Below are 57,671 nucleotides of genomic sequence, written 5' to 3'. Positions count from 1 at the left end.
GTGCCGAGAAATCCGCCGCTGCCATGTGGGCCGAAGACCATGCGTCCAAATGGGCGGGGATGGAGATCACCCATGTGGATGAGGGTGAGGCGACGCTGGAGCTGACCATCGCCCAGCATCACTGCAACGGCCATGGCATCTGCCACGGTGGTGTTACCTTCATGCTGGCCGACAGCGCCTTTGCCTTTGCCTGCAACAGCCGCAACCAGTCGACCGTGGCGCAGCACAATGTGATCAGCTTCACCGCGCCCGGACGGCTGGGCGACAGGCTGATTGCCATCGCCCGCGAGGTGTCCCTGACCGGGCGCAGCGGTATTTATGACGTGACAGTGACCAATCAGGACGGCCAGCAGATCGCCGAATTCCGGGGCTTTTCCCGGGCGATAAAGGGCCAGCTGTTTGATGAGTAAGCCCTATTGCAAAGACAAGCTGTGGAGAACGCCATGGAAGACCTGAGCCCGAAGAAGGCAGATCTGGACCCGATCGAGATCGCCTCGATCGACGAAATCCGCGACCTTCAGCTCACGCGGCTGAAATGGTCGCTGCGCCACGCCTATGACAACGTGCCGATGTATAAGGCGCGCTTTGACGAGGCAGGGGTGCATCCCGACGATCTACAACAGCTCTCGGATCTGGCGAAGTTCCCCTTCACCTATAAGAACGACCTGCGGGACAACTACCCGTTCGGCCTGTTTGCGGTGCCGCGCAGTGAAATCATCCGCCTGCACGCGTCCTCCGGCACCACCGGCAAACCGACCGTTGTGGGCTATACGGCGAATGATATCAGCAACTGGGCCGATCTGGTGGCGCGGTCCTTGCGGGCCTCGGGCCTGCGCAAGGGCGACATGGTGCATAACGCCTATGGCTACGGGCTGTTCACCGGCGGCCTGGGCGCGCATTACGGGATCGAACGGCTGGGCGCCACTGTTGTTCCGATGTCGGGCGGGCAGACCGAAAAACAGGTGGGCCTGATCACTGATTTCAAACCCGACGGCATCATGGTGACGCCCTCCTACATGCTCAACATCCTGGAGCAGTTCCACAAGGTCGGCTTTGATCCGCGCGAGTGCTCGCTGAAGGTTGGCGTTTTCGGGGCCGAACCCTGGACCGACGCCATGCGCAAGGAGGTCGAGGCGGCCTTTGACATGCACGCGGTCGATATTTACGGCCTATCCGAGATCATGGGGCCGGGTGTCGCCAATGAATGCGTCGAGACCAAGGATGGTCCGGTGATCTGGGAGGACCACTTCCTGCCGGAGATCATCGACCCGAAGACCGGCGAGGTGCTGCCGGACGGGGAGATGGGCGAGCTGGTGTTCACCACGCTGACCAAGGAAGGCCTGCCGATGATCCGCTACCGCACCCGCGACCTGACCCGGCTGCTGCCGGGCACCGCGCGCACGATGCGGCGGATGGAGAAGATCACCGGCCGCAGCGACGACATGATTATCCTGCGCGGCGTCAACGTCTTCCCCAGCCAGGTGGAGGAGCAGCTCTTGGCCACCGGCGGGCTGGCGCCTTACTATCAGATCGAGCTGTATAAATCCGGTCGCATGGACGCGATGCGGGTCTTTGTGGAGGCCAACCCGGATGCCGCCGACGAACTCAGCAAGACCGCAGCCGCGCGGATGCTGACCAAGCGGATCAAGGATATGGTTGGCGTCTCCAGCGAGATCATTGTAGGCGAGCCGGGATCGGTGGAGCGCAGCCAGGGCAAGGCCAAGCGCGTCGTCGACAACCGCAGCAAGGAGTAACCCGGCTTGGCCCGCACCATCGCAAAAGACCACGACCACAAGCGCGCCCAGATCCTGAAATCCGCGGCGAAAGTCTTTGCCGAGGAGGGGTTCGACCGTGCGTCGATGACCCAGCTCGCGCGCGAATGCGGAATCTCCAAGGCGAATATCTACCATTACTACGACAGCAAGGATGCCGTGTTGTTCGGCCTCCTTGATACCTATCTCAGCGCGCTGCGCGACCGGGTCTGCACGGTCGATGTGACGGGCTTGTCGCCCGAGCAGCGTCTGCGGCGCATCGTGTCGGAAATCCTGCTGGCCTATCAGGGCGCCGATCATGAGCATCAGGTCCAGATCAGCGCCATGGGCGCCCTGCCAGAAGCGCAGCAGAAACTCCTGCGCGCCTACCAGCGCGAACTGGTGCAGCTGGTCAGCGATGCCCTTGCCGGTGTGGCCGCGCCAACAATTGCCAGGGATCCGGCCAGGCTGCGCGCCGTGACCATGTCCGTCTTTGGCATGTTGAACTGGTACTATATGTGGAATTCCGGCGCAGGCCCGGAGGCACGCGAGGATTACGCGCAGATGGTGGCGGATCTGACGATGAACGGCATTCGCGCGCTCTAGCAGGCGACCGTCGCCGCCGCTTGTCATCCAGAGCCATGACCAGAACAGGCCCGGAGATGGCCCTGAATAGGCCCCGGAACAGGCAAAAGACCCGAATACGCAAAAGGCCGCCTGAAACGGGCGGCCTTAGGTGATTCTATCCACAGGTCACTGTGGTCAGAATGTCTTTAGATGGATGGGCGCGGAAACTCCGCGCCGCGATCCTTACAGCAGTTCCAGCGAACCTGCGGACTGCTTGCCGTCACGACCAGTTTCCAGTTCGTAGGAAACTTTTTGGTTGTCGTTCAAACCATTAAGGCCCGAGCGTTCAACCGCAGAGATGTGTACAAACACGTCCTTGCCGCCAGACTCAGGCTCGATAAAGCCGTAGCCTTTTGTTGCGTTGAACCATTTCACGGTGCCATTGGCCATCCGAATTCTCCAGTATCTATCTCCCCGCAGGGTGCGGGATCGTAAGGCCTGATATCACAGAGTAACCGGCGCGACCATGCCCACAATGTCATAAGTTTTGCGAAGAATGGGGGCTGTGATTTCTCGGGCACGCTCTGATCCCCGGGCAAGGATCTTGTCGATTTCGTCCTGATGCTGCATCAGCCGGGCCATTTCCGTGGTGATCGGCGCCATTTTCGAAACCGACAGGTCGGCCAGCATCGGCTTGAACTCGGAAAACGGCTTGCCGCCGACTTCGGCCAGCACCTGTTCCACCGACAGTTCGGCCATGGCGGCATAGATATTGACCAGATTGCGCGCCTCGGGCCGCCCCTCAAGCCCCTCAACCTCGGAGGGCAGGGCATCTGGGTCGGTCTTGGCCTTGCGGATCTTCTTGGCGATGGTGTCGGCATCATCCGTCAGATTGATGCGGCTGGCATCCGAGGGGTCGGACTTCGACATCTTTTTCGATCCGTCGCGCAGGGACATGACGCGGGTGGCCGCCCCTTCGATCACCGGCTCGGTCTCCGGGAAGAAGTTGACTCCGTAGTCGTGATTGAACTTCATCGCGATGTCGCGGGTCAGCTCCAGATGCTGCTTCTGGTCCTCGCCCACCGGCACATGGGTGGCGTGATAGACCAGAATGTCCGCCGCCATCAGCGCCGGATAGGCAAAGAGACCAAGCGAGGCGTTCTGCGCATTTTTGCCGGCCTTGTCCTTCCACTGGGTCATCCGCTGCATCCAGCCCATGCGGGCGACGCAGTTGAAGATCCAGGCCAGCTGCGCATGTTCAGGCACCTGGCTCTGGTTGATCAGGATCGACTGCTCGGGGTCCAGACCCGCAGCAATGAAGCCCGCGCAAAGCTCACGCGTGGATTTCTTCAGATCCGCCGGATCCTGCCAGACGGTGATCGCGTGCAGATCCACCATGCAGTAGATGCTCTCCACGTCCTTGGCCTGCCAGTCCACGAACCGCTTCAGCGCGCCAAGATAGTTGCCAAGGTGCAGATTGCCCGATGGCTGGATGCCGGAAAACACGCGGGGCGTGAATGTGGTCTCGGTCATCAAGAAACTCCCGTCTGGAATTAGGATCCTCGCTGGCTTAACCATGGCGGCAACCCTCGTCAACCGCGCGCGGATCAACCGGGCGGCCGGGCAGAACAGCAGAGCAGGCAAGCAGGAGCAAGAACACGATGGAATATCAAAAAGAGCCGTCGCCGGTGAACCCGCTGCCGCCCGTGGTGGTGGCGCTGGTGCTGATCCTCTTTGCCATCGAGGCCGGATTTTCCCTCGGCGCGCGCGGCATCATCGGCGGCCCCGAGGCGATTGGCTGGCGGCTGCAGGCGATCCAGACCTATTCGTTCTCGTCCGACATCTTCTGGTGGATGTGGGAGACCGGGCAATGGCCGGTGGAGCATCTGATCCGCTTTGTCTCCTATCCCTTTGTGCATGTGGCCTTTACCCAGACGCTGTTTGTCTGCGTTTTCGTGCTCGCCATGGGCAAGATGGTGGGCGAGATATTTGGCGATCTGGCCATGGTTCTGGTGTTTCTGATATCCGGCATTGGCGGCGCCTTTGGCTATGCGCTGCTCACTCAATCGCCGGTGCCGCTGATCGGCGGTTTCCCCGCCGTCTACGGGCTGATCGGGGCCTTTACCTATATCCTGTGGCGGCAATTGTCGCTTGTCGGCGCCCAGCAAAGCCGCGCCTTCACGCTGATTGCCTTTCTGATGGGGATCCAGCTGCTGTTTGGCCTGCTGTTTGGCGGCACGCTTGACTGGGTCGCTGATCTCTGCGGATTTGCCACCGGCTTTGGTCTCTCCTTCTTCCTCGCCCCCGGTGGCTGGGCCCGTATCCGCAACCGCATCCGCCGGGAGTAGGGGGCGAAGGCCGCAGGATCGGACAGGGCGTTCTCAGCTCGATACTGGCAGCGCAACGGGCTGGCGGCGCCACTCTGGACGCCACCAGCCTGGCCTCAATAGGCCACCGATGGCAGCCAGGTCGCGATCGACGGGAACCAGATCACCAGGGCGAGTCCGGTCAATTGCAGCAGGATGAAGGGAACGACGCCCTTGTAGATATCCGTCAGCGTGACCTCGGGCGGGCAGACGCCTTTCAGGTAGAACAGCGAAAACCCCACCGGCGGTGTCAGGAAGCTGGTTTGCAGCGTTACAGCGACGAGGATCACGAACCAGACAAGCTCCGGGTTATCCAGCCCATAGCCAGGTACCGACAAACTCATTGCCGCAATGATCGGAGCGACAAGCGGCAGGATGATGAGCGTGATCTCGATCCAGTCCAACACAAAACCAAGCAGAAATACGATGAACAGAATGAACAGGATCGTGCCCATTTCTCCCAGGCCCATGCCTTCGATGGTGTGGGTGATCAGCTCATCGCCGCCCAATTCGCGCAGAACAAAGGCAAAGCAGGTGGCACCAAGGAAGATCGCAAAGATATAGGCCGTTGTCTTGAACGTGTTCCGTGTCACTTCGACCAGTTTCGCGATTGTCAGCTTGCGATAGCCTATTGCCAGCAGCGTGGCCCCGGCGGCGCCAACGCCTGACGCTTCCGTCGGTGTCGCAAGACCGGCAAAGATCGACCCCAACACGGCAAAGATCAGCGCCACGGGCGGCAGAACCGCCTTGAACACATCCCAGATCGCCGCCCAGTCCACCTTCTTGGCACCCTCAGGCAGTGGCGCCACATCAGCGCGCAGGGTTGAAATCACCACGATGTAGAGGATGTAAAGGCCCCCGATGATCAGGCCGGGAAACAGCGCCGCCATAAACAGATCACCCACTGACAGCGCCATCTGGTCGGCCATGATGACCAGCATGATCGACGGCGGGATCAGAATGCCAAGCGTGCCGGACGAGGCAATCACGCCTGCCGCCAGTGTCTTGGAATATTTCTGTTCCATCATCGCGGGCATCGACAAAAGACCCAACAGCACGACGGACGCCCCGACGATACCGGTCGAGGCGGCCAAGATGATCCCGATCGCGGTCACGGTGATGGCCAGGCCCCCACGCATGGTGCCGAACAATCTCTGCATCGAGGTCATCAGCCGCTGTGCCACGCCGCTTTCGTCCAGCATCAGCCCCATGAAGATAAACATGGGAAGGGCAACAAGAACGGCGTTGGACATCGTCGCGTAAACACGGTTCACAACCGCGCCAAGTGTCAGGTAATCGAGCCCCGTAAACGTGGCCTCCATGCCCGTCCAGAGCAGCATGTCATTGTCACCGAGGTAAGCAATACCACAGTAAAGAACGCCGATGCCCGACAGGACCCAGGCGACCGGAATGCCGGTGAACAGGACACCGACGAAGGACATGAACATTGCGATGACGAGCTTTTCCTCAGGCGCCTCCACCAGCTGCATCAGGGTGAACGTCACGATGGCGAAGCCAACCATCATCCACATGAGGGGTTTCAGACCAGCACGATCCGACGATGGATCGGCGCGGGTCACCAGCATGTAGAGGTCATGAATCAAGCGTGCGACAGCAGCCATGGCAATCAGAACAAAGCTGGCCGGGATAACAGCCTTCAGCAGCCAGCGCGCCGGTAGGCCGGTGGGGCTGTCGGAGCGTTCGTTGACCCGGTAACTGTCCTGAAAATAGTCGAGACCCTGATCAATCATCAGGTAGCAGAACGGCAAGATCAGAACCACGATCCCGACAATTTCAATCACCCGCCGGGCGCGGAAGGAAAAGCCGGCACGCAAAACGTCGACGCGGACATGGGCGTCGGTGCTTAGCGCATAGGACACGCCGACCATGGTTGTCAGCGCATAGAGATGCCACTGCAATTCATCCAGCTTTGGAAAATTCAAATCCAGCGTATAGCGCATCCCAACCTGCACTATGATAGCAAGGATCAGGAGCACATTTGCCCACATAACGACGTGTCCGACGCCCTTGACCAGCCGGTCCAGCGTGGCTGCGAATTTCGGGTCTTTCCGGTCGTCGTTTTCGATTTCTTCCCAAAGCGGGTCATAGTGGGCGTCTTGGTGATCGTGAGATGTCGATGTCATTTCTTTTCCTCCCCTGAACCGGGCCTCCCCCGATCAGATCAAAAACCCGGACCGCAAAGCCGGTCCGGGTCAGATGTGTTACTGGCGTGGCAGGAATGCGTGGGCTTTCCACAGGGCGTAGCCTTCGCTGAACTCATTCAGGTCGGCGTATACCTTTGCAAAGAACTCATCGTTTGCGGCTTCTTCCTCGGCCACCTCGGTCCAGGTCGCGCGGAAGACGTCCAGCATCTCGGGTGTCCAGTCGACAATGGTCACGCCGTTTTCATCGACGTTCTTCTGCATCGCTGCAAACTGGATCGCCTCACCTTCGGCAAAGCTCTCGGTCATCTGCGCCCGGCAGGTCAGCTCAATCTGGGCCTGCAAGGTCGGGTTCAGCTCGTTCCATTCATCCTTGTTGATGATCAGTTCAAAGATGGTGGCCTGCTGATGCCAGCCGGGGAAGTAATTGTACTTCGCCAGTTTGTGGAAACCGAGACGCTGGTCGATGGCGGGCATCGAGAACTCGGTGGCGTCGATTGCCCCTTTTTCCAGGGCCGGGAAGATCTCACCGCCGGGCAGCAGGGATGTGGCAACGCCCAGTTTCTGCATGACTTTGCCGCCCAGACCGAAGAAGCGCATCTTCAGGCCGTTCAGCTGTTCAACCGATGTGATTTCTTCAGCGAACCACCCCGAGGTTTCCGGTGCAATAATGGTGCAGGGAAGAACTTTGACGTTGAAACCGGCCTGATCGTACATCTCCTGATACAGATCCATGCCATTGCCGTAGTAGAGCCAGGCCATGTATTCGCCTGCTTCGGGGCCGAATGGGACAGCCGAGAACAACGGCGCTGCCGGAATCTTGCCGGCCCAGTAGCCAGCGGTGGCAAAACCCGAGTTGATCTTGCCGGATGACACCGCATCAAGAATCTCAAACGCCGGAACCAGCTTGCCGGGCTCGTAGACCTTCATCTTGATGGCCCCACCTGAGATAGCCGCAAGATCCTCCGACACGCGAACGATCGGTGTGCCAAGCCCAGGCAGTTCAGTTGAAAAGGCGACCGGCGTTTTCAGCAGAATTTTGTCTGAGGCAAAGGCCGGTGCCGCGGCCAGAGCCGCTGCGGCGAGAGCTGTTGCTACTTTCTTCATGTCGTTTTCCTCCTTGATGACATGTGTCCGGATCTTTTTGCAGACCTGGTTGGGTAAGCCGGGGATCACGTCCCGGCCTTGTGCGCCTCGCAAGGCATCTTGAAACCTGTCGAGATTGGGCGCGCACCCGACCGGGTGCGCGTGGTTTTGCGCGTGCTTCCAAAGGGAACACTCTGGTCAGGGACAGCAGCCAACGGCGATCAAACATATTTTGACCCGCATCTGACTTTCCCGGATCCTGCGGTCTGCCGGCCCCGACATCCCCGGCGATTTCGACGGCGTGCCCCGGTTGGGCCGCACCTTCCGCGTCCGAGCCTCCGATCTCTTCACCGGAGGGCCGCTTTTACAAAGCGACGCGTGTCGCCAGATTTCTTTCATCAGCGATCCGCGCCGCGACTGAGGCGACGGCCAGATCCTGAAGGCCCACACCGGTGCCATCAAACACAGTGATTTCACTGTCACTGCTGCGGCCCGGATGGTCGCCGTTGATCACGGCACCGATGGGTGTGATGTCAGCTTCGTCGATCAGCCCGGATGCGATTGCATGTTGCGCCTCGCCAATGGTGATCGACTGGGCGATCTCATCCGCAAAGACGGTGGCCTTGCCAAAGAGCGCCGCGTCCACTTCCATCTTGCCCTTGGTGTCTGTGCCCATGCAGGCAATATGCGTGCCGGGCTTGATCCAGTCGGCCATCAACAGCGGTTCAAACGCCGATGTAATGGTGATGATCACATCCGCCTGCGCGCCCAGCTCTTCTTGCGTTACGGCTTCGAACTCCAGACCCAGCTCTTCAGCCACGGCGCCCAGACGCGGCAGCATGTCGGGATGCGGGTTCCAGGCGACGACCTTCTCGAAATCGCGCTGTTCGGCAGCGGCCCGAAGCTGAAAGGTGGATTGATGACCTGCGCCCACCATGCCAAGGACTCTGGCGTCCTGTCGCGCCAGATGAGCAATTGAGACGGATGACGAGGCAGCGGTACGGACTGCTGTCAGGTAGTTGCCGCCGACCAGCGCCTGAAGACGACCGGTATCTGGATCAAACAGAAAGATGGTGGACTGGTGGTTGGTCAGCCCCTTGTCCATGTTGCCGGGCCAGAAGCCACCGGATTTCACACCCAGAGATTTCCCCGCCCGGTCAAAACCAGATTTGAACCCATAGAGCGCATCGGCGTATCCGATCGCCTCGCGGATCACCGGGAAATTGTAAGCGTCTCCGCGCGCCATGGCGCCAAAAACAGCCTCTACCGCGTCAAAAGCATCAGCACGGCTGACGGTTTTTGCGCAGATCTCCTCGCTGACAATCAGCAATCCATCGGTGTCAGTTGGGTTGGTCATCGTCTTGTTCCTTTGTGAGTTCATTTTGCGGGGGCGGCGTCTAGCACCACGCCGCACCCCGCGCGCCAGTGGGAGGAGGGCTGGCGTTAATAGGCTTTGCCGCGGGCGGAGACGGGCCAGAGGGTTTCGACCTTGCCGCCCCGCACGCCGACATACCAATCATGGACGTTGCAGGTCGGGTCACAATGACCTGGCACGAGCCGGAGCTTGTCATTGACCTTCAGGGCTCCACCGGGATCTGCGACAACGCCATGCTCATCCGAACATTTGAGATATTCGACATCGTCGCGGCCGTAGATAAAGGGCAACCCACTGTCTACGGACTGGGTCTTGAGGCCTGCATCCACGATGGCCTTGTCGGCCTTGGAGTGGCTCATGACCGTGGTCAGGATGAACAAGGCGTTCTCCCATTCCCCAGCGTCGATGCGCTTGCCGTCCTTGTCGAGGATGCGGCCATAGTCGGCATCCATGAAGGCGTAGGAGCCACATTGCAATTCGTTGTAAACACCCGAGTTCGACTCGAAGTAATAAGATCCGGTGCCGCCGCCACCGACGATGTCACACTCCAGGCCTTCGGTTTTCAGCGTGTCGACCGCATCCCTGACCATGGCCACCGCAACGTCGATCTTCGCCTTGCGCTCGTTATAGTCGTCAAGATGCTGCATCGCGCCCTGATAGGCCTGGATGCCGGCAAATTTCAGACCTTCTGCGGCGTCGATGGCCTTGGCGATTTCCACGACATCGCGCGTGCTCGACACGCCACAGCGTCCTGCGCCACAGTCAATTTCGACGAGGCATTCGATCTGGGTCCCATGCGTCCTGGCCGCAGCCGAAAGGTCAGCCACATTGTCGATATCATCGACACAACAGATCGCGCGGGCGCCCAGCTTCGGCAGACGCGCAAGACGGTCGATCTTGGCGGCGTCGCGCACCTGGTTCGATACCAGAATATCCTTGATACCACCCCGGGCGAAGACCTCAGCTTCAGAGACCTTCTGACAGCAGACACCGCAGGCGCCGCCGAGCTCTTCCTGAAGCTTCTGCACGTCGACCGACTTGTGCATCTTGCCGTGGGTGCGGTGGCGCATACCGTGATCCTTGGCATAGTCGCCCATCTTCTTGATGTTGCGCTCCAGCGCGTCCAGATCCAGCACAAGGCATGGGGTCTGTATGTCAGCCTCATCCATGCCCGGTTTGGCCGGGATGTCGTAGCCCACTTCGAATGCGTCGAGATTGGTCATGTCCTTCATGTCCGTGCTCCTCTGTCGGGATTTCAGTAAGATGATTGAGATCAGGCGGCGGTCAGCCAGGGCAGCTTGTCGAGGTCGACATTGCCACCGGTTATGATCAGGCCGACGCGCTTGCCCCTGAAGGCCTCCGGGTTCTTGAGAACCGTTGCGAGCGAAACCGCCGATGATGGCTCCATGACCACCCGCAGGTGCTTCCAGGCCAGCTTCATCGCATCAATGATGTCGTGCTCGGAGGCTGTGTAAATCTCGGACACATGGGTCGAAACGAAGTGCCAGGTCAGGTCCTTGAGCGGCACCAGCAGCCCGTCCGCAATGGTCTTGGGTGCGTCATCGGCAATGATATATCCGGCCTTGAAGCTGCGAAACGCATCGTCGGCCTGTTCGGGTTCGGCCGCGATCACCTTGGTTTCCGGCGCAAGTGTCGACAGGGTCAGGCAGGTTCCCGAAATCATGCCGCCGCCACCGATCGGGGCCACAACCATATCGAGGCCACCGGTCTGTTCCATGAATTCCTTCGAGCAGGTCCCCTGGCCAGCGATGACGCGCGGGTCGTTATAGGGGTGCACGAAGTCACCGCCGGTTTCGCTTTGCACTTTGGCAAAGGTCTCCTCGCGCGAGGTGGTAGAGGGCTCACATTCGGTGATCTTGCCGCCGTAGCGGCGCACCGTGTCTTTCTTGGCCTGTGGCGCGGTGTGCGGCATGACCACATTGCACGGGATACCCCGCAACATCGCCGCATAGCTCAGGCAGGAAGCATGGTTGCCCGAGGAATGCGTCGCAACACCCTTTGCCGCCTGGTCATCATCAAGGCCGAATACGGCGTTCGAGGCACCGCGCACTTTGAAAGCACCCGGCTCCTGAAAGTTCTCGCACTTGAAAAACAGGTCGCACCCGGCGATCTCGTTCAGGTAATCCGACGTCCGCACCGGTGTACGGCGGATATGTGGCTTGATCCGCTCATGCGCGGCCAGCATGTCCTCGTAGGTGGGGATATACATGGGTTGGATATCCTTCATCACGCGGCCGCTTTGGCTGCGGTTGCATGGGTGCTGCGGAAATACTCCTGTGCGGCAGTCACCCCGCTGCCGAGTTGGACCGGATAATCGAGATCGGCCATCGCCATCTCTATGGTGGCAAGACCGGACAGAACCATGACGTCGGTCAGGCTGCCCAGATGGCCGATGCGAAAGGCCTTGCCGTTCATCTCGCCGAGCCCAATCCCGAAGGACACGCCGTAGGCGTCAAAGGCGTGCTCGGTCAGCGCATTGCTGTCGAACCCCTCTGGCACATAGATCGCGCTCACCGTGTCCGAGTAGAGCTCGGGCGATTGGGCGACCAGCTTCAGCCCCCATGCCTGAACCGCGCGGCGCACGCCTTCCGCCAGCCGGAAGTGGCGGGCGTAAACGTTCTCCAGCCCTTCTTCAAAAAGCATCTTCAGGCTTTCGCCCATGCCGTAAATCAGCTGCAACGGCGGCGTATAGGGAAATCCGCCTGAGGCGTTGGCCGCCATCATGTCGCGGAAATCAAAGAAGGTACGGGGCAATGTGGCGGTTGCCATTGCGTCCAGCGCTTTGGGGCTGACACACAGGATGGCCATGCCGGTGGCCAGCATGAAGCCCTTCTGCGACCCGGATACCGCGATATCCACGCCCCAATCGTCAAAGCGGAACTCCATCGACGCCAGCGAGCTGACGCAATCCACAAACAGCATCGCCGGGTGGCTGGCGGCGTCCATCGCCTTGCGAACGCCCGCGATGTCCGACCGCACGCCGGTCGCTGTCTCGTTGTGGGTGACCAGAACGGCCTTGATCTTATGGTCCTTGTCTGCGCTCAGCACGGCTTCGAATTTCTCGGCGGGCGCACCGCTACCCCAGGCGCATTCGATAATCTGAACATCCAGACCATGACGCTGGCACAGGTCGATCCAGCGGTGGCTGAACATGCCGTAGCGCGCCACGAGAACCGTATCGCCGGGGCTGAGGGTATTTGTGACAGAGGCCTCCCAGCCACCGGTCCCGCTTGCGGGAAAGGTGATGATCTTGCCATTCGTCGAACCAAACACTTTCTTTGTGCCCTCCAGAACCGGTGCAAACGTGCTGACAAAATCCGGAGCGCGGTGGTCCCGCGTCTGAACATGCATCGCCGACAAGAGCCTCTCGGGAATGTTGGTGGGGCCTGGAATAAAGACTGGATTTTGATCTGACATCACTCGATTCTCCGCTTTGGTAAGTTAATATTACCAGTTCGAAGACGTGCTGCAATTTTCTTGAAAAAGATTTTCATTATTGAATAATATTCACTTAACCACTGATATTGATGAATTTTACATTTTTCATATCCCGACCCCTGTTCATCTTGAAAATATTTTTCACTTCGATACCTTTGAAGCATCGCGAGGTATGAGCCAGGAATGACGATGCAAAAACAGAAACGGTCCCGTGGCAGACCGAAGTCACAATTCACCGAAAGCAGTGCAGGCACGCTTCAGTCTTTGGATCGTGCCCTTGGTGTGCTGACAGCCATTGCACGCGCGGATCGTCTGACGCTGACGGATTTGTCGTTGACCGTCGGCGTTCCCACAGCCACGACCCATCGCATTCTGATGACCCTGCAAAAGCACAACTTCGTCACCTTCGATGAAGACCGCCAGGACTGGCTCATAGGGATCGAGGCCTTTCGCACCGGCTCGTCCTTTCTGAAACGTCGAAACCTTGCCGAGATCGGGCGCCCCGTCATGCAGCTGCTTATGGAGCAGACCGGGGAGACTGCGAATCTGGCGGTGCCCGCCGCCGCGGAGGTTGTCTTTATCGGGCAGGTCGAAACACATAATCCGATCCGCGCGTTCTTCCCGCCGAGCACGCGCACGGCCATGCATGCCTCCGGCACCGGTAAGGCCATTCTGTCACAGCTGTCAGAAGAGAAAGTCACCCAGTTGCTGACAAAAGCGGGCCTGCAGCAATTCACGGCCAATACCCATACCAGCCCGAAATCCCTGTTCGAGGATCTTGCGCAGATCCGCGCGCGTGGCTGGTCCTTTGACAGCGAAGAGCGCTACGAAGGCATGTCGTGCATCGGCAGCGCGATCTTTGATGAATTCGGCAAACCCTGTGCCGGTGTGTCAATTTCAGGCCCAAGCATCAGGTTTGATGACGCGCATGTTGCACAGTTCGGCGCAGCGGTGTCCAAGGCCGCCGCCGAAATTACCCTCAGGAGCGGCGGCGTTGTCCCGGAGCAGATCTGATCCGGATGAGTGCAGCGCCGGTTGCGATGGCCCCTCTGCCCAGCTCTCTTGCCGCGCATCTCACCAATCAGCGCGATGCGCAGCAACACGAACCTCTGCCAGAACCCAACTTGGCGGGGCTACCGACGCACCGGCCGCACCCCCGTCTCCCCCGTCTCCCCCGTCACCCCGTGTCGCCGCCCCGGCGGACGGAGCGTTTCAGGTCGCCGAGGCGCACCGCCCCGATGATCTGGCCGACGCCGAAATAGACCACCGCGCCCAGCACGATCAGACCCAGCAGTGCGAGGTAGCGCCAGCTGGGCAGGTAGAACAGCCAGCCAAAGCTCTGTACCACGCCGAATAGCGCCAGCCCCATGATGGCGGAGGCCGCCAGGATGCGCAGGCTCCGGTCATAGAAGCGCTGATCGAAGCGCGCGACCTCTCCCATACGGCGGGCCCCCAGCCACAGGCAGGCGACCATCGCCCAGCCCGCCACCGTCGCCGCGATGGCGGGGGCGATCCAGCCCAGATAGGGTTTCAGACCAAAGGCAAGAGCGGCATTGATGACCATCGCCACCAGCGCATAGCGAAATGGCGAGCGGGTGTCCTCGCGGGCAAAGAACAGCGGTTGCAGCACCTTTTGCAGCACAAATGCCGGCAGGCCCGCGCCATAGATCGCCACCGCCAGCGCAATGGCGGCCACATCCTCGGCCCCGGTGGCGCCACGCTCATAAAGGACCGACACCAGCACAACAGGCACCGCCAGAAACGCCGCAGTCGAGGGCAGGGTCAGCAATAGCGAAAATTCCCCGGCACGGGAAAACGCATCGCGCCCGCCCGCATCGTCCCCCGCCCGCAGACGGCGCGACAGATCCGGTAGCAGCACGATGCCAATCGCAATCCCCACCACCCCCAGCGGCAGCTGATAGAGGCGATCTGCCACAAACAGCCAGCTCACCGCGTTTTCAATGTCAGAGGCCACCTGCTGGCCGACCACCAGATTGATCTGCGTGACCCCCATCGCCAGCGCTGCCGGCAGCGCCACACGGACGAGCTTCTTCATGCGCGGGGTCCAGCGCGGCAGGCCGGGGCGCAGGCGGATACCGGTCCGGCTGGCGGCGATCCACACCAGCGCCAGCTGTGCAACCCCTGCAACCGGAATGGTCCAGACCAGCCAGGTGATCACCTCGCCCCCCAGCACCGCGCCCGCCACCATGGCCGCGCAGGCAAAGATATTGAGCAAGACAGGCGCCGCCGCCGCCGCCGCAAACCGACCGGTGGCATTCAGTACGCCGGAAAACAGCGCCGCCAGCGACATGAACAGAATATAGGGAAAGACGATCTGCCCGTAGCCCACCGCCAGATCAAACCGCGCATCGCCGACAAAACCGCCAGCCGTGGCCCAGACCAGGGCCGGCATGAACACCATGCCAATCCCCACCAGCAGCAGCACGGTCACCGCCAGCAGGTTAAACGCCTCCTGCGCAAACCCCTGCGGATCCTCGCCGCTCTCCAGTCGCTTGGCAAACATCGGCACAAAAGCCGCGTTGAACGCGCCCTCGGCAAAGAAGCGGCGGAACATGTTCGGCAGCCGGAAAGCGGCCACAAAGGCATCCATCAACGGACCCGGCCCGATATAGGCGGTGATCAGGATTTCACGCAGAAACCCCAGGATGCGGCTTGCCAGCGTCCAGAATCCGACGGTGAGAAAGCCCGACAGCAGTTTGATCGGCTTCATGATCCGGCCCGCTTTGCCCCTTCGGCGATGGCGTTGCGCAGCTTGGCCTCCAGCGATTTCTGTTTGGATTCGGAGTAGTATTTCAACCCGAACATATCCTTCACATAAAACGCATCGACCACCTGCTCGCCATAGGTCGCGATGATCGCATTGGCGATATAGATATTGGCCCCCGCCAGTGTGCGCGCCAGATCATAGAGCAGACCGGGGCGGTCGCGGGTGTCGACCTCGATGATCGTGTAGATCTCCGAGCCATCATTATCAAAGGTGATATGCGTCGGCACGTTAAACGCCCGCTCGCGCTTCTTGATCTTGTCGCGCGATTTCAGCGCCTCGCCGGTGATCACCTCGCCCTTCAGGGTCTTGTGGATCATCTCGCGCAGACGCGGCAGCCGGGCGGCCTCATAGGGGTGACCTTCGGAATCCTGGATCCAGAAGGCATCCGTCACATAGCCGTCCTTGGTGGTATAGGACCGCGCATCCACCACATTCGCGCCCACCAGTGCCAGCGCGCCGGCAATCCGGGCAAAGATGCCGGGGTGATCGGCCATCGAGAAACAGGCGCGGGTGGCGTCGCGATCCTCATCGGGGTGCAGGCGGATGATCACCCCACCCGGGTCGTCCAGATCGGTCAGTTCGCGCAGCATCTCGGCAAAATCAATATGGGCCGTCACATGCAAGCCCTGCCAGTAGGGGTCATAGTGGCGGGCGGTCTCGATCTTCAGATCGGCCTTGGGCCAGTCGGGCAGGGCGGCGCGCAGGGCCTTCTTGGCCTCGGTGCCGCGATGGGCGCGGTTCAGCGCCTCTACGCCATTCTCCAGCGCCTCGCGGGTCTGGTTATAAAGCGCCCGCAGCAGCGCGGCCTTCCAGTTGTTCCAGGTATCCGGCCCGACGCCGCGAATGTCGCAGACCGTCAGCAGCAGCAGCAGGTCCAGCCGCTTGATCGTCTTTACCGCCTTGGCAAAGCCGCGCACCGTGCGCGGATCGGCAATATCGCGTTTCTGCGCCATATCCGACATCAGCAGGTGATAGCGCACCAGCCATTCAACGGTTTCGCTTTCGCTTTTGTTGAGACCAAGTCGGGGCGCCACACGCCGGGCAATCTGTGCCCCCAGGATCGAATGATCCTGCTCGCGCCCCTTGCCGATATCATGCAGCAGCATGGCGACCATCAGCACCTTGCGATTGACCCCCTTGCGGATCACGGTGGAGGACAGCGGCAGCTCGTCCTCCAGCTCGCCCCGCTCGATGGCGGCAAAGTTGGAGATCACCTGAATGGTGTGCTCATCCACTGTGTAGGAGTGATACATATTGAACTGCATCATAGCCACGATCGGCTCGAATTCGGGCACAAAGGCGCTGAGCACCCCCAGTTCGTTCATCCGCCGCAGCGCGCGTTCCGGGTTGCCGTGTTTCAGCAGCAGATCCAGAAAAATCCGCCGCGCTTCCTTGTCGTTGCGCATCTCGTCGTCGACCAGATGCAGGCTGGCAGTGACCAGCCGCATGGCATCCGGGTGGATCAGCATCCCCGTCCGCAGCGCCTCCTCAAAGATCCGCAACAAGTTCAGCTTATCCGCGCAAAAGGCTTCGGGATCAGAGACATCCAGCCGGTTGTGCACCACCACATAGCCGGGTTTGACCCTCGGGCGACGGCGGAAAATCCGCTCCAGCAGCGGCTCGCTCTTCTGATGGGTGGCTTCCAGTTTGGTGAGAAAGATCCGGGTCACGTCACCCACCTTGGTGGCGTGGCGGAAATACTCCTGCATGAAGACCTCGACGGCGCGGCGACCAGCCCGATCCTCATAGCCCATACGGGCGGCGACCTCGACCTGTAGGTCGAAACTCAGCTGCTCGGTGGCGCGTTTGGTCAGCAGATGCAGATGCGCCCGCACCGCCCAGAGGAAATTCTCCGCCTTGGCAAAGGAATCCAGCTCTTCCGGGCTGAACAGCCCCATCGGCACCAGTTCGGCGACATCCTGCACCTGGTACAGGTATTTGGCGATCCAATAGAGCGATTGCAGGTCGCGCAGCCCGCCTTTGCCTTCCTTGACGTTGGGTTCCACCACATAGCGTTCGCCCTGTTTCAGGTGGCGCGCATCGCGCTCGGCCAGCTTGGCCTCGACGAAATCGCGGGCGTCCTTGGAAAACAGCTCCGCATTGAGCCGCCGATCCAGATCAGCCGCCAGCCCGGCATCGCCATCCAGAAACCGCTGTTCCAGCATGGCGGTGCGAATGGTGAAATCCTCGCCCCCCAGACGGATGCAGTCACGGATGGTGCGGCTCGAATGGCCCACCTTCAGGCGCAGATCCCACAGGATATAGAGCATCGATTCAATCGCGCTCTCGGCCCAGGCGGTGATCTTGTAGGGGGTGAGGAACAGCAGATCCACATCGGACTGCGGTGCCATTTCACCGCGGCCATAGCCGCCAACGGCAATCACCGCGATCCGCTCGCCCTGGGTCGGGTTGGCCAGCGGATGCAGCAGACTGGTGGCGGTGAAATAGGCGGCAGTAACCAGCCCATCGGTCAGATAGACATAAGACCGGGTCAGCGCCCGCGCCGCAAAGGGTTCCTCGGCAAAGGCCTCGGCGATGGCGGCGCGCCCGGCCAGATTGGCCTCGCGCAGGATTTTCACAACGCCAGCGCGCAGCTCCGCCGCCGAGCAATCCCGCGACAGGGCGGAGATGGCGGCGCGCACGGCAACGGCGTCAAAAATTTTGCCGGGGTCGCAGATCAGCGGCCCCAGCAAGGGTGGCAGATGGACGGTGTCCGGCAGTGCTGGATCAGAATCCGGCACCGGCGAAGCTGCTGGGAGCTGGGTCAATAACCACAACCTTCTGTTCTTGGATTGTCGCAACCGCAAGGCCGCGTTCATTGGTGCCATCGGGGCGCAGGCGGAAGATGCCGCCGGTGCCCTGGAACCCATTGCCACGGGTCAGTGCCGCGCCGGTCAGCGCGTCGGATTTGCCGGCACTCACCAGCGCACCGATTGCGGCAATCCCATCATAGGCCAGACCACCGATCGGATGCGGCGCGGCGCCATAGCTGGCCTGATAGCGGCTGCGGAACTGCTGCGACCGGTTGGTGTCGGGCATTGCGAACCAGCCACCCTGCACACCCGGCAGGGCCAGCGTCTGCGCCGGGATATCCCAGCGGGTGAGGCCGATATACTGCGTTACCGCAGGATCGACACCGGCTTCGGGCATCAGCTGCGTCAGCAGGGGCAGGGCGCCTGCGGTATTTGCCGTCAGGAACACCGACTGCGCGCCGCTGTTGGCGACGGTTGACCGGATCGTCGGGATCGCGTTGATCACGCCCTGCTGCGACAGCTCATAGCTGACGGAGCCGTTGATATTTGCCCCGGTCCCGGCGGCGGCGCGTTCGATCGCCACGCGGCCGGCCTGACCTGCGGGGTCACTGCCGCTGACGATCACCATATTGCCCTTGCCCTGACGGCTGGCATAGCTGGTCAGGCGTCGCGCGGTATTGTCAAAGGTCGGCCCGAGGATGAAGACATTGCCGCCGGCAATGGCGGTGTTGTTGGAAAACGCCAGCACATTGACGTTGCGCTGTGCGGCGACCAGACCTGCGGCATTTGCGGCCTCGGCATAGACCGGCCCTAGGATGATCCGCGCGCCATCGTTGATCGCGGTGGTTGCTGCGGTTGCGGCCTGCTGCGGCACGCCGGCGGTGTCATAGATCCGCAGGTCGATCTGCGCCCCGTTGAGATCGGCGATCGCCATGCGGGCAGCGTTTTCAAGGCTCTTGGCCAGAAGCGCGTCACCGGGCTGCGCCGAGCCACGCGGAACCAACAGGGCGACCGGAACGGGTTTGGTCGTGTTGATCGACGGCCCGCTGCCAGTCGGCAAGGTGTCACAGGCGGCCAGTGCCAGCGTCGAAACAACGGTTGCAGCGGCCAGTGCCGCCTTGCGGGCGTGTTGAAAAACAGCAAACATAATGGACTTGAAACTCCCTTGTCCGGCGGCGTACGCCGTGTTGGTACCTGAGGGATCATAAACGACCAACAAGGCGGGTCCAGCGTGAATCACAAGATCGTCCATTTGCCATGCGGGCTCTACTTCGTCGCGACGCCCATCGGCACCGCGCGCGACATCACTTTGCGGGCGCTTGACGTGCTGGCCTCCGCCGACATGATCGCCGCCGAGGACACCCGTTCTCTGCGTAAGCTGATGGAAATCCACGGTGTTCCGCTCAATGGGCGGCAGATCGTGGCCTATCACGATCACAGCGGCGCTGGTGCGCGCGGACGGCTTCTGGCGGCGCTGGAGGCGGGGCAGTCCGTGGCCTATGCCTCCGAGGCGGGTATGCCGCTTATTGCCGATCCGGGCTATGATCTCAGCCGCGCCGCCGCCGAGGCCGGGCATCTGGTCACGGTTGCGCCCGGCGCCTCTGCGGCGCTGGCGGCGCTGACATTGGCCGGACTGCCAACGGATGCGTTTTTCTTTGCAGGCTTTCTGCCCAACGCCAGTGGCGCAAGATGCAAACGGCTGGAGGAGCTGGCCGCCGTCCCCGGCACGCTGGTGTTTTACGAATCGCCCAAGCGGATTGCTGCCTCGCTGCGCGACATGGCGGGCGTATTGGGCGACCGGTCGGCGGCGCTCTGCCGTGAAATCACCAAGAAATTCGAGGAGGTGCGCCGCGATACCCTGCTGACCCTCGCCGAAGGGCTGGAACAATCCCCGGTGAAAGGCGAAATTGTGGTTCTGGTGGACCGTGCGCGCGGCGCCAGTGTCAGCGATGGCGATCTCGACAGCGATCTGCGCGCCGCCCTAAAGGACAACTCCGTGAAAGACGCCGCCTCCATCGTTGCCGAAATGCACAATCTGCCGCGCCGCAAGATCTATCAACTGGCGCTCGACATGGCCAAGGACGCAGGCTGAGCATGGCCGGGCGGGCAGATACCCCGCCCGGACGGCCCTCTGCGCGCGGGCTGCGTGGATCTAGGTCCCATCACGCTGGATACGCCGCGGAAGAGCTGGTCGCCCGGTTCTATGAACGCGGGGGATACACGGTCGCGGCGCGCCGCTGGCGCGGCGGTGGCGCCGAAATCGACCTGATCCTGCGGCTTGGGGCGATGGTGGTCTTTGTCGAGGTCAAGCACAGCGTCAGCCGCGATGAGGCGATCGCCCGCATCAACAGCACCCAGATGCAGCGCATGATGACCAGCGCCGCCGGGTTTCTGGCCGGCGAACCTGCCGGGCAGCTGACCGAGTCGCGGCTGGATGTGGCGGTGGTTGATGGAACCGGCAGGGTTGAGGTAATGGAAAACGCCTATGGTCAGGGTTGAGCGTCTCTGCCATTGAACCTGTCGCCAAGCTGGGTCATGTATTCGGCGTGGGCGGTTTGCCCATGTCATTTTGCCCATGTCATGAGGGACTGACATTATGAAAATCGCCTTTCAAATGGACCCGATCACCGACGTTGATATCAATGCCGACAGCAGTTTTCGCCTGGCTGAGGAAGCGCAGGCGCGCGGGCATAGCCTGTTTTTCTATGGCCCCGACCAGCTGGCCTATCAGGAGGGTCGCATCACCGCGCGCGGCCATGATATGACCGTTCAGCGCGTGGCCGGACACCCGGCGGAGCTGGGTCCGCGCCGCGAAGTCGACCTGAGCGACTTTGACGTGGTCTGGCTGCGGCAGGATCCGCCCTTTGACATGCACTATATCACCTCGACCCATCTGTTGGACCGGCTGAAGGGTCAGACGCTGGTGGTCAATGATCCCTTCTGGGTGCGTAACTACCCGGAGAAACTGCTGGTTCTGGATTTCCCGGAGCTGACGCCGCCCACCGCCATTGCCCGCGATCTTGAGACGATCAAGGCGTTCAAGGAAAAACATGGCGATATCATTCTGAAGCCGCTCTACGGCAACGGCGGTGCCGGCGTGTTCCGGCTGGACCGCGACGACCGCAACCTGACCTCGCTGCATGAGCTGTTCACCGGCTTCAGCCGCGAGCCGCTGATCGTGCAGAAATTCCTGCCGGATGTGAGCAATGGCGACAAACGGGTGATCCTGGTCGATGGCGAAGCCGTCGGCGCAATCAACCGGGTGCCTGCGGCGGGGGAAACCCGTTCCAACATGCATGTCGGCGGCCGGCCGGAGAAAATCGGCCTGACCGACCGCGACCGCGAAATCTGCGCCGCCATCGGGCCATTGCTGCGCGAAAAAGGGCAGGTCTTTGTCGGCATCGACGTGATCGGCGACTACCTGACCGAGATCAACGTGACCTCGCCGACCGGCATTCAGGAGCTGGAACGCTTCGACGGCGTCAATATCGCCGAGAAGATCTGGCAGGCGATCGAAGCCAAGCTCTGAGCTCTCGCGTGAGAACACACCTCAGGCGGCAATCCGAAAACTGATCGCTTCGGCGATATGGGGGCGGCGGACATCCGGCGCCCCATCCAGATCGGCGATGGTGCGGGCGATGCGCAGCACCCGGTGATAGCCACGCGCGGTCAGCCCGAACCGGTCCGCCGCCTGCAACAACAGGGACCGACCTTCGCTGTCGGGCGTCGCCACCTCCTCCAGCAGCTGACCCTCGGCATCGGCATTCTGCCGCAGCTGGGGATGTTGGCGGTAGCGGCTGGCCTGGACCTCCCGCGCGATGGCAACCCGCATGGCCACCTCCGCCGAGGTTTCGCCATCACCCGGCAGGTCCAGATCGGCAAAGCCGACCGGCGGCACATCCACCCGCAGATCGAACCGGTCCATCAGCGGCCCGGAGATACGGCCGAGATAATCCGCCGAACACTGCGGCGCCCTTGCACAGGCGCGATTGGCATCGCTGAGCGCGCCACATTTGCAGGGGTTGGCCGCCGCCACCAGCATGAACCGACTCGGGTAGCTGACATGGGCATTTGCACGTGCCACATTCACATGGCCGGTTTCCAACGGCTGGCGCAGCGTCTCCAGCACTGCCCGGCTGAATTCCGGCAGCTCATCAAGAAACAGCACACCATTATGCGCCAGGCTGATCTCGCCCGGCTGCGCCCTGCGCCCGCCCCCGACAATGGCCGCCATCGAGGCGGTGTGATGCGGCTCGCGGTAGGGGCGGCTGCGCCGAATGCCGCCTTCGTCGATCAACCCGCAAAGCGACTGGATCATTGAGGTCTCCAGTGCTTCGGCCGCGCTTAGCGGCGGCAGGATCGAGGGCAGCCGCGCCGCCAGCATGGATTTCCCCGATCCCGGCGCGCCGACCATATAGAGATGATGCCGACCGGCCGCGGCAATCTCCAGCGCGCGCTTGGCCCGTTCCTGCCCCTTCACATCGCGCAGATCCTTCCCCGCAGGGGGATCAATCACCTCGCCGGGGGCGGCGGGGGGGATCACCATCTGCCCGGTGAAATGCGCCACCACATCCGCCAGACCGCCCGCCGCGATCACCGTCGCATCGCTGACCCAGGCCGCCTCCGCACCCGAGGCCTTCGGGCAGAGCAGCCGCCGTCCTTCGCTGGCGGCGGCCATGGCGGCAGGCAGGGCACCCACCACCGGCACCAGATTGCCATCCAGCGACAGCTCGCCCAGGGCAATGGTCTCAGAGGCCGCCTCGGGCGGGATGATCCCAATCGCCGCCAGCAGCGCCAGCGCGATCGGCAGATCAAAATGGCTGCCCTCCTTGGGCAGATCGGCAGGCGACAGGTTTACGGTGATCCGGCGCGAGGGCAGGGCAATCGACATCGTCGCCAGCGCCGATCGGACCCGCTCGCGGGCCTCGCTGACTGCCTTATCCGGCAGGCCGACGATGGAGAAAGCCGGCAGACCTGGGGCGACCGCACATTGCACCTCGACCGGGCGGGCCTCGACGCCTTGAAACGCAACGGTATAGGCGCGCGAAATCATCTCTCCCCTTTCCGCTGTGGGTGGGGAGAGATGCTTGGCCAACGTGGTTTCGGAGTCGTTAACGCACCGGCGATGCCGCTGCGGTTTTACGTTTTATTCACCCTGATGCCGGGGACGCCGGGGCGATGCCGGGGACAGTGAGGTCAGCTCAGCTGCCAGGGTTTGCGCGGCAGATCAATCGGGTAGGGATCGGTGGCATAGCTCACTTCGTCAATGCGGTCCTGCCAGAGGCGCAGCACCGGGTCGGAGAGGGTGACGTGGCAATAGGCGCGCATCTCCTGCGAAACAGGCAGATCAAAGCCGACGATGCGAGCCGCCACTGGCGCATAGAACGCATCCGCGATGGAATAGCTGCCAAACAGCCAGCCATCCTTGCTGCCGGACACTTCGCGTGCATGGGCGAACAGTGTTTCAATCCGCTTGAGATCTGCCAGCACCGCGTCAGAGGGTTCAAACCCCTGATAGATATGTGCCAATTGCATCGGGCAGGCGCTGCGCAGCGCACCAAAGCCCGAGGCCATCTCGGCCACCAGCCAGCGTGCCGTTGCCCGCTGGCGCGGATCCTGCGGCCACATGCCAGCCTCCGGGTGCCGTTCCGCCAGCGTTTCGGCGATGGCGACGGTTTCACCAATCACCGTGCCATCCGGCAATTGCAGCGTCGGCAGCAGCCGTGCCGGGGCCAGTGCCGCCATCTTCTCCGCCATGGTGCCCGAGAACATCTCGACCAGCGAGACCTCATGAGGCAGGTTGAATTTTTCCAGCATCAGCCAGCCGCGCAACGACCAGCTGGAATACTTGCGATCACCGATATAGAGTTGATAAGTCATGTCGCGAGGTTAGCGCGCCTCAAGTCATTCTGAAACAGAATATTTGTGCGCTAACCCATCACGGAATGTGATTTATTCTGCCACGCCCCCAGCCGCGATCCCGGCTGCTGCCCTGATGGGTGATCTCGGTGACCGACAGGTTGTCGATCCGATGCGAAAAGGCCTCCTCGGCGGTCAGCTGCTCGGCGCGCTGGATCTGCGTCAGGATCTGGCCGAAATGGCCAACCACCACCAGATCCCGGCCGCGATGCGCCTCGATCAGACCATCGATGGCTGCGTTTACCCGCGCGCAGACCTGATTCCAGCTCTCGCCGCCGGGCGGGGTCACATCGCCGGGGGTTTCCCAATAGGCGCGGATACGCTCGGGGTCTTCGGCATCAATCTCGCGCCAGCTGCGCAGCTCCCAGGCGCCGAAATGGATTTCGCGCAGCGCCGACTGGTCCGCCAGCCGCTGCCGGTTGCGCCCGATGGCCGTCGCCGTATCGCGCGCCCGGCTGAGGTCGGAGGACACCACCAGCGCCTCGGGGGGCAGATACCCGTGCAGCCGGTCCAGCGCGGCGGTATCGGACAGATCGGCGGGCAGATCGGACCAGCCAACCATGGATTTGGCATGGGTCGGGCCGTGACGGACCAGAAACAGTCTCGTGATCGCATCGTTGCTCATAGCGTTCCTTTCAGCACCTGCGGCAGCCCGGCGATGACCAGCACAGCCCGGTCGGCCACCCCGGCCAATGCGATATTCAGCCGGCCCTGCGCCTCGCGGAACTGCCGGGCCAGCGCATTGTCGGGGACGATGCCATGGCCCACCTCGTTTGACACCACCACGACCTCGGCGGCGCAGCGCTGCAAGGCGGCCATCAGCGCTGCCTGCTCAGCAATCAGATCCGCCTCCGCCAGCATCTGATTGCTGAGCCACATGGTGGCGCAGTCCAGCAGGCAGATCTGGTCGGCGCGCAGCGAGTCGAGCACCGGCGCGAGGTCCCGTGGCGCCTCATGGGTGGTCCAGCCGGCGCCGCGCTGATGCAGATGGCGGTCCACCTTGGCCCGCATCTCCTCGTCAAACACTTGTGAAGTGGCCAGATAAACCCTGTCTTTCCCTGAGTTTAGGCAGATTTCCTCGGCATAGGCCGATTTGCCCGATGCCGCACCGCCCAGAATGAATGTGACTTTAGTCGGCACTTTTATTACCCTGAAGCTATCGAGTGTTGCGTGACTGGGTAGCCACGGGTGCGGCGCAACACAAGATGTGTTGACCACGGGCGCGCGTCAGGCCCGCAGAGATGACGCTGATTTCAGAGGTTGATTGCACCCGGACCGGCCCGCTGTTGCGGCGCATTTCGCGCCTGTCCAACCACGCTGGGGGCCGAGACGACAGTCCCGAGCCTGATTTTCGGGAATTTACCAAGACTGAAGTGATCCAAGAGGGCGCATCGCCCGTATTCAGATCAAAATTCATCTACGGGGAAGAAAAATGGCTCTTGATACCATGATCGAAAACCCGTTGCCCAAGCGGGCAATGAAGGCGGAATTGCTGGACGCAGAGACCGAATTGCGACTGGCCTACGCCTGGCGGGATGAGCGGGACGTGCAGGCGCTGCATCGGCTGATCAATGCCTATATGCGACTGGCGATCTCTATGGCCTCCAAATTCCGCCGCTACGGCGCGCCGATGAATGATCTCATTCAGGAGGCCGGGCTGGGCCTGATGAAGGCGGCCGATAAATTCGACCCTGACCGTGGGGTGCGCTTTTCGACCTATGCGGTCTGGTGGATCAAGGCGTCGATACAGGACTATGTGATGCGCAACTGGTCGATGGTGCGGACCGGGTCGACCTCGGCGCAGAAGTCGCTGTTTTTCAATATGCGTCGGGTGCAGGCCCAGCTGGAGCGTCAGGCCCAGTCCGAGGGCACCCAGCTGGATCAGCACCAGCTGCATCAGAAGATCGCCACCGAAATCGGTGTGCCGCTGCGCGATGTGCAGATGATGGACGGGCGGCTGGCCGGGGCGGATTTCTCGCTGAATGCGGTGCAATCGGCCGAGGAAGAGGGCCGCGAATGGATCGAAGCGCTGGAGGACGACAGCGCCCAGGCCGCCGAGCTGGTCGAGGAGAGCCATGACACCAGGCAGCTCAGGATCTGGCTGGTGGAGGCGATGCAGGCGCTGAACGACCGCGAACGCTTCATCATCACCGAACGCAAGCTGCGGGACAAGCCGCGCACGTTGGAGAGCCTCGGCACGGAGCTGGGCCTGTCCAAGGAGCGTGTCCGCCAGCTGGAGGCAGGCGCCTTTCAGAAGATGCGCAAATCGCTTGAAACCTGCTCACGGGAAGTTCAGAACTTCCTCCTATGACATCTCACATACCTATCATGATCAAAGGCGTGTCCGACTTCGGGCGCGCCTTTTGCATCTGCGCGGCGGCATGGCGACCGATCGCCGTCGGCGTTCTTGTCGCGGCTGCCGTCATGACCGGCACGGCCCGCGCGGACGAACACAGTGGACAGGCCCGCCCGCCTGCGGTGCTGGCCAGCTCGGTGGCGGAGGTGCTGCCGGTTCTGGCCGGGGCTGACGTGGTGTTTCTGGGCGAGATCCACGACAACCCCGCCCATCACGCGGTGCAGGCAGAGATCATCACCGCGCTCCAGCCCGCCGCTGTGGTCTGGGAGATGATCACGGCGACGCAGGCGGCAGCGCTGACACCGGATCTGTTGCAGGATGGTCCGGCGCTGGCAGAGACGCTCGACTGGACGCAGTCCGGCTGGCCTGAGTTCGCGCTTTATCAACCGGTCTTTGCCGCCAGTTACGGTGCGGCGCAGTTCGGCGCGCTGGTGCCGCGAACGGAAACCCGCCGCGCGATGGAACAGGGCGTGGCGGGGGTCTTTGGTCCTGATGCGGTGGCCTATGGGCTCACCACCCCGCTGGATGAGGCAGAGCAGGCGGCGCGTGAAGCCGATCAGCTGGCCAGCCATTGCAATGCGATGCCGGACGAGATGCTGCCGGTTCTGGTTGAGCTTCAGCGGCTGCGCGATGCGGTGCTGGCCCGCGCTGTTGTGGCGGCGCTGGATCACGTCGCCGCAGACCCGGTCAGGCAATCTGGCGATCAGAATCCGGGGCCGGTCGTGGTGGTGACCGGCAATGGCCATGCCCGGCTGGATCGTGGCGCGCCGCTGGCCTTGCGGCAGGCGCGCCCGGCGCTGAAGATCACCGCTCTGGGCCAGTCCGAGGGCGGGCAGATCGAGGGGGCGTTTGATGTGGTGATGGAGGCAGATCCAGTCCCGCGCGCCGATCCCTGTCTGGCGTTCCAGTGAGGGGCACGCGCGCGCTGCGGCAGACGCCCTGCGGAAAACCGTTTCACACTGGCGACAGGGCGCAGTAGAGTTTGCCGGGATCTGCGGCAAGGATAGGCAAATGCTGGCGAACAAACGTATTCTCCTGATCATCGGTGGCGGGATTGCCGCCTATAAATCGCTGGAGCTGATCCGCCGCCTGCAGGATCAGGGCGCCGAGGTGGTGCCGGTCCTGACCAAGGCGGGCGAGGAATTTGTAACTCCGCTGTCCGTTTCGGCGCTGGCCGGGCAGGCGGTGCACCGCGATCTCTTTGACCTCACCGCCGAGGCGGAGATGGGCCATATCCAGCTGTCGCGCAGTGCGGATCTACTGGTGGTGGCCCCGGCCACGGCGGATCTGATGGCGAAGATGGCCCATGGTCACGCCAATGACCTGGCCTCGACCCTGCTGCTGGCCACAGATACTCCGGTGCTGCTGGCTCCTGCGATGAATGTGCGCATGTGGCAGCACCCCGCGACCCAGCGCAATCTGGCAAGCCTGATGGCGGATGGTGTGTCCTGCGTCGGCCCGGATGAGGGCGGCATGGCCTGCGGCGAATTTGGTCCCGGCCGTCTGGCGGAACCGGACGCCATTGTTGCCGCCATTGCCGCGAAACTGTCCGATGGACCGCTCAAGGGGCGGCGCATCGTCGTGACCTCCGGCCCGACGCATGAGCCGATCGACCCGGTGCGCTACATCGCCAACCGATCGTCGGGCGCGCAGGGGACAGCGCTGGCCCGTGCTCTGCGCGATCTGGGTGCTGAAGTGGTCTTCATCACGGGCCCGGCTAGCGTTGCGCCGCCCGATGGCGTCGAAGTGGTGGCCGTTGAGACCGCGCGGGAGATGGCCGAGGCGGTGTCAGCGGCGCTGCCCGCAGATGCCGGTGTCTTTGCCGCGGCGGTTGCCGACTGGCGTGTGACCAGCGCATCGGATCGCAAGCTGAAGAAATCCAAGGATGGGCTGCCGGTGATGGAATTTGCCGAGAACCCCGACATTCTCAAGACCGTGTCGCGGCTGGAGCAGGGGCGACCGGGACTTGTCGTCGGCTTTGCGGCGGAGACCAATGATGTGGTTGACAATGCCACCGCCAAACGCCTGCGCAAGGGCTGCGACTGGATTGTCGCCAATGACGTCTCCCCGGCAACCGGCATCATGGGCGGCCGTGAGAACGCGGTGATCCTGATCTCCGATGCAGGCGCCGAAAGCTGGCCGCGCATGGACAAGGACGCGGTTGCCCGCAAGCTGGCCGACCGCATTGCACAGGCGCTGGCGGAGACGGGCTGAACAGAGCCGCACAGGACGAAACCAAGAGGGATCAGGCACAGAATGGTCGATATCCGTATCACATATGACGAAGGCGCAGACCGGGAGGTGCCGCTGCCCGCCTATCAGACCAGCGGCGCGGCAGGCGCCGATCTGCGCGCCAATCTGCCGGATCGCGCCAGCCTGACGCTTGCCCCCGGTGCCCGCGCGCTGGTGCCCACGGGCCTGCGGCTGGCGATCCCCGAGGGCTATGAGGTGCAGATCCGCCCGCGCTCGGGTCTGGCGCTGAAACATGGCATCACCCTGCCCAATACCCCCGGAACCATCGACAGCGACTATCGTGGTCCGCTTGGGGTGATTGTGATGAATGCCGGCGAGGCCGCGTTTGACATCGCCCATGGGGACCGCATTGCGCAGATGGTGGTGGCACCGGTGCTGCGGGCGGAGTTCCAGCTGGTCGAAACGCTGGATGAGACGCCGCGCGGATCTGGCGGTTTCGGCTCGACGGGGCAGGGCTGATGCTGTCGATCCTTGTCCTTGCAGCATTGATCTGGTGGGGCGGCCAATTCCTGGGGCTGGGACGCCGTTTGCGGTTCAGCCTGTTGGCATTGCTCTATGGTGCGATCCTGACGCTGCATCTGACCCTGCCTGCGACCGCGCCGCTGCGGCTGGCCACCGGGGAAACCGCCGCCCCCTGGCTGATGCTGGCGGGGGCCTTGGCGCTGGTGCTGGGCTACCGTCAGGGGCTGCGTGTCCTGCGCAATCGGGCGCGGCCGGAGGCGGCCGACAGTGAGGCGACCCCGCCCCGGTCGCAGAAATTCTCCGAGACAGAGCTGGAGCGCTACGCCCGCCATATTGTCCTGCGCGAGCTGGGTGGCCCCGGGCAGAAAAAACTGCGCAACGCCCGCGTGCTGGTGATCGGAGCCGGTGGTCTGGGCGCGCCTGCGCTGCAATATCTGGCCGCCGCTGGCGTCGGCACAATCGGCGTCATCGACGATGATCTGGTGGAGAACGCCAATCTGCAACGGCAGGTCATTCACCGCGATGATGATATCGGCCGGCCCAAGGTGTTTTCGGCGCAGGCCGCGATGGTGGCGCAGAACCCCTATGTGGAGGTGCGCCCCTATCATCGCCGCCTGGATGCCGAGATCGCGGCGGATCTTTTTGCCGATTACGATCTGATTCTCGACGGCACCGACAACTTCGAAACCCGATATCTGGCCAATCGCACGGCGGTGGCGCTGGGCAAGCCGTTGATTTCAGGCGCGCTGTCACAGTGGGAGGGGCAGATCTCGCTGTTCCAGCCCTCGGTCAGCGGCCCCTGCTATCAGTGCATCTTTCCCGAAGCACCGGCGCCCGGGCTGGCGCCCAGCTGTTCCGAGGCCGGGGTGGTCGGGCCGCTGCCCGGTGTCATCGGCGCGATGATGGCGCTGGAGGCGGTGAAGGCGCTGACCGGTGCCGGTGCGGTGCTGCGTGGTGAGATGCTGATCTATGACAGCCTTTATGCCGAAAGCCGCAAGATCACCCTGCGCGGCCAGCCCGATTGCCCGATCTGTGCCGGTGGCGCCGATGCCGGCGTGGAGCCTGACGCGGCGCTCCTCGGCAGGCGCGCGGAGGGGGTCTGACGGAACCAGACGCAGCGATTGATCAATCAAAACCAAAGGGGAGGACAAAATGACATTCAACATGACCCAAGGCGCGGTGAAAACCATCGCCGCTGCCGCAGGCCTGGCCCTGCTGTCTACCGCTGCCACGGCGGCGGATCTGCCGGACCTTGAGGGGCGCGAAGTGGTGGTCTCGGTGGAGAACGCCTATCCGCCGCTGCAATTTGTCGACCCTGCCAGCGGCACAGCCATCGGCTGGGAATATGACGCCATGGCGGAGATCGCCGAGCGGATCAACATCACAGTCGTCTATGAAACCACCAGCTGGGACGCAATGATCCCGGCGGTGAGCGATGGTCAGTATGACATGGGCATGACCGGCATCACCATCCGCGACGACCGCAAGGAAAAAGTGGATTTCTCCGACAAATACCTGACCTCGCAGATGCGCATGATCGTGGCCGGGGATGAGAGCCGCTTTGACGATGCCACCAGTTTTGCTGCCAATGCGGATCTTCTGGCCGGGGCCCAGCCCGGCACCACGCCGTTTTATGTGACCGTCTATGATATCCTCGACGGCGATGAGGCCAACCCGCGGATCAAGCTGTTTGAAACCTTTGGCGCGGCGATTCAGGCGCTGCGCACGGGCGATGTGGATCTGGCGCTGTCGGACAGCACCGCCGCCAATGGCTATGTGCAGGCCTCGGACGGGGCGCTGAAGATCGTGGGCGAGCCGCTCGGGACCGAGGATTTCGGCTTCATCTTCCCCAAGGGCAGCGATCTGGTGGCGCCGATCAACGCCGCCATTGCCTCGATGGAGGCGGATGGCACGCTGGATGCGCTGAACACCAAGTGGTTCCTGGAGTATAAGCTGGGCGGCTGACCCGGCGGCAGACTATGACCAATCCCCGGCCCTAGCGCCGGGGATTTCCACATCATGGGGCAGAGATGAACGAGCAAGAGCCAAGACCGGGCAGGCAAAACCGTTGGGCGGACAGCAAAAAAGAAGATTTCCCATGGTGGCTGGCGGCGGTGATCCTGATCGGGGCGACGCTGATCTGGCGGGTGGTTTCGGATGATCTCTATCTCAATATCCTCAGCACCCTGATGCGTGGCGTCCAGCTGACGATCTTTGTCACGCTGGTGAGCTTTTTCCTGGCCTCTCTTCTGGGGCTTGGGCTGGCGCTGGCTGCGGGATCGCGCTGGCTGGTGATCCGGCAGGGTGCGCGGTTCTATATCGAGGTGGTGCGGGGCATCCCGATCATCGTGCTGCTGCTTTACGTCGCCTTTGTGCTGGCGCCAGCGCTGGTGGAACTGCGCAACTGGATCGGCGCGCAGATCGGGTTGGATCCGATCCGTACCCGCAATTTCCCACTGCTGTGGCGGGCCATTATCGCGCTGATGATCGCCTATTCCGCCTTTATCTCGGAGGTGTTCCGGGCCGGTCTGCAATCGGTGGATGCGGGCCAGATCGAGGCGGCCAAGGCGCTGGGTCTCAGCCGCTGGCACCGCTTTCGCTTTGTCGTGTTTCCGCAGGCGATCCGCACCATCCTTCCGCCGCTTGGCAATGATTTTGTCGCCTTGGTCAAGGACAGTTCGCTGGTTTCCGTGCTCGGGGTCGCCGATGTTACCCAGCTGGGCAAGATCACGGCGGTGGGCAATTTCCGCTATTTCGAGACCTATAATGTGGTGGCGCTGATTTACCTCACGCTGACAATTGGCCTGTCGCTGCTGCTCAGGCGGTTTGAGAAACACCTGCGTCGCCGCGAGGAGCGCCGGTAGCGGGCAGGCTCCGGCGGCAATCGGTGAAATTCTCTCGACTGTGCCTCTGGACGGCGGGCAGGGGCGGGCATAGCTTCCTCACAAAGGAGATTTGCCATGACCAATCCGCTGCTGTCCAACTGGGACACGCCGTTTGAAATTGCCCCCTTCGACCAGATCAAGGACAGTGATTTTGCCCCTGCGCTGGATGAGGCGCTGGCTGCGCATAAGGCGCAGATTGACGCCATTGCCGCCTCGGATGAGGCGCCGACATTTGCCAATGTGATCGAGGCGCTGGAAACCCCCTGCCGCGAGCTGGAGCAGGTTTTGTCGGTGTTCTACAGCGTGGCTGGTGCGGACAGTAACCCCGAGCGCGAAGCGTTGCAGCGGGCGTTTTCCCCGAAGCTGGCGGCGCATTTTTCCGCCATCACCGCCAACAAGGCGCTTTATGCGCGCGTCAAATCGGTGTGGGATCAGCGCGATACGCTGGATCTGACCGAGGAACAGCAGCGCGTCCTGATGCTGACCCATCGCGGATTTGTGCGCGGGGGTGCGGCGCTGGAAGGCGCGGATGACACCCGTATGCAGGAGATCAAATCCCGGCTCGCGACCCTTGGGACCGAGTTTACCCAGAACCTGCTGGCGGATGAACGCAGCTGGTATATGGAGCTCGGCGAAGAGGATCTGACCGGCCTGCCGCAATTTGTGGTCGATGCTGCCCGCGCGGCGGGCAAGGACAAGGGGCTGGAGGGGCCGGCGGTCACGCTGTCGCGTTCGCTCATCACTCCGTTCCTGCAATTTTCGCCCCGCCGCGACCTGCGCAAGACGGCGTTCGAGGCCTGGGCCGCGCGTGGTGCCAATGGCGGCGACAGCGACAACCGCAAGATTGCCGCCGAAATTCTGGCCCTGCGCGAAGAGCGGGCCAAGCTGCTTGGCTATGAGAATTTCGCGGCCTACAAGCTGGAAACCGAGATGGCCAAGACCCCGGCCGCGGTGCGCGATCTGCTGATGCAGGTCTGGGAACCGGCCAAGGCGCAGGCGGAAGCGGATGCCTGGGTGCTGACGAAGATGATGCAGGATGATGGCATCAACGGCGAGCTGGAGCCCTGGGACTGGCGCTATTACGCGGAGAAGCGGCGCAAGGCAGAGCATGATCTGGATGAGGCGGAGCTGAAGCCATATTTCCAGCTGGACCGGATGATCGAGGCGTCGTTTGACTGCGCGACACGGCTGTTCGGGCTGGAGTTCACGCCGCTTGATGTGCCGCTCTATCACGAGGATTGCCGCGCCTGGGAGGTGACCCGCAATGGCGCGCATGTGGCCGTGTTCATTGGCGACTATTTCGCCCGCTCCTCCAAACGCTCCGGTGCCTGGTGTTCGGCAATGCGCAGCCAGGCGAATTTCCCCAAGGTGCAGACACCGGTTGTGATCAACGTCTGCAACTTTGCCAAGGGGGATCCGGCGCTCTTGTCTTATGATGATGCGCGCACGTTGTTCCACGAGTTCGGCCATGCGCTGCACCAGATGTTGTCGGATGTGAGTTACGAGAGCATCTCCGGCACCTCGGTGGCGCGCGATTTTGTCGAACTGCCCTCGCAGCTCTATGAGCACTGGCTGGATGTGCCGGAGGTTCTGGGCAAATTCGCCACCCATGCGGAAACCGGCAAACCGATGCCGGTGGAGATGCGCGACCGGGTGCTGGCGGCCTCGACCTTTGATATGGGGTTCCAGACGGTGGAATATGTGGCCTCTGCACTGGTGGATCTGGCATTTCACGACGGGCCCGCACCGAAGGATCCGATGGCCAGACAGGCCGAGGTTCTGGCCGAGATCGGGATGCCGTCGGCGATCATCATGCGCCACGCCACACCGCATTTCGCCCATGTGTTCTCGGGCGATGGCTATTCCTCGGGCTATTACAGCTACATGTGGTCGGAGGTGATGGACGCCGATGCCTTTGCCGCATTTGAGGAGGCGGGCGGTGCTTTTGACCCCGAACGCGCCAAGGCGCTGGAGGCGCATATCCTGTCGACCGGCGGCTCGCGCGATCCGGCGGAGCTGTACACGGCATTCCGGGGCCGACTGCCCGGTGTGGATGCGTTGCTGAAGGGGCGGGGGCTGGCGGCAAAATAATCCGCACAATGGTTTTGTCTGTAATGTGAGAGGGCAGGCGCGATGCGTCTGCCCTCTCTCGTTTGCAGTTGTGCCCCCGCGATCTGCGGTGAGGGGGCGCAGGCCTGCCTAGAACAGTTGCAGGTCTTTCTGACCGCTCTCAATCTCGCTGAAGCTCGGCATGTTTTGGATCGCCCAGGGCACCGGGGCGGCGCCGGGCATCGGCACTGTCGGTTTCATCGCCGCCGCCATGCCAAAGCTTGGCTGGTCCAGTTCGCCGCGGATGTCGCGCAGCAGGGTTTTGTGATCCGGCATCGACTTCAGGATGTTCGCCAGATCCACCTTCGCGCCCTTCCACCACTGGAACCAGATCGGTTTCTTCAATGGGCGCAGGCGATCCCGGATGCCGGGGCCATAGCCGGTATCATAGACCTGTTTTCCAAGAAGCACGGTCTGGTAGACCCGGTAATCAAACAGGGTGGCAAATTCGATATCATGGGGCATCGGCAGGCGGTGCTGCCAGAGTTCAAGGTTCTCGGCAAGGCGATCCGGGATCTTCATCTCCGTGCGGGCGTCGATCCAGTATTGGTCATCGGTGCGGTTGCCCAGCCGGTAGTGCAGGCAGATGAATTCCAGCACCTCGTCATAGAGCTTGTCCATCTGCCGGTTGTATCGGCTGCGCAGGGAGGGGGCGATCTCGCGCGTTGGCAGATGTTCGGCAAACCAGCGCACGGCGTGGTCGATCATGTGGATCGCGGTGCTTTCCAGCGGTTCGATAAACCCGCCGGCCAGACCAATGGCCAGACAGTTCTTGACCCAGGCATTGCGCACGCGTCCGATCCGCATCGGGATCACCCGTGGCGTCGCCCCTTTGCCACTGTCCCCCAGCCATTCAAGGTATTCATCCGCCGCCTGATCATCGGTGCGATGGGCCGAGGAGAACACATAGCCGGTGCCCACGCGATTGTAGAGCGGCACGCGCCACGTCCAGCCGGCCCCAAGGGCGGTGGAGCGGGTCAGGCTTTCGATTTTTTCCGGGTCGGGATGTTCAATCTGCAAGGCCATGGCGCGGTCATTGGGCAGGTAGTCGGAATAATCCATGAACGGCTCACCCAGCGCCTGATTGATGATCAGCCCGCGGAAACCGGTGCAGTCGATGACCATTTCGATATCGTGGCGGCCGCGCTGTTCCAGCATCAGGTGGCTGACATTGCCCTGTTCATCCAGTTCGACCGATGTCACCTCGTCCTGAATATGCTCAACACCGCGTTTGGTGCAGACCCTGGTGAGCATGCCTGCAAATTTCACCGCGTCCAGATGATAGGCATAGCCGAACCGCTGTTCGAACTCCGGTTGACCCAAGGGGCGCGCACCCTTGCACAGGCGGCCCAGATCATCATGTGGCGCGATGGACTGGGTGAAATCCCGGTCGCCGTTGCCAAAGCGCAGGAAATATTCAGCGGCCTCCAGCCCCTCCAGCAGCTGACCATGGGCAAAGGGGTTCACATAGTCGATGCGATTGCCCTTCGGGTCCTTGTTCCAGTTGCAGAATTTCACACCGAGCTTGAAGGAGGCGTTGGTTTCGCGGAAGAAATTGCGTTCGGATATGCCCGCCTGACGAAGCGTCTTCGGCATCCGTGGCACCGTTGCCTCTCCGACGCCGACCGTGGCGATATTTGGGCTTTCGATCAGGCAGATCCGCGGGCAGTCCTTTGGTGCCGAGGTGCGGGAGAATTCCGTCTCCAGGATCAGCGCCGTCATCCACCCCGCCGTGCCGCCGCCGACGATGGTGATCTTCCTTAAGCGATTGTTCATCTAGTTCCGTCCCTGTTTTTATGTTTTTTGAAGAACCGTAGCGCAAGTTTCTCGCATTTGGCCAGCCATTATGGCGCTCAGCCGGTCTGGACGGGGCTGAGCGGACCCGACGTCGCGCTGATCGTGGTTTTGCGGGGACATGGCCGGGGGCGGCATGGGGCTGCACTATTTGGAAATTTCGATGATGATCGGTGCTGTGCAAACGCGGCCCGGCATGGTGCGTCGGGGTGGCTGTTGTCCAGACACGGGTCATCACCGGCGCGACCTGTGGTCGTCCGGGAGATGCTGCCGTGCTGATCTGCCAGTCTTGGAACTGGGGACTTGTTCTGCAACCGGGCGGTTGCGGCATAAAGTGGACGGCGCCGCCACGGGGGCGGAGAGGGGCGGGTTGATGGCCCGCGTGCTCAAATTCTCTGCACAGCCTCACACACTGAGGCCCGGTTCCTGGTCGGAGCCGGGGTGCCAGACCCGGATCCTGCAATCGCGATTGCCCGAGAGACTAGCGCAAGGGTCTGAAACGATTCTGAGCGGGGCGGGCGGCAGGTTTGCCGGATGTTAAGATCTGCCGCCCACCTGGGTGATCAATAGCCCAGATTGCGGTCCACCTGATGGCGCAAGGGCTGTCCGGCCTCGCCCAGGCGGATGTTTTCGGCAATCACCCGTGCGGCAGTGATGGCGCGGGTTTCGGCCGCGATATGGGGTGTCACGGTCACATTGGGATGGGTCCAATAGGGATGATCCAGCGGCAGCGGCTCCACCCGGAAAACATCCAGCGTGGCATGGCCGATCTGGCCACTGTCGAGCGCGGCCAGCAGGGCATCATCCTCAACGAGCGGGCCGCGTCCGGGGTTGATGATCCGCGCGCCACGGGGCAGCAGGGCGAGCGTGTCACGGTTCAGCGTATTCTCGGTGGCGGGTGTATCGGGCAGCAGCAGGATCACGATTTCGGCGGCGCTGAGCGCTGCGTGCAGCCCGGCCTCGCCGTGGCGGCAGGTGATGCCGTCGATGGATTTTTCGGATCGCGACCAGCCGGTGACCGGGAAGCCCAGCTTTGCCAGCATCTGCGCGCAGGCCTGCCCCAATGCGCCAAGGCCCAGCACGGTGACCGGCCGTTCCTCGGCCAGCGGCGGCACCACGGGGTCCCATCTGTCCTGCGTGCGGATCGTGCGGTCGATGCCGAGGTGGTAGCGCAGCACATGGCCGGTGACCCATTCCACCATGCCTGCGGTCAGCCCCGGATCCACCATCCGGCAGAGCGGCATCTTGAGGGTCTGGTTGCCGACGATCTTTTCCACCCCGGCCCAGAGGCTCAGCACCGCCTTGCAGCGGGTATAGGGGGTAAAGTCCTGAAGGTCGGAATTGGGGGCATAGACTACGTAATCGACCTCTCCCGGCGCGTGATCGAGGCGCAGATCAACCTCCAGCCCGGCCTCGGCAAAGGCGGCGCGCAAAGGTGCCTGATAGCTGGCCCAGCGTTCGGGCAGGGCGGCGAACTGGACGTTGATCATGTGGCAAACACCCCGTCCATATCGGCAAATCCCTTGATTTCGATGGGGTTGCCTGCGGGATCATGAAAGAACATCGTGCTTTGCTCTCCCGGCTCGCCCGCAAACCGGGTGGTGGGGGCGATGGTGAAGTCAACACCCGCCGCCTCCAGCCGGTCAGCCAGCGCGCGCCAGTCACCCTGCGGCAGGATCACCCCGAGGTGGGGCATCGGCACCATGTGATCGCCGACCCTGCCGGTCTTGGCAGTGGCAAAAACTGGCCCGAGGTGCAGCGAAATCTGATGGCCGAAGAAGTTGAAATCGACCCAGGTGTCGGTGCTGCGCCCTTCCTGACAGCCCAGCAGCTCCCCGTAAAAGCCGCGCGCCCTGTCAAGATCATCCACGTGATAGGCGAGGTGAAAAATGCTCATCTCTGTGCTCCCTTAACTCTGTGCCTAAGGGGATAGGCGGTGAGGCGTGCAAAGGGTAGCTTGTTTTTCTATGTTCAGACATAAGGATATCTATGGACACACGATTTCTCACCAGCCTGATTGCCACGATTGAAGAAGGCTCCCTTGCGGCGGCGGCGCGGCGTGAGGGGATCACCGCCTCGGCCATCTCGCAGCGGATTGCCGCATTGGAGGCTGATGTGGGCGTGGCGCTGCTGTGCCGGGCGGGCCGGGTCATGCAGCCAACGGCGGAGTGTCGTCGGCTGCTGCCACGGATGCGTGACATGCTGCGGGCAGAGGCCGAGCTGCGGGGAGAGCTGCGCGGCGCCGCGCTGACCGGGCGGTTGCGGCTGGGCGCGGTATCGACGGCGATGGGAGATTACGCGGGCGCGATCCTGCGGCATCTGAGAGCCGCCGCGCCGGAGGTTGCGTTGCAGCTGGTGCCCGGCACCTCTGAGGGGCTTTATGCGGCGATGGAACAGGGGCAGGTCGATGCGGCCCTGTTGATCGAACCGCCCTTTCTGCTGCCGAAATCCTATGTGTTCACCGAGATTGCCCGGCAACCCATCGGGCTGCTGCAGGCTGAGAAGGCCGCTGAAGAGCCGCTGCCCTATCTGATCTACAGCCGGGACGCCTGGGGTGGCGCGCGCTGCTGGCAGGCGCTGACGCAGAGGGCCGAGGCGCCGGAGATCCTGGCGGAACTGGATGCGCTGGAACTGATTGCCCAGATGGTGGCAGAGGGCACCGCGCAGGCGGTTGTGCCGCTTTGGGAAGGGGTGGGGCGATATGGCGGGCTGCGGTTCACGCCCTTTGATGATGCGGAACGGCGGCTGGGCGTGCTTCTCCATCAGCGCGATGCGGACAGCGCGCTGACGCGGGTCTTGCTGGCAGCGCTCTAGCCGACGCCTATCGCGGGCGGTGGATATTGGCGCTTTGCACCAGACCAAAGGCGGCCAGCAGCACCAGCATCGCCGACCCCCCGTAGGAGACCATCGGCAGCGGCACGCCGACCACGGGTGCCAGCCCCATCACCATCGACATATTCACCGCAAAGAACAGGAAAAATGTGATGGCGACGCCCAGCGTGACCAAAGAGGAAAACCGGTCCCTGGTGGCAAGCGCCGTGGCAATACAGAACAGGATCACCAGCATGTAGATGAACAGCAGGGTGAACCCGCCGATAAACCCGAATTCTTCGGCCAGGGTGGTGAAGATGAAATCGGTGTGTTTCTCGGGCAGAAAGTTCAGCCGTGACTGGGTGCCCTGCATGAAACCGCGGCCGGACCAGCCGCCGGACCCCAGCGCAATCTTCGACTGGGTGATGTGGTAGCCGGCGCCGAGCGGATCCTGCGAGGGATCGAGAAAGGTGTCGATGCGGCGGAACTGATAGTCTTTCAGCAGCTGCCAGTCGGTGCCCCGGCTTTTGAACACGGCCGCAACAAGACCCACTGCGGCGCCGATGACGGCGGCAAAATAGGCCCAGTGCACACCGGCAAGGAACATCACGCCCCCTCCGGCGGCCATCAGCAGGATGGAGGTGCCAAGATCGGGCTGGCGCAGCACCAGAAAGGTGGGCAGCAGGATCAGGATAACCGGCAGGATCACCCATTGGGGCCGTGAACAGCGCTCCGGCGGCAGCCAGTCGTAATAGGCGGCCAGCAGCATCACCAGCGTGATCTTCATCAGCTCCGATGGCTGTAGCCGCATAAAGCCAATGTCGATCCAGCGCTGCGCCCCCATGCCAACGGTGCCGAAGAATTCCACCGCCACCAGCAAGAGCACCGAGACCAGATAGGCCAGTACCGAGATATTGCGCCAGAACCAGATCGGGATCATGGCCACCACCAGCATCACCGAAAGCCCAAGCAGGAAGCGTTTGACCTGCGGTTCCACCCAGGGGGAGAAACTGCCGCCCGCCACCGAATAGAGCATCAGGAAACCGACGCTGGCGACGCTGGCCAGAAGCAGGGTCAACGGCCAGTTGAGATAGAGGATCTTGCGCAGGCCGGTCGGCACCGATTGCGCGTTATTGGCAAGATAGCTCATGGCTGTCCTCTTGTCGCTGTCTGCCCCTGTTCACGCAGGCCCATCTCAGGCCTGACCACTGTCGCTGTTGCGGCTGGTGCGCTGGATGCGTTCACGTTCCAGACGGTCCTGCTGGGCTTCGATACGGCTGCGGTCCTTCTTGGGGTAGGCCTCAAGCGGCGGCGTGCCATTGTAGAGCGCCTGTAGCAGCACGTCGCGGGCGATCGGCGCCGCCGCCTTGGAGCCGCCACCGCCATGTTCCACCACCACCGCAACGGCGAATTTCGGGTTGTCATGGGGGGCGTAGCTGACAAACAGCGCATGGTCGCGCCGTTCCCAGGGCAGGTCCTCGTTGCGGATCACCCCGGCGGCGCGCTCTGCGGCGGTGATATTGCGGACCTGACTGGTGCCACTCTTGCCCGCCATGCGCATGCCCTCGGCGATGATCCGGGAGCCGTAGCCGGTGCCGCGCCGTTCGTTGCTGACCGAATACATGCCCCGGCGGATCGTGCGCAGATTGTTCTCGTTGACGCCAATCGGCTCTCCGGCACCGCTGGGCTGGTCCACCCCGTCGATGGATTTCAGCAGGCGCGGCGTCACCGAACGCCCGGTGGCCAGACGTGCGGTCATCACCGCCAGCTGCATGGGCGAGGCCAGAAGATAGCCCTGCCCGATAGAGGAGTTCACGGTGTCACCAACCAGCCAGTCCTGACCGTAGGTCTTTGATTTCCATTCCTTGTTGGGGGCGATCCCCTTGGCCACGGCGGACATTGGCAGATCGTGGCGCACGCCAAGGCCAAAGCGTTTTGCCATGGCGGAAATCTTGTCGATGCCGACCTTGATGGCGAGATCGTAGTAATAGACATCGCAGGAGCTTTTGAGCGATGTATTGAGATCGACATGGCCATGGCCTGCGCGTTTCCAGCAGTGGAAGCGGCGGCCCGAGACCTCCAGATGGCCGGGGCACCAGACGGTATCTTCGGTGCCGATCAGGCCTTCTTCCAGCGCGGCAAGGGCGGTGATCATCTTGAAGGTCGATCCGGGCGGATAGGTGCCCTGAACGGATTTATTGGCCAGCGGGCGATAGGGGTCTTCGGTCAGCATCCGGTAGTCGGCCACCGAGATACCCCGCACAAAGAGGTTGGGATCAAAGCTGGGCGAAGAGGCAATGGCGCGCACATCACCGTTTTCGCAGTCGATGACCACGGCGCTGGCGCTCTCGAGGCCAAGCCGCGCCTGGGTGTAGTTTTGCAGATCGGCATCGACGGTCAGCTGCATGTCGGCGCCGGCCTCGCCTTCGCGGCGATCCAGCTCGCGCATGACGCGACCGGTGGCGTTGACCTCGACACGTTTGGCGCCGGCCTTGCCGCGCAGCACATCCTCGCGCTTGGCCTCAAACCCGACCTTGCCGATCTGAAAGCGCGGGATCATCAGCACCGGTTCTGGGTCTTCCATCTTGCTGAGGTCATAATCCGAGACCGGCCCGACGTAGCCGATCACATGGGCAAAATCCTCATGCTGCGGATAGACCCGCGTGAGGCCGACCTCGGGCGTGATGCCGGGCAGGGCGGGGGCGTTGACCGCAACCTTGGAGATGTCGTCCCAGCTGATCTGATCGGCCAGGGTGATTGGCAGGAACGGTGGCGAGCGGCGCATTTCAGCCATGGCGCGTTCGATGTCTTCGGGGTCCAGCGTCAGCAGTCGCGACAGTTTGTCGATGACGTCGCCCACATCGCCGGCATCCTCGGGCACCACGGTGATCCGGTAGGATTGCGCGTTCTGCGCCAGAATTGTGCCGTTGCGGTCGTAGATCTGCCCCCGTGCCGGGGGGATCAGGCGCAGGTTGATGCGGTTTTCCTCGGCCAAGAGGCGGAACTGGTCAGCCTGATCGACCTGCAGGTGACGCATCCGCATCGCCAGACCACCGGCAAAGGCCAGCTGCAACCCGCCCAAGAGCAGGGCGCGACGGCTGAGTTTGCGATGTGAGGCCTCGACATCCTTGACGTTGCGTTTCATCAGCGGCTTCCCAGGGCTTCTGCCTCGGCGGGGGAGAGTTTGCGCACCCCCAGCAGGCTTTGGCTGGCCAGCGCGACCAGCGGATAGATCAGCAATGTTGCCACCATCTGGATCAGAATCAACCCCAGCGACGGCTGCACCACCCCCAGAATTGCCAGGATCAGCCGGTTGAGCAGGGTCACGGCGGTGACGGTCACCGCCACCGTGAACCATTCGCCGAGAAAGGCGGTTTCACGGTGCGGCTGAACCTGTGATTTCAGAAAGCTGGAGGCCAGAACCACCAATAGCGCCATCAGGCCCGGTGGCCGCTGGAACAGCAGATCGGCCAGCAGGAAGGTGAGGGCAATCAGCAGCGTCGGCACATAGTCGGGACGCCGGAGCGACCAGGCCAGGACCAGCGCCAGCATCAGATCCGGCGGCGCCCAGCGAGAGGGCAGCGTATCCAGCGGCAGCAGGTGAAAGAACATGATCACGAGGGCCAGCGCCGGAAAGGCCGCGCGCATGAGCCAGATCCGCGCCGGGGCGTTATTGGCCATCTCCGGCCTCCGCCGCCGCCCCATCGCCCAGCCCCTCGGGCCGGGGTTGCGGAATATTGATGCCCGGTGCCGGAACCACCAGCCCGCCGGGATCCTTGATCACCTCAGATCCGTGATGGCGCAGCACCCGCAGGAATTCCAGCCGCTCGTAATCGGCCGAAAGGCGCACCCGCAGGCGGCCAAAACGGTCCTGCGTGACCTGCCCGATCAGCAGACCTGCCGGGAACACCTTGCCATCGCCCGAGGTGACCACCCGGTCGCCGGGGCGGACCAGATCGGGGTTTTCGAGAAAGTCGATCACCGGCGCCGGGCTGTTGTCGCCAGCCACCAGCGTGCTTTGCCCGGAGGGCTGGATCAGCGCGGGGACGGAGCTGGCAGCATCGGTGAGGAGGATCACCCGCGCGGTATCCTGCCCGGTGCCGGAGATCCGCCCGACAAGGCCGATGCCATCCATCGCTGCCCAGCCGTCGCGCACCCCGTCACGCGCGCCGACGTTCAGGATCACCGACTGGCGAAAGGGCGAGCCGCTGTCGGCCATGACCACACCGGTGACAAAGGTCAGGCGGGGGTCGAGCCGCACATTGTTGAGATCCAGCAGGCGGGCGTTTTCCTGTTCCAGCTGTAGCGCCGCCTCTTTCCAGGCGCTCATCTGGCGCAATTCGCTGCGCAGTTCGCGGTTCTGTTCGGCAAGCCGCTGATAGCTCTGAAAATCGCGCAGCAGGTTGATGGCGCCCTCAACCGGGACCATGGCCCAGTCCATGCTGGGAACAACGGCATCGACGATTTGGGCGCGAAACCGTTCGACCCTTGGGCTGTCGATCCGCCAGATCAGGAAAATCGCCAGCAGGCACAGGCAGATAACCCCGGTCAGCAGGCGGCGCAGCGGGGCGGTATAGTCATCACGCTGGGACCGGTCTTTGGCCAAGGTATTCCTTCCCGGCGCCGGGCGTCGGCCATCCTAGCGATGGCCGGACCGCTCAGCTGTCGTAATCAATGGCATGTGCCAGCTGTTTTTCGTATTCCAGCGCCTTGCCGGTGCCAAGCGCCACGCAGTTCAGGCTTTCATCGGCGATGGAGACCGCCAGACCGGTCTGTTCGCGCAGGGCCAGATCCAGATCGCCCAGCAGCGCGCCGCCGCCGGTCAGCATCACGCCGCGATCCACGATATCCGCCGCCAGATCCGGCGGTGTGGTTTCCAGCGCGGTCATCACCGCTTCGCAGATCTGCTGCACGGGTTCCGCCAGCGCTTCGGCGACCTGGGCCTGCGAAATCTCGATTTCCTTCGGCACGCCGTTCAGCAGGTCGCGGCCGCGGATCTGCATCGACTGGCCGCGGCCGTCGTCGGGCATCCGGGCGGTGCCGATGGAGGTCTTGATGCGTTCGGCCGTGGCCTCGCCCACCAGAAGGTTCTGCTGACGGCGCAGGTAGTTGATGATCGCCTCATCCATCCGGTCGCCACCAACGCGGACCGAGCGCGCATAGACGATGTCGCCCAGCGACAGAACCGCAACCTCGGTGGTGCCGCCGCCGATGTCCACGACCATGTTGCCGGTGGGATCGGTGATCGGCATCCCGGCACCAATGGCGGCGGCGATCGGCTCGGCGATCAGCCCGGCGCGGCGGGCGCCTGCGGAGAGCACCGACTGGCGGATCGCGCGTTTTTCAACCGGGGTGGCGCCATGCGGGACGCAGACGATGATCTTCGGCTTGGAGAAGGTGGAGCGTTTGTGCACCTTGCGGATGAAATGCTTGATCATCTCTTCGGCGGTGTCAAAATCGGCAATCACCCCTTCGCGCATCGGGCGGATCGCCTCGATGGAGCCGGGGGTGCGGCCCAGCATCAGCTTGGCATCCTCGCCAACTGCGAGCACTTTTTTCACGCCGTCCTTCACATGATAGGCGACAACGGAGGGTTCCGACAGGATGACACCGCGACCCTTGACATAGACGAGCGTGTTCGCCGTGCCGAGGTCAATTGCCATATCAGACGTGAACAACCCGCCAAGACTTCCAAAGATCGACATGTATTAGGACCCTGTAAAACTGCCACCTGTCCCGCGACTCTGCTGAGCGCGGGCTTTATGTCTTATAAGCAGCGCCGGGAGGTGGCGAAAGGGCGGATTCCGATCAAAAGGCGCCTTTTCGCCGCCACTGCGGGGTGCCCCATGGGAAAGGCAGACAACCGATCCGATTGGCAGTGTGGGCAGGTGTGGCGCGGATCTGATAAGCGCGCCCCTCAAAACCGCACGCCTCCGGCAACTATCGGAGGCGGTACAGGGCCGCGCGATGTTGCTTCTCTTGTTTGCACAGCGTTGTTAAGCTTGATCCTTACGGATGTTTGGTCGGCGAAGGGAACGGCGATGAAGCGGCGAAATTTCTTACTGGCTGGCGGGGCCTTCGGCATGGCAAATCTGATCACAGGACAAACCGCCGTTGCCGGGTCCGGATTTTTTGTCCCACCGGAGGAAGCGCCGCATCAGCGCACCTTCATGCAATGGCCGGTCAGCAGGAAGGTGCATCCAGATCCTGTGTTCCGCGACATGGCGCAGCAGTCGATTGCAGATATCGCCAATGCGATTGCGGCGTTTGAACCTGTCACAGTGCTCGCGGCGGCAGCGGATCACAGCGGCGCGCGCGCCAAGCTGTCTGCGGATGTTGAGCTGTGGGATATCCCGACCGAGGATCTGTGGTGCCGCGATTCAGGGCCTATCTTTGTGATCGATGGCGCAGGCGGCTTGGCGATCAGCCATATCCAGTTCAACGGCTGGGGCAAAAAGCAGGTCAACCGGCGGGACAGCCAGATCGCAGGACGGGTGGCCGAGCGTTTGGGGCTGCCGCTGTTGCCAACCGGTTTGCATGGCGAGGCAGGCGGCGTGGAGCAGGATGGGCACGGGCTGCTGATGGCACATGAGAGCAGCTGGGTGAACAAAAACCGGAACCCCGGGCTGTCACGCGATCAGATAGAACAACGGCTGCTGGAGGCTTATGGGGCGGATCGCATGATCTGGGCCGAGGGGGTCCGGGGGGAGGATATCACGGATTATCATATCGATAGCCTCGCACGTTTCACCGGGCCGGGGCGTGTTCTTATGAACCTGCCCGATACCCCTGATAGCGCCGATCCGTTCCATATGGCTGCGTTGGACACGCATGACCGGCTGGTTGGGGCGGGGCTGGAGGTTGAGGTTATCCCCGAACCTCATATCCGTCGGATCAAAAGGTTCGATTTTGTCGCCTCTTACGCCAATTATTACGTCTGCAATGGTGCGGTGGTCGCGGCGGAATTCGGGGATGGTGCAACCGATGAGATCGCGCGGAACGCGCTGGCGCGTCACTATCCGGGACGGGAAATAGTCACGCTGAACGTGGACCCGCTGGGCGAATTGGGTGGCGGCATTCACTGTGCAACGCAGCAGATGCCAGCGGTCTGAGCCATCAGATCCAACGCCCTCCGCTGCGGCAAGGGGCTTTTGTCCGGGGCGGTTTGGCGGTAGAGGGCTGGGATGCTGTCATATCAACATATCTATCACGCCGGAAATCTGGCCGATGTTCAGAAACACGCGCTGCTGGCGCGGATGCTGGATTATCTCACGCGGAAGGACAAGCCGCTCAGCTATATCGAGACCCACGCCGGGCGCGGGCTCTATCAGCTGGATGCGGCAGAGGCGGTCAAGACCGGCGAGGCGGCGGCGGGGATCAGCCGCCTGCTGGATCAGGCCCTGCTGGCCGAGGATCACCCGCTGGCCGCTGCCATTGCCGCAACCCGCAGCGCTCATGGGGAGATGGCCTATCCGGGGTCGCCGCTGATTGCAGCGCATCTGCTGCGCGAGGCCGACAGTCTCAATTTTGCCGAGCTGCACCCGCAGGAAAACGCCGCCCTGCGGCAGGCGCTGTGGTCGCATGGGCTGGGGCGGCGGGTCCATGTGCATCAGCAGGACGGGTTTGAACTGGCGCAGTCGCTGGCGCCGCCGACGCCGCGTCGCGGGCTGCTGCTGATTGATCCCAGCTATGAGGTAAAGCGCGACTACGCCCAGATCCCCGGCCATATCGCCAAGCTGCAACGCAAGTGGAACGTCGGCGTCATTGCGCTGTGGTATCCGATCCTGACGGACGGGGCGCATAAGCCGATGCTGAGCGCGCTGGAGGCGCAGGGGCTGGCCGGCGCATTGCGTCATGAGGTGCGGTTTCCCCCGGCGCGGGAGGGGCACCGGATGGTCGGCTCGGGCATGTTCATCGTGAATGCGCCCTATGGCACCGAGGAAGAAGCCGCGCGGCTGACCAAACTGTTCAGCCGTTTGGGCTGAGATGCGGCCAACAGAGGCGGTTGGCCCTGGGCAGAACCAAAAAGGCCACCCTTCGGGTGGCCTTTGCTGTTTCAGATCAACGCATTGATCAGGTGATGTCCTTGTAGGAGATCTCGCGGGTATCGGCGCCTTCACCCATTTTGCTGCGGCGGATGATCAGGCGGTTGAGGGCGCTGATATAGGCGGCGGCAGAGGCGACAACCGTGTCGGTGTTCGCGCTCTCGCCCGTGGCGATCACGCCGTCTTCTTCCAGTCGGACAGACACAGTGGCCTGCGCGTCGGTGCCTTCGGTGACCGCATGGACCTGATAGAGCTGAAGATGGGCCGAGTTCGGGTGGATCTTGCGGATCGCCTTGAAGGCGGCATCGACAGGGCCGTCGCCTTCTGCGGTCTCGGTCACATCCTTGCCGTCGACTTCCATTTCGATGGTGGCCTCGGCGGGACCGCCGGTGCCACAGACGACTTTCATCGACACCAGCTTGAGGTGGTCATCCTCATCGCCGCTGGTGCGCATCAGCGCGATGATGTCGTCGTCAAACACCTCTTTCTTGCGGTCGGCGAGTTCCTTGAACCGGACAAAGAGATCCTTCAGCTGGTTGTCGCCCACCTCAAACCCGAGCTGGCTGAGCTTGTCGCGCAGCGCCGCACGGCCGGAATGTTTGCCAAGCGGCAGCGAGGTGCCGGCAATGCCCACATCCTCGGGCCGCATGATTTCAAAGGTTTCCTTGTTCTTCAGCATACCATCCTGATGGATGCCGCTTTCATGGGCAAAGGCGTTCTTGCCGACGATGGCCTTGTTCGGCTGCACGACAAATCCCGACACGGTGGAGACCCGGCGCGAGATGTGCATGATCTTCTTGGTGTCGATGCCGGTGGTAAAGGGCATGATGTCACCGCGCACCTTGAGCGCCATCACCACCTCTTCCAGCGCGGTGTTGCCCGCGCGTTCGCCCAGACCGTTGATGGTACATTCGATCTGGCGCGCGCCTCCTGCAACGGCAGCCAGCGCGTTGGCGGTCGCCATGCCGAGGTCGTTGTGGCAATGGGTGGCAAAGATCACGTCATCTGCACCGGGCACGGTTTCGATCAGGCGCTTGATCAAATCGGCGCTCTCGACCGGGGCGGTATAGCCGACGGTATCGGGGATGTTGATGGTGGTGGCGCCCGCCTTGATGGCAATTTCGATCACCCGGCAGAGGTAGTCCCATTCGGTGCGGGTGGCATCCATCGGCGACCACTGCACATTGTCCACCAGATTGCGGGCGTGGGTGACCGTCTCGTGGATCTTCTCGGCCATCTCATCCATGGTGAGGTTGGGAATGGCGCGGTGCAGCTGCGAGGTGCCGATAAAGGTGTGGATGCGCGGCTGTGCGGATTTGCGCACGGCTTCGGCGCAGCGGTCGATATCCTTGAAGTTGGCGCGCGCCAGCCCACAGATCACGGCATTCTTGGAACGTTCGGCAATCTCGCTCACCGCTTTGAAGTCGCCTTCGGAGGCGATGGGGAAGCCCGCTTCGATGATGTCGACGCCCATGTCGTCCAGCAGCTCGGCAATCTCGAGCTTTTCATCATGGGTCATGGTTGCGCCGGGGCTCTGCTCGCCATCGCGCAAAGTGGTGTCGAAGATCAAAACGCGATCTTTGTCAGCTGCAGTCGTCATGTCGGTATCTTTCTTGTCTGTCCTAAAATCCAATCCATGTGGCGCGCATGCCTTCCCCTCTGAGCGGGCGCGCCGGATGGCACGCTCAGAGGCGGATTAGGATCAGTAGGGCGCGCAGATCTGCACCGCGCGGGGCGGTGGCAAAGCAAGGGATATCTGCACGCATCATCATGACGCAGAGTTATACAGAGCCAAAGACGAATGGAAAGACAGAAATTGACCGGGCAGGGCAAAGCCTGCGACTGTAACCCGTTGGCCCGGATCAGACATGCTACGCCTTATGGCTGGGCGCGCGCTGTGCGGCGGCTCCGCTACGCCTTTTGGCGGTGGGGCGCGCCAGCCTATCCGGTCGGCCGTGCTGCGGGTCAGCGGTAATCAGTTGCTGGCGTTTGCATCGTCGGTGGCGGTGGCCGGGTCGGCTGTTGTGGCATCATCGCTGTCCTGTGCCGCCGCACCGGTGGTTTTGAGCGCGCCGTTCTCCCAGGTGCCTTCGGCTTGCTGACCGCTGGCATAACGCATCACACCCGGTCCCTGACGTTTGGAATTGAGAAAGCTGCCCTCGTAGACATCGCCATTGGCATAGGTCGCGACGCCCTGGCCGCTGATCTTGCCTTCGGTCCAGTCGCCCTCATAGCTGAAGCCATCTGTCATCACGATCTTGCCGGTGCCGTGGCGCTGGCTGTTGGCAAAGCTGCCGGTATAAACCGAACCGTCGGGGTAGGTAACAACTGCTTCGCCATGGCGCTGCCCCTCTTTCCAGCCGCCGTCATAGCGGTAGCCGTCAGGGTAGGTCATCACGCCCTGGCCGTGGTTCTTGGCGTTCCGGAACTCGCCTGTGTAGACCAGCCCGTTGGGATAGGTTGTGGTGCCGCTGCCCTCGATCACGCCGGCCACCCAGTCGCCTTCGTAGGTGGAGCCGTCAGGATAGGTGATCTTGCCCACGCCATCGGCGAGATCATCGCGGAACTGGCCCTCGTAGACCGAACCGTCGGGATAGGTGACGCGGCCCTTGCCCTCGATCTGACCGGCCAGCCATTCGCCGGTGTAGACATAGCCGTCGGTCTTGGTGAAGGTGCCTTCGCCGTGGCGCAGGTCATCCTCGAAATTGCCGATATAGACATCGCCATTGGCATGGATCTGCTTGCCTTCGCCCTGACGGCGGCCGGCCACCAGCGGGCCTTCGTAGATATCGCCATTGGGCTGAGTCAACACGCCGGTGCCATCCATCTGGTTTGCGGACCAATCGCCCTCGTAAACCAGACCATCGGGCATGATCAGCTTGCCTTTGCCCTCCAGCTGGCCGTCGCGGATGTCGCCCTCATAGGTGGCGCCGTCCGGGTAGGTGATCTTGCCGGTGCCTTCCTTGCGGCCATCGACCCAGTCGCCGTCATATTCGTAGCCGCCGGGATTGCGCATGATGCCTTTGCCATGGTGCTTGGCATCGCGAAAGCCGCCCTCATAGCGCGCGCCATTGGCATAGACCGCAACCCCCTGGCCATTGATTACGCCGTCCGACCACTCGCCATCATAGGTGCCGCCATCGGCAAAGGTGATCTTGCCTGCGCCTTCGGGTTTGCCTTTGACGAACTCGCCCTCGTAGATGGATCCGTTGGGGAAACGCGCAACGCCACGACCGCGGACTTCGCCATCGACCCAGTCGCCGGTATATTCATAGCCGTTGGGCAGCCGGTAGGTGCCGGTGCCATGTTGCAGGCCGCCGCGAAAGGTACCCTCATAGATGCCGCCGATTTCATCCTGCGTGGTCAGCACCTTGCCATCCTGGGCCAGGGCCGGGCGTCCGACCCCGGCAGCGCCAAGCGCCAGGGCGGAGGTCAGAAGAGCGGCGGTGGTGAAACGGGTCATGGAATATCTGCTTGCCATAAGGGGAGCCGGGGTGCGGGCCTGTTGATCGGTTTGACAGGAAACTATGCCACAGCCGCCGCCGTCGCAATGTCTTTTGCCACTGCGGTCTTTCCCTCGCAGCGTGATCTGTTTAATGGCAGAAGGCAGGATTATCGAAGGACGCAAGCAGGATGGCTGATCGTTTTCGCGTGACACTGGCCCAGTTGAACCCCACCGTCGGGGATCTGGCTGGCAATGCAGATAAGGCCCGCGAGGCCTGGGCCGCAGGCCGCGAGGCAGGTGCTGATCTGGTCGCCCTGCCAGAGATGTTCATTACCGGTTACAACACGCAGGATCTGGTGATGAAGCCGGTTTTCCACCGTGCTGCCATTGCCGAGGTTGAGCGGTTGGCCGCCGATTGTGCCGATGGTCCGGCGCTGGCGATCGGCAGCCCCTGGGTCGAGGGCGACAGGTTGTACAACGCCTATCTGATCCTGAAGGGCGGCAAGATCACCACGCAGGTGCTGAAACATCACCTGCCAAATGCCACCGTCTTTGACGAGGTGCGGATCTTTGATGCGGGCCCGCTGGGCGGTCCTTATGCGGTTGGCGATACCCGGATCGGCAGCCCGATCTGCGAGGATAGCTGGTATGAGGATGTGGCCGAAACCCTGGCCGAAACCGGCGCGGAGTTTCTGCTGATCCCCAATGGATCGCCCTATTATCGCAACAAGATGGATGTGCGGCTCAACCATATTGTGGCCCGCTCGATCGAGACCGATCTGCCGGTGATCTACCTCAATATGGTGGGCGGCCAGGATGATCAGGTTTTTGATGGTGGTTCGTTTGTGCTGAATCCGGGCGGGGCGCTGGCCTTGCAGATGCCGGTCCTGCGCGAAGATATCTGCCATCTGGATCTGGAGCGGACCGCCGAGGGCTGGCGCGCCGTGGATGGCCCCAAGGCGGTGCTGCCGGATGAGTGGGAGCAGGATTACCACGTCATGACGCTTTCGCTGCGGGATTACATGCGCAAGACCGGCTTCAAGAAGGTGCTGCTGGGGCTCTCCGGTGGCGTCGATTCCGCCATTGTCGCCACGATCGCGGTCGATGCGCTGGGGGCTGAGAATGTGCGCTGCGTGATGCTGCCGTCCGAATATACCTCGCAGGCCTCGCTTGACGATGCCGAAGCGGTGGCAAAGGCGCTGGGCGTGCGCTACGACTACGTCCCGATTGCCGAGGGGCGCGCCGCGATCACCAACACGCTGGCGCCGCTCTTTGCCGGGATGGAGGAGGGGCTGACCGAGGAGAACATCCAGTCGCGCCTGCGCGGGCTTCTCCTGATGGCGATGTCCAACAAATTTGGCGAGATGCTGCTGACCACCGGCAATAAATCCGAGGTCGCCGTGGGCTATGCCACGATTTACGGCGATATGGCGGGGGGCTACAACCCGATCAAGGATCTCTACAAGACCCGCGTGTTCGAGACCTGCCGCTGGCGCAATGCCAATCACCGCGACTGGATGATGGGGCCGGAAGGGGAGGTCATCCGCCCCTCGGTCATCGACAAGCCACCGAGCGCCGAGCTGCGCGACGATCAGAAGGACAGCGACAGCCTGCCGGATTACCCTGAACTGGACGCGCTGCTGGAGATCCTGGTGGATAGGGACGGTTCGATTGCTGATTGCGTTGCGGCCGGGTTCTCGCGGGAGACGGCAAAACGCGTGGAACACCTGATTTATATCAGCGAATACAAACGCTTTCAGTCAGCCCCCGGTGCGCGGCTCACACCGCGCGCGTTCTGGCTGGATCGTCGGTATCCGATCGTGAACCGCTGGCGCGACCCCAGTTGACCGACCAGTAAGGCGCTGGGATCCACCCGTTGGTGTCAGCGATATCGGGCTGGTCCCTGCGGCCAAAGGTGCGGCCAAGGCGGGAGCATCGCATACGTTCGGTCGGGGTCAGCTGCCGGAGAAGGGGCCGTTGGCGGGATCGGCTTCCTGGCAATCCACGACGCAGTTGCGGCCTGCATCCTTTGCCGCGTAAAGCGCGCGGTCAGCGGCGTGCATCAGATCCTGCGGCAGCAGGCCATCCTCGGGGAAGCTGGCAACGCCGATGGAGATGGTGACACGCGGCAGCGTGCCGGAGCCATAGCGCAGCGTGATTTCCTCAATCGCGACACGCAGCGCTTCGCCGACCTCCATCGTCTGTTCCTTGTCGGTATCCGGCAGGAAGACGGCAAATTCCTCGCCGCCCATCCGGCAGCAGATCTCGCCATTGCGGAACAGATCCTTCAGCGTGTCGCCAATGGCGCGCAGCACCATGTCGCCCGCATCGTGGCCATGGGTGTCGTTGAAGGTCTTGAACCGGTCCGCATCAAAGCTGAGCACTCCCAGCTGGCTGGCGCGCCGGTCGGCCAGCGCCACCGCATTGCGCAGCTCGCCGAGGAAATAGCGCCGATTGTAGACACCGGTCAGCGGATCGCGGGTGGACTGGTCGTGCAATTCGTCGCGCAGGCGGACATTGGCCACCGCCAGCGAGATATGTTCGCCGCAGCGCAGGGCAAGGCGATGCAGCGCCACCTTGCGCTTGGGGTCGGTTTCCGGTGCAAATTTCACATGCAGCAGACCGACGGTATTGCCATGGGCGACCACCGGAAAACAGACGTAATCGCCATGCTCATCGGTGGCAGGCTGCTCCTCGACATGGGCGCAGGGAAAGGCGATCTTATCCACAGAATAAAGATACTGCCGCCCGCGCCGCAGCGCCCAGCAGGCATCGGCAAAGATGTGGTCATGGACCTCCGCCCCGCCCCAGTGGCATTTGCCATCCAGAACGTCCCGCGAGTTGGAGTAGATGTAGAGCTCGCCCTGGGATTGCGGAAACAGCTTCGCCATGAAGGCGCTGACAATGCGGAACAGCTCCTCCTGGGATTTGCAGGAATGCAGCCAGACGTCGAGCTGCGACAGCAGCTTGGCCTCTTCGCGCCAGGACTGTTCCGCCGCAAGCGTCTTCAGCGCGGTCAGCTCCGCCTCCTCGGCGGCCTGGCGCGCGAGTGTCAGGTCCCGCGCACTGCGCTCGATCTGGGTCACATCGGTGTAGCAGGAAACAAAGCCGCCGGTGGACAGCCTGCGGGTGTCGATCTGAAGGCGCCGTCCCGACGGCATCCTGCGGGTCGCCGAAAACCGCTCCTTGTCAGAGCTGAAATCCTGTTCGGCCTGTCTGGCGCTGTCTTCGGTCACATGGCCCAGCCTGACGGCGGTGGCAAAAAACGCCTCGCGCGAATAGCCCGGAAAGATGTCGCCATTCTGCAACTCCAGCAGGGTAAGCAGCCGTTCGTTGAAGACCTGGCAATGCCCGTCCTCGGTCCAGACCATCACGCCCTGATCCAGCTTGTTCAACACATCCATGAGCCGCGCATGGGAGGGTTCAGGCAAACTCTCCGCCTGCAACATGTCGCTCGGGATCACTTTGTTCACGGGAGACCCCATTCTTCGTACCAATAATCGTCAGTGCTGCGACAGGCTGACACAGGAAGTCTGAACGAAATCTAAGCCGCCCCCTGAAAAACGCGGACAGTTTGAGACGACTTGGGATCAACCGTCGGCGACTGCGCCGCAACTGGACAAAACGTCGCCTATGTGACATGGGGCAGGGCAACAGGAGACTTGTGATGACAACCACCCGATTTGCCCCGTCGCCGACCGGCTATATCCACGTTGGCAATCTGCGCACCGCGCTGATGAACTATCTGATCGCCCGCAAGGCCGGCGGCAGCTTCATCCTGCGCATCGACGACACCGACCCGGAGCGGTCGAAGGAAGAGTACGTCGATGCCATCAAGCAGGATCTGGAATGGCTGGGCCTGACCTGGGACCGTGTTGAACGCCAGTCCGAACGTCTTGACCGCTATGTCGCCGCTGCCGACAAGCTGCGCGAGATCGGCCGGTTCTACGAGGCGTTTGAAACGCCGGTTGAACTGGACCTGAAGCGCAAGAAGCAGCTGAACATGGGCAAGCCGCCGGTCTATGATCGCGCTGCGCTGAACCTGTCGGAGGACGACAAGGCCAAGCTGCGCGCCGAGCGCGGCGATGGTGTCTGGCGCTTCAAGCTGGATCAGGAGCGGATCGAGTGGACCGATGGTATCCTGGGCGATATCTCCATCGATGCCGCTTCGGTCTCCGACCCGGTCTTGATCCGTGGCGACGGCCAGTTCCTCTATACGCTGGCCTCGGTAGTGGACGACACGGAAATGGGCGTGACCCATGTTGTGCGCGGCTCTGACCATGTCACCAACACCGCCACCCAGATCCAGATCATCGAGGCGCTCGGCGGCACTGTCCCCTCCTTTGCGCATCACTCGCTCTTGACCGGCCCGCAGGGTGAGGCGCTGTCCAAACGCCTCGGCACGCTGGCCCTGCGCGATCTGCGTGAAGCGGGCGTGCAGCCGATGGCGCTGCTGAGCCTGATGGCGCGCCTTGGCTCCTCCGACCCGGTTGAGCTGCGCGCGGAACTGGCAGAGCTGATCGAGGGTTTCGACATCAACCGTTTTGGTGCCGCGCCGACCAAGTTCGATGTGCAGGATCTCTATCCGCTGACCGCCCGGTATTTGCAGTCCCTGCCGCTGGAGGCCGTGCAGTCCCATGTGGACGCGCTGGGGGTTCCGGCAGAGAAACAGGCCGCATTCTGGGATATGGCCAAGGAGAACATCACCACGCTGAAGGATCTGGCGGGCTGGTGGGACCTCTGCCGCGACGGCGCCGAGCCGCTTGTTGCTGATGAGGACAAGGACTTCATCGCCGAGGCGATGGCGCTGCTGCCCGAAGGCCCTTACGACAGCGAGAGCTGGGGCACATGGACCGCTGCTGTGAAAGAGGCGACGGGCCGCAAGGGCAAGGGCCTGTTCATGCCGCTGCGCAAAGCCGTGACCGGCATGGAGCGCGGCCCCGACATGTCCGCCCTGCTGGCGCTGATGGAAACGGTCCGCGCCCGCGGCTGAGCTTTGACGACTGTCTGATGCAAAGGCGGCACCATAGGGGGCCGCCTTTGTGCTGTCCTGTGCTATCCGGGGTGCTCCCGCCCACATCGGTGGCATCACAGAAGCCACCTCTGCGGTTGGGCCGGGCGCCGCGCGCCCGCGCGGCGCCGCAGACCGCCTGTAGGCGGTCTGCCATGCCCAACTGCGCTCAGGGCAAGGCAGATCTGCCCTGTTGCGCGGGCGGGAGCCGCCTTGGCCGCCGCCCTTTGGGCCCGCCTCCGGGTGTCACTTCGGCTCTCCCTCCTGGTCTCCCTCTTGGTCATCTCCCTTCCGCTTGCCATCGCGCAGGTCGGCGGCGGCCTCGGCCATGGCCGGGTTGGGATGATGCGCCAGCGCCGAGAGCGCCTTGTCCATCCAGTCGATCACCGCAGGGTCGTCGCCGCCGGCGCGGGCGATAGGCGGAAAGGCGCAGGACAGCAGGTGCCGGGCCGAGACCGCAGGCATCATCACCCGGTCAAAGGACACGTCGCGCGCGTCAGGCTCGGCCTCATCCGGGGTATTCTCCCACAGCAGCCGTTCCAGCCGTCCCATGACCTCCAGCGCGGTGCCGGGATCATTGACGCCGGGCGACAGGGCGCGCTGTGCGGTTTCCGCCAGCAGCGTCAGGCCAAAGGAGGGATCCTGATCGAAACTGCGCACATCACCGATTTCGATGCAGCGGCTGGCCGCCTCGCAGAGCGTCTCCTCGCCGGTCTCGGCATAGGCCACCGGCCGCCCGCGCAGCACGAATTCGCCGGGGGTGCGGTGGATGGCGATCCTGGTCTCGGCCTCTTCGGCCAGCGTCTGCAACCCTGCGACATCGACAAACCGCACAAAGCCCGAGGCCTGCGCCGGGATGGCCCGGCCCTGCTGCTGAAATCTGGTGTCATCCTCGGCGCAGGCGGCGCCCAGGCAGGGCGCTTCGGCCCGCTGGCGCAGGCTGGTGCGGCTGCGCTCTTCGATCAGGCGCAGCGTGTGATCCATGCTGCCAAGTCCCGACAGATGGTCAATCCAGCGCAAAATCGCCACGACGATCAGCGCCACCACTCCGACGGTGATGGCAAAGATCACGATGGCGGCATCCTCGCTGTAGAACCCGGCGCGGAACAGGATCACCGCGCTCAGACTGAAGACAAACCCGCCGACAAAGGTGGCCAATACGCTCTGGGTGATCGTATCCTCCAGCAGCAGTCGATAGACCCGTGGCGTCGCCGTGGCAGCGGCCGTACGATAGGCCGAGACCATGACATTGAGCGAAAATGTGGTGACCGCCAGCATCCCGGAGGCAAGGATGGTCAGCACCGGCAGCGCCGCCTCGCGGCCAAAGCGTTCGCCTAGGTCTTCGGGTATGAAGGGCGTGAGCCAGGGGGCGATGGCCAGCGCCAGCAGCGAACAGGCCGAGAGCAGCACAACCCGGAACCACAGTTGCCGGGTGATCCGCCGGACATAGAGCAGGGTGCGGGAAATCACTGATCTGCCCCGATAACGGTCGCGCCAAGCGCCAGCAGATGCTGATCGACCAGATCCAGCTCTTCAGCAGTCAGCCTCTGCGCTCTGGGATATCGCGGGGCGCTGCGGTCGTTCAGGATCGGCGCGTCCCAGCCATCGGTTGTGCGCACGAAGGCGGCGACACCATTGGCGCCGAAGACGTCCAGATAGCCCTGAATGACCACGTCGAGATAGCTGAGCAGGATCGGATGGCGCAGGCTGGCCGCGCGCTGGCTGTGGCCGGGCACCGCATAGACCGCGATATCGGTCTCCGGGGTCAGATCATGTTGAACCGCGCCGCCGGCAGGCAGCCGCTCATAGGCAAATTCGCGGTCATCAAGCGCCGCCCAGTCGGCGCCCGGCACCTCGGCGATCAGCCCGTCGATGGTGGTTCTGTCACAGGGCACGGCGCTGAGAAAGGCAACCGGGCGCAGATCGGTATGCACCCAGGCCCGGCGCCAGCCGCTGAGTCGCGCGGGGCGGGCCTGACCGTAGCCATGGGTGCGCGTGTTCACCAGGCTGCCGTAGCCAAAGAAATAGGGGGCTGGGGAAACGGGGGCGGGCATTCAGATCTCCTGACTGGCGATGTCTGTCTCAGCGGCGCTGACCGCCACAGGCAGGCGGGGGCTGTTGCCCACCGTTTGCCCTGCGTCGGCGCTGCCTGCGGGCGGCGCAGCGGGACCCGGCAGGGGTAGGGTCAGGGGCAGGGGCAGGCGAAAGCGCGTGCGGCTTTGATACATGTCAAAGTGGCCTTTGTGCGGCCATGTCATGATCTTGCGACAAGGC

Annotated in this window: 49 protein-coding genes (1 of these 49 cut by a window edge); 21 read left to right on the top strand and 28 right to left on the bottom strand. The window is 62.7% G+C overall.

The genetic code is table 11. From position 1 onward, the window contains the following. The 3 genes in view from paaI to VWZ85_RS06640 are tightly spaced (at most 33 nt apart) and all read left to right on the top strand, a layout consistent with a single transcriptional unit that may run on beyond the window. On the top strand, nucleotides 1-410 hold the 3' portion of the coding sequence (gene paaI / locus VWZ85_RS06650; RefSeq protein WP_416587491.1) for a hydroxyphenylacetyl-CoA thioesterase PaaI. The gene continues 16 nt to the left of window position 1, outside the view; 410 of the gene's 426 nt are visible here — the last part of the coding sequence; its start codon lies off the left edge, out of view; it ends in the stop codon at nucleotides 408-410. Between the two features lie 33 nt (nucleotides 411-443). After that, nucleotides 444-1,754 carry a phenylacetate--CoA ligase PaaK gene (gene paaK, locus VWZ85_RS06645; protein ID WP_416587490.1) on the top strand — a complete coding sequence of 437 codons (1,311 nt, stop codon included), beginning with the start codon at nucleotides 444-446 and terminating at the stop codon, nucleotides 1,752-1,754. A 6-nt stretch (nucleotides 1,755-1,760) separates the two neighbouring features. After that, nucleotides 1,761-2,357 carry a TetR/AcrR family transcriptional regulator gene (locus VWZ85_RS06640; RefSeq protein WP_340547346.1) on the top strand — a complete coding sequence of 199 codons (597 nt, stop codon included), beginning with the start codon at nucleotides 1,761-1,763 and terminating at the stop codon, nucleotides 2,355-2,357. Nucleotides 2,358-2,561: 204 nt separating this feature from the next. Here VWZ85_RS06640 and VWZ85_RS06635 read toward each other — a convergent pair whose 3' ends face one another. Then, on the bottom strand, nucleotides 2,562-2,768 hold the full coding sequence (locus VWZ85_RS06635; RefSeq protein WP_014875579.1) for a cold-shock protein: 207 nt from the start codon (nucleotides 2,766-2,768) through the stop codon (nucleotides 2,562-2,564). 54 nt (nucleotides 2,769-2,822) lie between these two features. Continuing rightward, complete coding sequence (trpS, locus tag VWZ85_RS06630; RefSeq protein WP_416536669.1) at nucleotides 2,823-3,851, bottom strand: tryptophan--tRNA ligase; 1,029 nt, start codon at nucleotides 3,849-3,851, stop codon at nucleotides 2,823-2,825. A gap of 128 nt (nucleotides 3,852-3,979) precedes the next feature. Between trpS and VWZ85_RS06625 the strand changes: the two genes are divergently transcribed. Continuing rightward, nucleotides 3,980-4,666, top strand: a complete 687-nt coding sequence (locus VWZ85_RS06625; protein WP_340547344.1) for a rhomboid family intramembrane serine protease — start codon at nucleotides 3,980-3,982, stop codon at nucleotides 4,664-4,666. A 95-nt stretch (nucleotides 4,667-4,761) separates the two neighbouring features. Here VWZ85_RS06625 and VWZ85_RS06620 read toward each other — a convergent pair whose 3' ends face one another. From VWZ85_RS06620 to bhcA, 6 genes are all read right to left on the bottom strand, one after another. Continuing rightward, a complete protein-coding gene (locus VWZ85_RS06620) occupies nucleotides 4,762-6,828 on the bottom strand; it encodes a TRAP transporter large permease subunit (protein WP_416587489.1) in 2,067 nt (688 codons plus the stop codon). A 78-nt stretch (nucleotides 6,829-6,906) separates the two neighbouring features. Further along, complete coding sequence (locus VWZ85_RS06615; protein ID WP_340547342.1) at nucleotides 6,907-7,953, bottom strand: TRAP transporter substrate-binding protein; 1,047 nt, start codon at nucleotides 7,951-7,953, stop codon at nucleotides 6,907-6,909. 343 nt (nucleotides 7,954-8,296) lie between these two features. Then, nucleotides 8,297-9,289 (bottom strand): iminosuccinate reductase BhcD, encoded by a 993-nt coding sequence (gene bhcD, locus VWZ85_RS06610; RefSeq protein ID WP_340547341.1) that lies wholly within the window; start codon nucleotides 9,287-9,289, stop codon nucleotides 8,297-8,299. Nucleotides 9,290-9,375: 86 nt separating this feature from the next. After that, nucleotides 9,376-10,539 carry a 3-hydroxy-D-aspartate aldolase BhcC gene (bhcC, locus tag VWZ85_RS06605; protein ID WP_416536672.1) on the bottom strand — a complete coding sequence of 388 codons (1,164 nt, stop codon included), beginning with the start codon at nucleotides 10,537-10,539 and terminating at the stop codon, nucleotides 9,376-9,378. A gap of 41 nt (nucleotides 10,540-10,580) precedes the next feature. Further along, the gene (gene bhcB, locus VWZ85_RS06600) at nucleotides 10,581-11,555 is read right to left on the bottom strand and encodes a beta-hydroxyaspartate dehydratase BhcB (RefSeq protein WP_416539961.1); all 975 of its coding nucleotides are present in this window, start codon (nucleotides 11,553-11,555) and stop codon (nucleotides 10,581-10,583) included. Next, nucleotides 11,555-12,745, bottom strand: a complete 1,191-nt coding sequence (gene bhcA, locus VWZ85_RS06595; protein WP_340547338.1) for an L-aspartate--glyoxylate aminotransferase BhcA — start codon at nucleotides 12,743-12,745, stop codon at nucleotides 11,555-11,557. Before bhcA ends, bhcB begins: the two co-directional genes overlap by 1 nt. 210 nt (nucleotides 12,746-12,955) lie before the next feature. Between bhcA and bhcR the strand changes: the two genes are divergently transcribed. Beyond that, nucleotides 12,956-13,780, top strand: coding sequence for an HTH-type transcriptional regulator BhcR (bhcR, locus tag VWZ85_RS06590; RefSeq protein WP_416587487.1), 825 nt, complete (start codon nucleotides 12,956-12,958; stop codon nucleotides 13,778-13,780). A gap of 163 nt (nucleotides 13,781-13,943) precedes the next feature. On the opposite strand, the gene murJ is transcribed toward bhcR, so the two are convergent. Genes murJ through VWZ85_RS06575 form a run of 3 tightly spaced genes read right to left on the bottom strand, consistent with a single transcriptional unit; the run spans nucleotide 13,944 to nucleotide 19,454 of the window. Beyond that, nucleotides 13,944-15,497 (bottom strand): murein biosynthesis integral membrane protein MurJ, encoded by a 1,554-nt coding sequence (gene murJ / locus VWZ85_RS06585; protein ID WP_416542927.1) that lies wholly within the window; start codon nucleotides 15,495-15,497, stop codon nucleotides 13,944-13,946. Next, nucleotides 15,494-18,322, bottom strand: a complete 2,829-nt coding sequence (locus VWZ85_RS06580) for a [protein-PII] uridylyltransferase (RefSeq protein ID WP_416587486.1) — start codon at nucleotides 18,320-18,322, stop codon at nucleotides 15,494-15,496. The genes murJ and VWZ85_RS06580 overlap by 4 nt, the downstream gene beginning before the upstream one ends. Then, nucleotides 18,282-19,454, bottom strand: coding sequence for a penicillin-binding protein activator (locus tag VWZ85_RS06575; protein WP_416587484.1), 1,173 nt, complete (start codon nucleotides 19,452-19,454; stop codon nucleotides 18,282-18,284). Before VWZ85_RS06575 ends, VWZ85_RS06580 begins: the two co-directional genes overlap by 41 nt. 84 nt (nucleotides 19,455-19,538) lie before the next feature. Between VWZ85_RS06575 and rsmI the strand changes: the two genes are divergently transcribed. The 3 genes from rsmI (at nucleotide 19,539) to gshB (ending at nucleotide 21,836) form a co-directional block, all read left to right on the top strand. After that, on the top strand, nucleotides 19,539-20,399 hold the full coding sequence (rsmI, locus tag VWZ85_RS06570) for a 16S rRNA (cytidine(1402)-2'-O)-methyltransferase (protein ID WP_416587483.1): 861 nt from the start codon (nucleotides 19,539-19,541) through the stop codon (nucleotides 20,397-20,399). A gap of 50 nt (nucleotides 20,400-20,449) precedes the next feature. Then, nucleotides 20,450-20,806 (top strand): YraN family protein, encoded by a 357-nt coding sequence (locus tag VWZ85_RS06565; RefSeq protein WP_340547531.1) that lies wholly within the window; start codon nucleotides 20,450-20,452, stop codon nucleotides 20,804-20,806. Nucleotides 20,807-20,903: 97 nt separating this feature from the next. Then, on the top strand, nucleotides 20,904-21,836 hold the full coding sequence (gene gshB, locus VWZ85_RS06560; RefSeq protein ID WP_340547332.1) for a glutathione synthase: 933 nt from the start codon (nucleotides 20,904-20,906) through the stop codon (nucleotides 21,834-21,836). 21 nt (nucleotides 21,837-21,857) lie between these two features. Here the strand turns inward: gshB and VWZ85_RS06555 are convergent, their stop codons facing one another. The 4 genes from VWZ85_RS06555 to cobU all read right to left on the bottom strand — a co-directional run bounded on the left by VWZ85_RS06555 (nucleotide 21,858) and on the right by cobU (nucleotide 25,366). Beyond that, nucleotides 21,858-23,360: a YifB family Mg chelatase-like AAA ATPase gene (locus VWZ85_RS06555; RefSeq protein ID WP_416587482.1), complete on the bottom strand. Its 1,503-nt coding sequence runs from the start codon at nucleotides 23,358-23,360 to the stop codon at nucleotides 21,858-21,860. 143 nt (nucleotides 23,361-23,503) lie between these two features. Beyond that, nucleotides 23,504-24,187, bottom strand: a complete 684-nt coding sequence (locus VWZ85_RS06550; RefSeq protein WP_416587480.1) for a glutathione S-transferase — start codon at nucleotides 24,185-24,187, stop codon at nucleotides 23,504-23,506. Between the two features lie 58 nt (nucleotides 24,188-24,245). Next, on the bottom strand, nucleotides 24,246-24,851 hold the full coding sequence (locus VWZ85_RS06545) for a histidine phosphatase family protein (RefSeq protein ID WP_340547329.1): 606 nt from the start codon (nucleotides 24,849-24,851) through the stop codon (nucleotides 24,246-24,248). After that, nucleotides 24,848-25,366 (bottom strand): bifunctional adenosylcobinamide kinase/adenosylcobinamide-phosphate guanylyltransferase, encoded by a 519-nt coding sequence (cobU, locus tag VWZ85_RS06540; RefSeq protein WP_416587479.1) that lies wholly within the window; start codon nucleotides 25,364-25,366, stop codon nucleotides 24,848-24,850. Before cobU ends, VWZ85_RS06545 begins: the two co-directional genes overlap by 4 nt. Nucleotides 25,367-25,658: 292 nt before the next feature. Between cobU and VWZ85_RS06535 the strand changes: the two genes are divergently transcribed. From VWZ85_RS06535 to VWZ85_RS06500, 8 genes are all read left to right on the top strand, one after another. Continuing rightward, on the top strand, nucleotides 25,659-26,537 hold the full coding sequence (locus VWZ85_RS06535; protein WP_340547327.1) for an RNA polymerase factor sigma-32: 879 nt from the start codon (nucleotides 25,659-25,661) through the stop codon (nucleotides 26,535-26,537). Next, the gene (locus VWZ85_RS06530) at nucleotides 26,534-27,493 is read left to right on the top strand and encodes a ChaN family lipoprotein (RefSeq protein WP_416587478.1); all 960 of its coding nucleotides are present in this window, start codon (nucleotides 26,534-26,536) and stop codon (nucleotides 27,491-27,493) included. Before VWZ85_RS06535 ends, VWZ85_RS06530 begins: the two co-directional genes overlap by 4 nt. Nucleotides 27,494-27,593: 100 nt before the next feature. Beyond that, complete coding sequence (coaBC, locus tag VWZ85_RS06525; RefSeq protein WP_340547325.1) at nucleotides 27,594-28,796, top strand: bifunctional phosphopantothenoylcysteine decarboxylase/phosphopantothenate--cysteine ligase CoaBC; 1,203 nt, start codon at nucleotides 27,594-27,596, stop codon at nucleotides 28,794-28,796. 42 nt (nucleotides 28,797-28,838) lie between these two features. Next, entirely contained in the window at nucleotides 28,839-29,294 is a 456-nt protein-coding gene (gene dut / locus VWZ85_RS06520) for a dUTP diphosphatase (protein WP_340547324.1), read from the top strand. Beyond that, nucleotides 29,294-30,400 (top strand): HesA/MoeB/ThiF family protein, encoded by a 1,107-nt coding sequence (locus tag VWZ85_RS06515; protein WP_416587476.1) that lies wholly within the window; start codon nucleotides 29,294-29,296, stop codon nucleotides 30,398-30,400. The genes dut and VWZ85_RS06515 overlap by 1 nt, the downstream gene beginning before the upstream one ends. A gap of 49 nt (nucleotides 30,401-30,449) precedes the next feature. Beyond that, complete coding sequence (locus VWZ85_RS06510) at nucleotides 30,450-31,262, top strand: transporter substrate-binding domain-containing protein (protein ID WP_416587475.1); 813 nt, start codon at nucleotides 30,450-30,452, stop codon at nucleotides 31,260-31,262. Between the two features lie 65 nt (nucleotides 31,263-31,327). After that, complete coding sequence (locus tag VWZ85_RS06505) at nucleotides 31,328-32,161, top strand: amino acid ABC transporter permease (protein WP_416539954.1); 834 nt, start codon at nucleotides 31,328-31,330, stop codon at nucleotides 32,159-32,161. Between the two features lie 96 nt (nucleotides 32,162-32,257). Next, nucleotides 32,258-34,273, top strand: a complete 2,016-nt coding sequence (locus tag VWZ85_RS06500; protein ID WP_416554554.1) for a M3 family metallopeptidase — start codon at nucleotides 32,258-32,260, stop codon at nucleotides 34,271-34,273. A 108-nt stretch (nucleotides 34,274-34,381) separates the two neighbouring features. Here the strand turns inward: VWZ85_RS06500 and VWZ85_RS06495 are convergent, their stop codons facing one another. From VWZ85_RS06495 to VWZ85_RS06485, 3 genes are all read right to left on the bottom strand, one after another. Continuing rightward, on the bottom strand, nucleotides 34,382-36,067 hold the full coding sequence (locus VWZ85_RS06495) for a tryptophan halogenase family protein (RefSeq protein WP_340547319.1): 1,686 nt from the start codon (nucleotides 36,065-36,067) through the stop codon (nucleotides 34,382-34,384). 581 nt (nucleotides 36,068-36,648) lie between these two features. Beyond that, on the bottom strand, nucleotides 36,649-37,575 hold the full coding sequence (locus tag VWZ85_RS06490) for a 2-hydroxyacid dehydrogenase (protein WP_416587473.1): 927 nt from the start codon (nucleotides 37,573-37,575) through the stop codon (nucleotides 36,649-36,651). Beyond that, a complete protein-coding gene (locus VWZ85_RS06485) occupies nucleotides 37,572-37,982 on the bottom strand; it encodes a VOC family protein (protein WP_416587471.1) in 411 nt (136 codons plus the stop codon). The genes VWZ85_RS06490 and VWZ85_RS06485 overlap by 4 nt, the downstream gene beginning before the upstream one ends. Before the next feature lie 92 nt (nucleotides 37,983-38,074). Between VWZ85_RS06485 and VWZ85_RS06480 the strand changes: the two genes are divergently transcribed. After that, nucleotides 38,075-38,899 (top strand): LysR family transcriptional regulator, encoded by an 825-nt coding sequence (locus tag VWZ85_RS06480; RefSeq protein ID WP_416587469.1) that lies wholly within the window; start codon nucleotides 38,075-38,077, stop codon nucleotides 38,897-38,899. 7 nt (nucleotides 38,900-38,906) lie between these two features. Here the strand turns inward: VWZ85_RS06480 and rodA are convergent, their stop codons facing one another. The 5 genes from rodA to VWZ85_RS06455 are packed head-to-tail and all read right to left on the bottom strand — an operon-like array spanning nucleotide 38,907 to nucleotide 44,601. After that, on the bottom strand, nucleotides 38,907-40,046 hold the full coding sequence (gene rodA, locus VWZ85_RS06475; protein ID WP_340547315.1) for a rod shape-determining protein RodA: 1,140 nt from the start codon (nucleotides 40,044-40,046) through the stop codon (nucleotides 38,907-38,909). Between the two features lie 45 nt (nucleotides 40,047-40,091). After that, nucleotides 40,092-42,041 carry a penicillin-binding protein 2 gene (gene mrdA, locus VWZ85_RS06470; RefSeq protein WP_340547314.1) on the bottom strand — a complete coding sequence of 650 codons (1,950 nt, stop codon included), beginning with the start codon at nucleotides 42,039-42,041 and terminating at the stop codon, nucleotides 40,092-40,094. Then, nucleotides 42,041-42,577 carry a rod shape-determining protein MreD gene (locus tag VWZ85_RS06465; protein WP_340547313.1) on the bottom strand — a complete coding sequence of 179 codons (537 nt, stop codon included), beginning with the start codon at nucleotides 42,575-42,577 and terminating at the stop codon, nucleotides 42,041-42,043. Before VWZ85_RS06465 ends, mrdA begins: the two co-directional genes overlap by 1 nt. Continuing rightward, a complete protein-coding gene (gene mreC, locus VWZ85_RS06460; RefSeq protein WP_340547312.1) occupies nucleotides 42,567-43,502 on the bottom strand; it encodes a rod shape-determining protein MreC in 936 nt (311 codons plus the stop codon). The genes VWZ85_RS06465 and mreC overlap by 11 nt, the downstream gene beginning before the upstream one ends. 52 nt (nucleotides 43,503-43,554) lie before the next feature. Continuing rightward, nucleotides 43,555-44,601 (bottom strand): rod shape-determining protein, encoded by a 1,047-nt coding sequence (locus tag VWZ85_RS06455; RefSeq protein WP_061049901.1) that lies wholly within the window; start codon nucleotides 44,599-44,601, stop codon nucleotides 43,555-43,557. A 336-nt stretch (nucleotides 44,602-44,937) separates the two neighbouring features. Here VWZ85_RS06455 and VWZ85_RS06450 point away from each other — a divergent pair, with 336 nt between their 5' ends. Continuing rightward, nucleotides 44,938-46,008: an agmatine deiminase family protein gene (locus VWZ85_RS06450; RefSeq protein ID WP_416536691.1), complete on the top strand. Its 1,071-nt coding sequence runs from the start codon at nucleotides 44,938-44,940 to the stop codon at nucleotides 46,006-46,008. 72 nt (nucleotides 46,009-46,080) lie between these two features. Then, complete coding sequence (locus tag VWZ85_RS06445; protein ID WP_416587467.1) at nucleotides 46,081-46,881, top strand: 23S rRNA (adenine(2030)-N(6))-methyltransferase RlmJ; 801 nt, start codon at nucleotides 46,081-46,083, stop codon at nucleotides 46,879-46,881. Nucleotides 46,882-46,969: 88 nt separating this feature from the next. Here VWZ85_RS06445 and VWZ85_RS06440 read toward each other — a convergent pair whose 3' ends face one another. Together VWZ85_RS06440 and VWZ85_RS06435 are read right to left on the bottom strand one after the other, a co-directional pair. After that, nucleotides 46,970-48,541, bottom strand: a complete 1,572-nt coding sequence (locus VWZ85_RS06440; RefSeq protein WP_416587466.1) for a 2-isopropylmalate synthase — start codon at nucleotides 48,539-48,541, stop codon at nucleotides 46,970-46,972. Nucleotides 48,542-48,916: 375 nt separating this feature from the next. Next, complete coding sequence (locus VWZ85_RS06435) at nucleotides 48,917-50,404, bottom strand: MORN repeat-containing protein (protein WP_416587465.1); 1,488 nt, start codon at nucleotides 50,402-50,404, stop codon at nucleotides 48,917-48,919. A gap of 170 nt (nucleotides 50,405-50,574) precedes the next feature. Between VWZ85_RS06435 and VWZ85_RS06430 the strand changes: the two genes are divergently transcribed. After that, nucleotides 50,575-52,233, top strand: coding sequence for an NAD+ synthase (locus VWZ85_RS06430; RefSeq protein WP_416536693.1), 1,659 nt, complete (start codon nucleotides 50,575-50,577; stop codon nucleotides 52,231-52,233). A gap of 108 nt (nucleotides 52,234-52,341) precedes the next feature. Here VWZ85_RS06430 and VWZ85_RS06425 read toward each other — a convergent pair whose 3' ends face one another. Continuing rightward, nucleotides 52,342-53,859, bottom strand: a complete 1,518-nt coding sequence (locus VWZ85_RS06425) for a diguanylate cyclase (protein ID WP_416587463.1) — start codon at nucleotides 53,857-53,859, stop codon at nucleotides 52,342-52,344. 194 nt (nucleotides 53,860-54,053) lie between these two features. On the opposite strand from VWZ85_RS06425, the gene gltX reads away from it, so the two are divergent. Further along, nucleotides 54,054-55,379: a glutamate--tRNA ligase gene (gltX, locus tag VWZ85_RS06420; RefSeq protein WP_340547305.1), complete on the top strand. Its 1,326-nt coding sequence runs from the start codon at nucleotides 54,054-54,056 to the stop codon at nucleotides 55,377-55,379. Nucleotides 55,380-55,643: 264 nt separating this feature from the next. Here the strand turns inward: gltX and VWZ85_RS06415 are convergent, their stop codons facing one another. Continuing rightward, entirely contained in the window at nucleotides 55,644-56,867 is a 1,224-nt protein-coding gene (locus VWZ85_RS06415) for a DUF2254 domain-containing protein (RefSeq protein ID WP_416553804.1), read from the bottom strand. After that, complete coding sequence (locus VWZ85_RS06410; protein ID WP_416587461.1) at nucleotides 56,864-57,451, bottom strand: gamma-glutamylcyclotransferase family protein; 588 nt, start codon at nucleotides 57,449-57,451, stop codon at nucleotides 56,864-56,866. Before VWZ85_RS06410 ends, VWZ85_RS06415 begins: the two co-directional genes overlap by 4 nt. Nucleotides 57,452-57,671: the final 220 nt, after the last annotated feature.

Origin of the sequence: Phaeobacter sp. JH20_29 (genome assembly GCF_048056175.1) — a bacterium.
GTDB lineage: Bacteria > Pseudomonadota > Alphaproteobacteria > Rhodobacterales > Rhodobacteraceae > Phaeobacter > Phaeobacter bryozoorum.
Note: the sequence above shows the minus strand (reverse complement) of the source record. Positions and strands in the feature narration are given on the sequence as shown.

Coding starts and splice junctions, on each gene's coding strand:
- paaK (WP_416587490.1), top strand. CDS start 444: ATGGAAGACCTGAGCCCGAAGAAGGCAGATCTGGACCCGATCGAGATC.
- VWZ85_RS06635 (WP_014875579.1), bottom strand. CDS start 2,768: ATGGCCAATGGCACCGTGAAATGGTTCAACGCAACAAAAGGCTACGGC.
- trpS (WP_416536669.1), bottom strand. CDS start 3,851: ATGACCGAGACCACATTCACGCCCCGCGTGTTTTCCGGCATCCAGCCA.
- VWZ85_RS06625 (WP_340547344.1), top strand. CDS start 3,980: ATGGAATATCAAAAAGAGCCGTCGCCGGTGAACCCGCTGCCGCCCGTG.
- VWZ85_RS06620 (WP_416587489.1), bottom strand. CDS start 6,828: ATGACATCGACATCTCACGATCACCAAGACGCCCACTATGACCCGCTT.
- VWZ85_RS06615 (WP_340547342.1), bottom strand. CDS start 7,953: ATGAAGAAAGTAGCAACAGCTCTCGCCGCAGCGGCTCTGGCCGCGGCA.
- bhcD (WP_340547341.1), bottom strand. CDS start 9,289: ATGACCAACCCAACTGACACCGATGGATTGCTGATTGTCAGCGAGGAG.
- bhcC (WP_416536672.1), bottom strand. CDS start 10,539: ATGAAGGACATGACCAATCTCGACGCATTCGAAGTGGGCTACGACATC.
- bhcB (WP_416539961.1), bottom strand. CDS start 11,555: ATGAAGGATATCCAACCCATGTATATCCCCACCTACGAGGACATGCTG.
- bhcA (WP_340547338.1), bottom strand. CDS start 12,745: ATGTCAGATCAAAATCCAGTCTTTATTCCAGGCCCCACCAACATTCCC.
- bhcR (WP_416587487.1), top strand. CDS start 12,956: ATGCAAAAACAGAAACGGTCCCGTGGCAGACCGAAGTCACAATTCACC.
- murJ (WP_416542927.1), bottom strand. CDS start 15,497: ATGAAGCCGATCAAACTGCTGTCGGGCTTTCTCACCGTCGGATTCTGG.
- VWZ85_RS06575 (WP_416587484.1), bottom strand. CDS start 19,454: ATGTTTGCTGTTTTTCAACACGCCCGCAAGGCGGCACTGGCCGCTGCA.
- gshB (WP_340547332.1), top strand. CDS start 20,904: ATGAAAATCGCCTTTCAAATGGACCCGATCACCGACGTTGATATCAAT.
- VWZ85_RS06555 (WP_416587482.1), bottom strand. CDS start 23,360: ATGATTTCGCGCGCCTATACCGTTGCGTTTCAAGGCGTCGAGGCCCGC.
- VWZ85_RS06550 (WP_416587480.1), bottom strand. CDS start 24,187: ATGACTTATCAACTCTATATCGGTGATCGCAAGTATTCCAGCTGGTCG.
- VWZ85_RS06545 (WP_340547329.1), bottom strand. CDS start 24,851: ATGAGCAACGATGCGATCACGAGACTGTTTCTGGTCCGTCACGGCCCG.
- VWZ85_RS06535 (WP_340547327.1), top strand. CDS start 25,659: ATGGCTCTTGATACCATGATCGAAAACCCGTTGCCCAAGCGGGCAATG.
- VWZ85_RS06530 (WP_416587478.1), top strand. CDS start 26,534: ATGACATCTCACATACCTATCATGATCAAAGGCGTGTCCGACTTCGGG.
- coaBC (WP_340547325.1), top strand. CDS start 27,594: ATGCTGGCGAACAAACGTATTCTCCTGATCATCGGTGGCGGGATTGCC.
- dut (WP_340547324.1), top strand. CDS start 28,839: ATGGTCGATATCCGTATCACATATGACGAAGGCGCAGACCGGGAGGTG.
- VWZ85_RS06515 (WP_416587476.1), top strand. CDS start 29,294: ATGCTGTCGATCCTTGTCCTTGCAGCATTGATCTGGTGGGGCGGCCAA.
- VWZ85_RS06510 (WP_416587475.1), top strand. CDS start 30,450: ATGACATTCAACATGACCCAAGGCGCGGTGAAAACCATCGCCGCTGCC.
- VWZ85_RS06505 (WP_416539954.1), top strand. CDS start 31,328: ATGAACGAGCAAGAGCCAAGACCGGGCAGGCAAAACCGTTGGGCGGAC.
- VWZ85_RS06500 (WP_416554554.1), top strand. CDS start 32,258: ATGACCAATCCGCTGCTGTCCAACTGGGACACGCCGTTTGAAATTGCC.
- VWZ85_RS06495 (WP_340547319.1), bottom strand. CDS start 36,067: ATGAACAATCGCTTAAGGAAGATCACCATCGTCGGCGGCGGCACGGCG.
- VWZ85_RS06490 (WP_416587473.1), bottom strand. CDS start 37,575: ATGATCAACGTCCAGTTCGCCGCCCTGCCCGAACGCTGGGCCAGCTAT.
- VWZ85_RS06485 (WP_416587471.1), bottom strand. CDS start 37,982: ATGAGCATTTTTCACCTCGCCTATCACGTGGATGATCTTGACAGGGCG.
- VWZ85_RS06480 (WP_416587469.1), top strand. CDS start 38,075: ATGGACACACGATTTCTCACCAGCCTGATTGCCACGATTGAAGAAGGC.
- rodA (WP_340547315.1), bottom strand. CDS start 40,046: ATGAGCTATCTTGCCAATAACGCGCAATCGGTGCCGACCGGCCTGCGC.
- mrdA (WP_340547314.1), bottom strand. CDS start 42,041: ATGAAACGCAACGTCAAGGATGTCGAGGCCTCACATCGCAAACTCAGC.
- VWZ85_RS06465 (WP_340547313.1), bottom strand. CDS start 42,577: ATGGCCAATAACGCCCCGGCGCGGATCTGGCTCATGCGCGCGGCCTTT.
- VWZ85_RS06455 (WP_061049901.1), bottom strand. CDS start 44,601: ATGTCGATCTTTGGAAGTCTTGGCGGGTTGTTCACGTCTGATATGGCA.
- VWZ85_RS06450 (WP_416536691.1), top strand. CDS start 44,938: ATGAAGCGGCGAAATTTCTTACTGGCTGGCGGGGCCTTCGGCATGGCA.
- VWZ85_RS06445 (WP_416587467.1), top strand. CDS start 46,081: ATGCTGTCATATCAACATATCTATCACGCCGGAAATCTGGCCGATGTT.
- VWZ85_RS06440 (WP_416587466.1), bottom strand. CDS start 48,541: ATGACGACTGCAGCTGACAAAGATCGCGTTTTGATCTTCGACACCACT.
- VWZ85_RS06435 (WP_416587465.1), bottom strand. CDS start 50,404: ATGACCCGTTTCACCACCGCCGCTCTTCTGACCTCCGCCCTGGCGCTT.
- VWZ85_RS06430 (WP_416536693.1), top strand. CDS start 50,575: ATGGCTGATCGTTTTCGCGTGACACTGGCCCAGTTGAACCCCACCGTC.
- gltX (WP_340547305.1), top strand. CDS start 54,054: ATGACAACCACCCGATTTGCCCCGTCGCCGACCGGCTATATCCACGTT.
- VWZ85_RS06410 (WP_416587461.1), bottom strand. CDS start 57,451: ATGCCCGCCCCCGTTTCCCCAGCCCCCTATTTCTTTGGCTACGGCAGC.